This window comes from Nannocystis bainbridge (assembly GCF_028368995.1).
In the GTDB taxonomy this organism is placed as follows: Bacteria; Myxococcota_A; Polyangia; order Nannocystales; family Nannocystaceae; genus Nannocystis; species Nannocystis bainbridge.
Genome location: NZ_JAQNDL010000001.1, coordinates 4,462,501 through 4,520,171, shown reverse-complemented (window position 1 = coordinate 4,520,171; position 57,671 = coordinate 4,462,501). Strand labels below are relative to the sequence as shown.

The window sequence follows — 57,671 nt, the reverse complement described above, 5'->3', positions numbered from 1 at the left end:
GACGGCCGGGCCAACCGCGCCTACGACATCTACCCGGCGGTCCAGATCGAGGTCGAGGGCTCGCCGGAGATCTGGCTCGGACGGATCCGGTGGATCTTGCTGGTCAAGAACCGCAGCACCGTGGCGATCGAGAACGTGCTGCCCGAGGTCCACTTCTCCGACGGTCAGCGCATGGCCGGGGCCCGCATCGCCCGCATCGAGCCTGGCGGCTCCGGTCGCTCGCTGGTCGAGGGCAAGACCGTCGCCGAGGATCACGAGAAGCTCGGCTTCACCCTCGCGCTCGCCGAGGCGTACTGGTGATCGCATGCCCGTCGAAGCCGCCCCGACCTTCGAGTGGTCCTACGTCTTCCTCGCCGTCCTGATCCCGGTCGCGATCCTCGTCTACATGCTCGGCAACTTCCGGGCGAAGCGCCTCGGCAGCGCCCGCAACCTCGAGCCTCAGGGTCGCCGCATGCCGAAGGGCGCGATCCGCAGCGACCCGCAGTTCTCCGGCTTCGTCGGTCGCGCCCTCGAGCGTGGCCTGCTCACGCCGATCGCCGCCGCTGACGCCCAGCCGATCATGATCCGCGGCGTCATCACCACCGCCGACGGCAACCTCGGCGGCGCCCCGGGCCGCGAGTGCGTGTGGCGCAACCGCAGCGGCGCCCCGCGTGACGCCGCCGTCGCCGCCGAGATCGTCGTCGTCAGCGACGCCACCGGCCGCCTCACGCTCGAGAACCTCGACCGCGCCGAAGTCATCGCCCCCGAGGAGAAGACCGGTCCGCGCGTGGCCGGCTCCGGCCTCTACATCGGCGACGAGATCGAGGTCATCGGCCGGTTCAAACCCGAGCGGTTCGGCAGCGACCCCGACCCGACCCGCCTCGTCTACGGCTCGATGGGCGGCGACGGCAACCTCTACGTGCGCGTCCACAGCCGGTCGAATTTGCCCGCCGCGGCAGAAACTCCCGTGCCCGCCGCCGCCGAGGCGTTATCCTCCCCAGCCTCCCCCGCCCAGGCCCCGCAGGAGACCACCGAATGAAGCGCATCCTCGTCTGCCTCGCCGCGTTCAGCCTGACCGCGGCTTGCAAGAAGTCCGCGGACACCGACAAGCCGTCCGACGACAAGCCCGCCACCACCGACGCCGACAAGCCGGCGCCCGTCACCACCGAGCCCGACCCGCCCGCGATCGCCGAGGCCCGCGCCAAGTACATCGCCGGCCAGTACGGCCAGGTCATCGAGACCATGAAGCCGCTCGTCGACGACCTCAAGTCGAAGGAGAAGGCCCGCGCCTCCGGCCTCGGCGCTGCATGGTTGTCGCTCGCGCTCGCCGAAGACGTCGTCGAGAACGCCAAGGAGCCCGCCGACCACGCCCAGGCGATGGCCGAGCAGACCGGCGACCCCGAGGTGAAGATCGCCGCCAAGCTGGCTCAGGGCGCTTACAAGCTCAAGACCGAGGACTTCGCCGGCGCCGCCGCCGACTTCGAGGAGGCTTACAACCTCCAGAAGGACGGCCCCAACGCCGGCCTCGCCCTCGTCATGTACGGCAACACCAAGATCAACCTCGCCTTCGGCGGCGAGGACAACGCGATCGTCAACCCCGGCGAGCTCGACTCGGCCGCCTCGACCTTCGTCAAGGCCCAGCGCCTGGTCGAGAAGCAGCCGGGCAACGAGCTCCTCGGCGCCCGCGCGCTCGAGGGCCAGGCCGCCGTCGTCCGCTACAAGGACAAGAAGAACACCCCCGAGGCGTGCCGCCTGATCGCCGAGGCCGCCAAGATCTACACCACCAAGGGCGCCGGCCAGCCCTTGATCGACGCGGCCAACGCGCTCCAGGACGAGGCCAACTGCGGCCCCGCCCCGGCCGCCGCGAAATGAGCCCGACGGCAGCGGTGCCTCACCGCTGCCCATCACGACCGCCGCCGCGCCGCCTCATCCGCGGCGCATGGCGCCGGGCCTGGACGGGCGCCGGGCCCTGCGCTCCGCGCCTGCGTCGTCGCTGCTTGCCGCTGCAAAGTCACCAGCGCTCGTGAGCGCGGGGCTTCTCGCCGCGTCGCGCATCTGCGACAACCTTTCGGCCATGGAGCCCGCAGCGGGTCAAGATCCGTACCTCAATCACTGGGCCGACGCGGCCGCCGCCAAGACTCTTGCCGCGCACGCGGACGCCAAGGTCGTCACCGTCGCCGCCGGCATCACGCCTTCGGGCGTCGTCCACGTCGGCAACTTCCGCGAGGTCATCACCGTCGACCTCGTCGCTCGGGCCCTGCGCGACCGCGGCGCCGACGTCCGCTTCATCTACTCGTGGGACGACTTCGACGTCCTGCGCAAGGTCCCGGCCGACATGCCGCAGCGCGACATGTTGAACGACAACCTGCGCCGCAGCATCAGCGCCGTGCCCGACCCCTACGGTGAGCACGACAGCTACGCCGGGCACAACATCGCCGCCTTCGAGAAGAGCCTCGCCCCGCTCGGCATCCAGCCCGAGTTCATCCGTCAGTCGCAGCGCTACCGCGCCGGCGCCTACGCCGAGGGCATCCGCCTCGCCCTCAAGCACGCCGCCGACATCCGCGCCGTCCTCAACAGCGTGCGCGACAAGACCACCGCCAACACCCGCCTCGAGGACGGCTGGCTGCCGCTGTCCGGCTTCTGCGACAACTGCGGCCGCGACACCCTCGCCTTCGCCGTCCAGGACGAGTGGACCGTTCATTACGACTGCAGCGCGTGCAAGCACGCCGCCGACGTCGACCTGCGCCAGGGCGGCAACCTCAAGCTCCCGTGGCGCATCGACTGGCCGATGCGCTGGGCCCACGAGCGCGTCTGCTTCGAGCCCGGCGGCAAGGACCACAGCACCGCCGGCGGCAGCTTCGACACCGCCAAGGACATCGTCCGCGTCGTCTACGGCTGGCAGGCCCCCGAGTACGTCGGCTACGACTTCGTGCGGATCAAGGGCCGCGCCGGCAAGATCTCGAGCAGCAAGGGCGACGTCGTCACCGTCTCCGACTGCCTCGAGATCTACGAGCCCGAGGTCCTGCGCTGGATGTTCGTCTCGTTCCGCCCCAACACCGAGTTCCAGATCAGCTTCGACCTCGACGTCATCACCCTCTACGAGAACTTCGACCGCACGCGCCGGATCGCCTACGGCGTCGAGCCGGCCAAGGACGCCCAGGCGCGCCTCGTCGCCCAGCGCACCATGCAGCTGGCCAGCGTCGACCACCGCCGGATCGGCGAGGGCGACGTCCTGCCGTTCGTGCCCGGCTTCCGCCACCTCAGCATGACGCTGCAGATCTTCGAGGGCGACCTCGACAAGACCGTCGCCTACTACGCCGAGGCGGGCCAGATCAACGGCGACGAGTCGCGCCGCCTGACCCGCCAGCGCGCCCGCTGCGTGTGGAACTGGATCGCCGAGTGGGGCCCCGACGAGTTCCGCTACCAGCTGCGCCGCGAGCCTAAGCTGCGCGAGCTGTCCGCCGACGAGGCCACCTGCCTCGCCCGCCTGCTCGCCCCGCTGCGCGGCCGCGAAGAGATCCGCGAGGACGAGTTGGTCCCGACCATGAAGACGCTGTGCGAGGGCACCGGCCTCGACAACAAGACCTTCCTCCCGGTCGTCTACGACCTGCTCATCGGCCGCGACAAGGGCCCCAAGCTGACCACGCTGATCACCGCGATCGGACCGGCCCGCGCCCTGTCCCTGCTCGCGCCGAGCCTGCCCGCCGGGACATGACCCCAAGGGCATGGTCCTTCGGACATGCTCCGAAGGACCTGTCCTCTCGAACACGAGGGCAGCAAGCACAGCCCTGGTGCGAACGGCCCTGCTACCGACGCCCACGCCCGGTCGCAGGAGCCTCGCAGGCGCTCATCCCTCACGCGGGCCACGCCGCGAGCACCGCCGCCTCGATCGCGCGCAGCCACTCCACGCAGCGCGTGGCGTCCTCCGCCCCGAGCCCGCGGACCCACGCCACGTGGTCGACGTACGGCTCCTCCGCCGCGATCGCCAGCGGGCACGCCAGCTCCGGCGCCACCAGCTCCGGCATCACCTCGCCGCGCTCCTTTAAAAAGGCTTTGAGCCGCTTCTCGCGCTCGGCCACGCAAAGCGTCAGCGTCTCGATCGCCGCCGCCAGCACCGCGCGCACGTCCTCGCGCGAGCCTGGCACCCGCGCCAGCCGCACCTGCCGGTACCACGCCAGCAGCGCGTGCAGCTGGGCGATGTAGCGGACCTGCCGGCGCGCCCGTGGTTCGGCCGCGTCGAGTTGGTCGGGCGCGTAGGCGATGTCGACCGCGCGCGGCGGCTGCACCATCAACCTGTCCTCCGGGACATCCTTGCGCACCACCTGGCCCGCGCCCGTCACCGCGCCGAAGCCGACCTCGCGCGGCCCGACCATCCCGCCCGCGCCGCCGAGGAAGATCCGTCGCTCGCGCAGCAGCACCCCGCGGGGCACGTCGCCGACCAGCGACGCCGTCGCCTTGTCCCCGCGCGCCCCCCACGGCGTGAAGTTGAAGTGGATGAACCCGCTGCCGACCTCGGAGTGATCTTCGCGCGAAGTCCCGCCGGTGAGCAGCACGTCACAGAAGTTGATCAGCGACCCCAGCGTCCCGAAGCTCAGCACGATCGTGTGCTTGAGCCCGACCGCGTGGGCCGTGCTGGCCTCCTCCTCGAGCAGCGTCCCCTCGCGCAGGTGTGCCGCCGACCCGGCCGACGCCCCGCGCAGCAATACCGCGCCGGACGCGTAGCCGCCGTCGAGCCGCGCGCGTTCGCCGAGCACGCAGTCGATCGCCACCACTGGCCCCTCGCGCCCGATCTCCGCGCCCGGCCCGAGGAACGTGCGCGCGCCCTGCAGCCGCGTCCCCGGGTGTAGCACCACCCCTGCGTGGATCCGCTCGATGCGCACTTCGGGCCCCACGTAGGTCTGGCGCGGATCGATGATCTGCACCCCACGCCCCGCGAGCGCCGATAGCCGCGCCTCGATCGCTGCGACGTCCGTCATGGCCGCGGCTTCTACCACGCGCCGCGAGCGCAGAGATCGGGTACGCTTCCGGGGCGATGAACGCGGGACCTGGCCTATCGGAACAGGAGCTGCGCGAGGCGGCAGCAGAGGCGGGGATCTCGCCGGAGGAGCTCCGCCGGGCGCTGGTCGAGCGCAACAGCCCCACGCCTGCCGGCAAGGCCCTGGTGCGGCGCAGCGAGGGCGGCGAGCTGGCGCAGTACAGCGCCGAGACGCGGCTCGACGTGCCGCCCGAGCAGGCGCTCGACGTCGTCCGTCGCGCCTTCGCCAAGCAGGTCGGTCACACCGGCCATCGCCAGGGCCCGAGCCGCGCCGACATCGTCGATGACGGCGCCGGCGTGGTCTACAAGATCCGCGCCGAGGGCGACGGTCAGGGCGGCGCCCTCGTCAAGGTCGACGTCGACGCCGGCGCCGGCCGCAGCAACCTCGCGCTCGGCGGCTTCATCCTCGGCGGCTTCTCGCTCGGCATCACCGCCTTTGGCGCGCTGCTCGCCCCGCTCATCATGTGGGCCGGCATCACGCTCGGCGTCGTCGGGGCCGCCGCCCTCTTCCTCGCCGCCGCCCGCCTCGGCCAGGGCCGCAAACGGGCCGAGCTGATCGTCGCGCAGGCCCTCGTCGAGGCCGAGGAGGCGCCCGCGCTTTCGGGCCCGCCGCGGGCGCTCCGCCCCGGTTAGTGGTTCGGGGTTGACCGCGGGCGGCTCGCGCGGCCATCGTCAGGTCCATGGCGAACGACGCCCCCGAGGGCGAGCGCCCCAAAGCGCCGCATTTCATCACTGCCGACGGCATGAAGAAGCTGCGCGACGAGCTCGACCAATTATGGAGGGTCGAGCGGCCGCGAGTGACCAACGAGGTCTCGACCGCGGCTGCTCTCGGGGACAGGTCGGAGAACGCCGAGTACATCTACGGCAAGCGCCGCCTGCGGGAGATCGATCGCCGCCTCGAGTTCCTGGCCAAGCGCATCGAGTCGCTGACCGTGTTTCGTCCGCCGGTGCGGCCGCCCGAGAAGGTCGCCTTCGGCGTGTGGGTCACGCTCGAGGACGAGGACGGCAACACCGTCCATTACCAGCTCGTCGGCCCTGACGAGTTCGACGTCGACGCCGGCAAGATCAGCGTCGCCTCGCCGGTCGCGCGCGCCCTCCTCGGCAAGGAGGTCGACGACGAGGCCACCGTCGAGCGCCCGCGCGGCAGCGTCACTTTCACGATCACCGCCATCTCCTACCAGCCGCCACGGCCCTGACCCTTCTCGCGAGACACCATGAGCACCCTGCAAGGCAAGACCCTCTTCATCACCGGTGCCAGCCGCGGCATCGGCCTCGCCATCGGCGTGCGCGCCGCTCGTGACGGCGCCAACGTCGTCATCGCCGCCAAGACCGCCGACCCGCACCCCCGGCTGGAAGGCACCATCTACACCGCCGCCGCCGCGATCGAGGCCGCCGGCGGCAAGGCCTTGCCGCTCGTGTGCGACATCCGCAGCGAGGAGCAGGTGTACGACTCGGTCGAGCGCGCGATCAAGCAGTTCGGCGGCATCGACATCCTCGTCAACAACGCCAGCGCGATCAGCCTCACCGGCACCCTCGACACGCCGATGAAGCGCTACGATCTGATGCACCAGATCAACACGCGCGGCACCTTCCTGTGCTCGCAGGCCTGCGTCCCGCACCTCAAGCAGGCCGCGAACCCGCACATCCTCAACCTCGCCCCGCCGCTGTCGATGAAGGTGCAGTGGTTCAAGCCGCACGTCGCCTACACCATGGCCAAGTACGGCATGAGCATGTGCGTCCTCGGCATGGCCGCCGAGTTCGCCGAGGACGGCATCGCCGTCAACGCCCTGTGGCCGCGCACCACCATCGCCACCGCCGCCGTCAACATGCTCGGCGGCGAGATGATGATGTCGGTCAGCCGCAAGCCGGACATCATGGCCGACGCCGCCTATCACATCTTCAACCGGCCGAGCCGCGACTGCACCGGCAACTTCTTCATCGACGACGAGCTCCTGCGCAGCGCCGGCGTCACCGACCTCGAGCAGTACTCCGTGAACCCCGGCGCCGAGCTGGCTCCCGACTTCTTCGTCGACTGAGCCCCGGGCCGCGGCCGTGCTCATCGCCGGCGTCATCACCTACGTCCTCGCTCAGCTCGCGCTCGGCCTGTGGATGGCCCGGCGCGTGCGCAGCCAGGAGGACTTCCTGCTGGCCGGCCGCAGCCTCGGCTACATCCTCGCCACCTTCACGATCTTCGCCACCTGGTTCGGCGCCGAGACCTGCATCGGCGCCGCCGGCCAGATCGCCGAGCACGGCCTCGGCGGCGGCTCGGCCGACCCGTTCGGCTACGCCGTCTGCCTCCTGCTCATGGGCGTCCTGTTCGCCGCCGCGTTGTGGCGCCGCGGGATCGCCACCATCGCCGACCTCATGCGCCAGCGCTACTCGCCCGCCGTCGAGCGGGTCACCGCGCTGCTGGTCGCGCCGACCTCGTTCCTGTGGGCCGGGGCCCAGATCCGCGCTTTCGGCCAGGTGCTTTCGGCCAGCACCGGCATGAACATCGAGGCCGCGATCGCCCTCGCCGCCGGCACCGTCGTCGCTTACGCCTCGGCCGGCGGGCTCATGGCCGGCGTCGTCACCGACCTCGTCCAGGGCATCGCCCTCGTCATCGGCCTCGGCCTGCTCGGCTGGGCCGTCGTCGACGCCAGCGGCGGCCTCGGCCCCGCGCTCGCCAGCGTCGCCCCCGACCGCCTGTCCTTCGGGACATCTTCGGCCTCGCTGCTCGACACCCTCGACGCCTGGGCGATCCCGATCTTCGGCTCGCTCGCCGCGCAGGAGCTGATCGTCCGCGTGCTCGCCTGTCGCTCGCCCGAGGTCGCCCGCCGCAGCACCTTGCTCGGCGGCAGCCTCTACCTGCTCATCGGCCTGATCCCCGTGCTCGTCGGCCTCGTCGGCGTCGGCCTCGTCGGCCCGCTCGACCACCACGAGCAGATCTTGCCGGCCGTCGCCGCCAAGCTGCTCGGCCCCGTCGCCTACGTCCTCTTCATCGGCGCCCTGATCTCCGCGATCCTCTCGACCGTCGACGGCGCCCTGCTGGCCGTGTCCTCGGTGGTCGCGCGCAACCTCGTCGAGCCGATGCGCCCCGGCATGACCGACCGCCAGCGCCTGAAGATCTCACGCCTGTGCACCCTCGTGTTCGGCGTGCTCGCCTACCTGGTCGGCCGCGCCGCCGACGGCGTCCACGACCTCGTCGAGGACGCCTCGGGCTTCACCGGCGGCGGCCTCGTGGTCGTGTTCGCCTTCGCCCTGTGGAGCCGCTTCGGCGGCCCGCGCAGCGCCCTCGCGGCCCTGCTCGTCGGCCTCGTGTTGTGGCTGCTCGGCCGCTACGCCGACCTCACCCCCGCCCCGTTCCTGGTGTCGATGGGGGCCGCCCTGCTCGTCTACGTCGCCGTCGCCCTCGTCGAGCGCGCCCGCGACCGCTGAGCGCCCCTCACGACATGTCCCGATGGACATGTCCTCACCGACATGTGACGCCGGGGCGCCGCGACCTCCGCCGGCCCGGCCGCGCCTGCCGCCCCGAATTCGTCTACCCTGCGCCCATGCTCGCCGGCTTCACCCGCGACGAACTCCTGCACGAGGCCCTCGTCTCGCCTCGCCTCGCGCGCGGCGGCTTCGCCGACATCCAGGTCTACGAGCGCCCCGACTGGTTCCAGATCCTCACGCCCTCCTTCCGCCGCGGCGGCTTCAACGAGGTCGCCTTCGCTCGCCTCGGCGACCACGAGGTCGAGGCCGTCATCGACGCCACGCTCGCCCAGTACGAAGCCCAAGGCCTGCGCTTCCGCTGGACCGTCACCCCCGACTGCCGCCCCCTCGACCTCGCCGATCGCCTCGCGCGCCGCGGCCTGCGCCGCGACTCCTGCATCGTCATGGCCGCCGCCATCGACGCCCTGAAGATCCCCGAGGCCGACGACATCCTCGTCGAGCGCGTCGGTCCTCACAACGTCGAGCTCCACGCCGAGGTCACAGGCCGCGGCTGGAACACCGACCCGGCCCCGCTGCTCGCCTATCAGCGCTCGGTCCTCGCCGACCCCACCGACGATCGCAACCACTTCTTCCTCGCCAGTCGTGGCGGCGAGCCGGTCGGCATCGGCAACTACAGCGCCCTCGCGCGCTCGGCCTTCCTCATCGGCGCCGTCATCCTCGAAGGCCACCGCTCGCGCGGCGCCTACCGCTCGCTCCTGGCCGCCCGCGTCCGCCACGCCGCCGCTCGCGGCCTGAAGCTCGTCACCACCCACGCCCGCGCCGACACCTCCGCCCCGATCCTCGCCCGCCTCGGCTTCGTCCCCATCGCCGAGCTGCCTGTGTTCTTCAACCGCTGAGTTCTTTAATATAGATGTCCCAAACGACATGTCCACAACGACATGTCTCCAAGACAACGATCGATCCTCACCGATCGGCGACGGCCGCCCCGCTCACCGCCGAACCGGACATGTCCCGAACGACATGTCCCCGAGATAACTATCGGCGACGGCCGTCCCGCTCACCCGCCGAGCCGGCGCCGCAGGAACAGCGCCGCACCGAGCGCTGCACCGCCCACCACCCCCGCGATCGTCTTGCGCTGGCGACGGCGCTCGTCCTCGTGGAGCGACTCCCGCAGCTCCTCGAGCCGGCGCCGCGTCTCCGCGTGCGCCCCTGTCTCGTCGGCCAGGGCGCGCTTCGCCGCCGCCGCTCGCTCGCCGAGCAGCGTCAGCTCCTTCGCCTGCGCCTCGCAGCGCGCCTGGGCCTCGAGCAGCACCGTCTGATCGGCCGTCAACTTCAGCCGCAGCTCGTTCGCGTCCGCCACCGCCCGCTCGACCTGCGCCTGCAAGCTCGTCAGCTCTTGTCCTGCCTTCGCGCGCCCGCCCTCGAGCGCCTCCGTCCGCTCGCGCGTCGCCCGGTGATTGCTGCGTTCGGCCTCGAGCTCGCGGCGCGCCTCGTCCAGCTCGCGCTGCGCCCTGTCGCCGCGCTCGCGCTGACGGTTCGCCTCGCGCCGCGCGTCGGCCACCTCGGTCTCCGCCGCCGCCACCCGGCTCTCGATCAGGTCGTGCGCCCCGCGGGTCTGCGCGTGCGCTTGCGCCTCCGCGTCGAGTCGACGGCGCGCCTCGGCCAGGTCGCCCCGCAGCCCGCCGCGCTCGAGGTCCCACCCCGCGCGCTGCGAACGTTCGCGGTCGAGTGACTCGCGCGTCGCCTGCAGCTCGGCGCTCAGCGCTGCCAGTCGCCGCTCGGCGTCGGCGAGGGCCGCCTCGGCGGCGTGAGACGGGGCATCGCTCGGGGCGGACTCGGACGTGGCCATCGTGTCCGCATTATGCACCGATCGCCGCCTCGCTCCGCCGCGTCACGCATGCGTCCCGCGAGCGCGCCCTCGCGCCCCTCGCGCGAGTGCGATCTACCGCCCCTCGCAGCCCGCGCCTGCGGCCGCCTGCCCGCACCCCGGCGAGCTCGACCTTGCCCAAAGGACAGCCTCCGCGAACCGCGAGCGCGACCCATCTCTTATGCTTGCGCCCATGCGGTTCTTCCACCCTGCGCTCCTCCTCGTCCTGTCCGCCTGCCAGATCGTCGGCGATCCCAAGGACTCGGGCGGTGACAGCGACAGCGACGCCTCGACCGTCGAGCCCGACACGACCGCCACGGGCACCGCCAGCGAGACCACCACGACCGACGGCACCACCACCGAGGCGCAACCGACCACCGGCAGCACCACCGAAGGCCTCGCCTGCGCCGACCTCGACGAGCTCGCCTGCAGCGCCACACCCGGCTGCCGCGCCGTCCTCGGCACCCCTTACGAATTCCCCGGCTGCACCCCCAACCTGGCCTTCCTCGGCTGCATCGTCCAGACCGACTGCGCCGCCACGCCCACCATCGCCTGCCGCCCCGACAGCCTCGAGATCTACCTGCTCGACGACACCTGCATCCCGCCCGGCCTCGAGCCCTGCACCACCATGGTCACCCTGTGCGGCGAGGACTGCCTCGGAGTCAACGAGGCCGAGTGCGCCATCGATCCCAACTGCACCGCCCACTTCGGTGCCCCCCACGTCGAACAGGACATGATGCTCTGCGCCGACTTCGACGCCCCGCAGTTCCTCGCCTGCGACAAGCTGCAGCCGCCCTGCCCGCCCGCCGTCGTCACCGTCTGCCCACTCGACCAGCCCGCCCTCGCCTTCGACGTCGCCTCCGGCTGCACGCCCCCCGGCTTCGAGCCCTGCATGGACGGCCCCCTGCCCGAGTGCCCGTGAGCGCGCTGCGCGTCGATATGCCCTCGAGGACATGTCCTCGAGGACATCACGAAACCTCGCCACCTGTCCCGCGGGACATCTGATTCGCCTCCGCGCGAGTCCGCCCGGGTCGGGGGCTCCCTCGCCGCTCCGGCCTGGGAGCCGCGAGCGTGCTCGACCGTGGCGCGTGCGAACCTCCCCATCGCGCTCGTAGCTCGCGCTGCGCGCAGCCGGCATTCCTCTCATCCCGCGCTCGCCGACGATCGCGCGGTCTACTCGGCGCCCGCGAACTCGCCTATGCTGCCCCCGTGCAGCTCTGTCCCGCGTGCTCCCGTCACATCCTGGGCGACGTCGCCACCTGCTGCTTCTGCGCCGCGCCGCTGCGTTCGGCCCCGACGTTCCCCGCCCTCGTGCTCGGCGCGGTGCTCGGCCTCGGCCTCACCGCCTGCTCCGAGCCGTCGAAGAACGAGACGGTCGGCAGCGACAGCGACGGCAGCGACAGCGGCACCTCGCAGGGGACGCAGACCACCCAGGAGCCCGTCACCACCACGGACACCGGCACGGTCAGCGACACCGGCACTGCCAGTGACACCGGCACCTCGGCCACCACCGGCGCCTCGACGACTGGCCCGGGCGACCCGACCGAGACCGCCTCCGACAGCGCCACCGTCACCAGCGAGGGCACCACCACCCTCGACACCGACGGCACCACCACCCTCGACACCACCACCACCACCGGCGACACCGAGGGCACCACCACCCTCGACACCGACGGCACCACCACCACGAGCACGGGCACCGACACCGACTCGACCACCAACGACACCTTCGACACCCTGCCGCTGCCCTACGGCGCCCCGCCGGCCCAGATCGACGACCTGCACTGACCGTCCTGATTGTCCCTGAGGACATGTCGCGTCAGACATGTCCTCGCGACCATCTCGAAACTCGACATTCTTCAGGACATGTCCTGAAGCCCAGCCCTCACTCGAGCGGCGAGCCTGACCCGCGCGGCTCCTCGACCCGGGACCTCCGCGGCTCGTCGACGTGAACCGGCCCGTGGAGCGCCCGCTGCTCCGGGTCCTTGTGCTCGCGGATCAGCCGGAACAGCCCGTGGTCGAACGGCTGCCCTGGCGCAGCGCGGACCGGCTCGATGCGTTCACGCAGCCCCTGGCGGTCGAGCTCGAGCGCTCGGTGGTGGCACATCGGGTTGTTGCCCGGGCGGCCGAGCAGCGGCTCGCTCATCGAAGTGCAGCCGCCCATGCACACCGCCGCGTAGTAGCAGCTCGCGCACAGCCCCCACAGCTCCGCGCGGGTCCGCTGGCGCATGTACACGATCTCCGGCGCGCGCTCCCACAGCGCCGCGAACCCGTGCTCGCGCCACGACCCGCCCACCCCTTCATCCCCCAGGCTCGGGCAGCTCTTCACCTCGCCGTGGCTCGACACCGCCGCCCCCGAGATCCCCGCCTGACAGCCGAAGTAGTGCCCGCGCTGCGTCGAGTTGCGGCGCAGCCGGTGCTCGAGCGGACCGAAGTATCCCAGGCTGTTGCCCGGGTACAGACGGATCCCCAGCGCCTCGCAGCGGGCCAGCAGCCGCTCCACCACCTCGTACGCCGCCAGCATCTCGTACGGCTGCAGCAAGATCTCCGGGTGGTCCGCCGCTGCCCCGTGCGCCATCGTCACCTGCACCTGCCAGCTGTGGATCCCCTCCGGCGCCAGCAGCTCGAGCAGCCCCTCCAGGTCCGGCAGCGTCCTCGTGTTGATCTGCGTGTTCGCCGACACCTGTGAGCCTGCCGCCTTCAGGTGGCGCAGCGCCGCGAACGCCCGCTCGAAGCTCTTCGGTCGCCCCCGCAGCGCGTCGTGGCAGGCCGCCAATCCGTCGATCGACACCGACACGCTCTGCACCCCCGCCTCGACCAGCGCCTCCGCGATCTCGGCCGTCAGGCTGTAGCCGCCGGTCGTCATCGTGCAGCTCATCCCGCGCTCGCGGATCGCTCGCACGATCTGCAGCACGTCCGGGCGCAGGTACGCCTCCCCCCCGATCAGCGTCACCTCGCCGACCCCGGCCGCCGCCAGCTCGTCGCACAGGCGCAGCGCCTCCTCGGTCGTCAGCTCATCGCGCCGTCGCTTGCCCGAGCGCGGCCCGCAGTGGGCGCAGTGTTGGTCGCACGCGCTCGTGAACTCCCACACCACGATCCGCGGCACCGGGGCCTGACCGGCCGCGATCGGCAGCGCCCTGCGGGAGCGCGTCGGCGGGGCCAACGCCACGATCGGCAGGCGGCGACGCTCCTCGCGGATCCCCACAGCCGGAGGCTACCACGAACCTCAGGCCAGCCGCTCCACGTGGGCTGCGTACGCCAGCTCGAACCCGGCCGCGCGCTCGAGCGCGTGCACCGCCTCGCTCATCATCGCCTCTGGCAGCGGCACTCGCGTGCAGCGGTACGTCGCCTTCGGCAGCATCCCCTCGACGAACGGCAGCCCTGGCGCGTACACCAGCCGCCCGCCCGGCTTCAGCGCTCGCAGCATCGCCATGTACACCCGCGCGTACGCGTACGCCTCCGGCCCCTGCGCCAGGTGTTGATGCACGAAGTGGAGCGAGAACGCCTGGTGCGACACGATCGTGCCCCAGCGATCCTGCCCGAACGGGAAGCTCAACCAGTCGCCCACCAGCGCCACGTCCTCTGGCGCCTCGCGGTCGAGCCCGGTCGCCGCCACCCCTTCCGCTCGCAGCGCGCGCACGAACCCTGCCGACGCCCCGCAGCCGACGTCGAGCACCGGCGCTGCCAGCGGCGCGTCGCCGAGCCCGAGCGCGTCGCGCTGCAGCGTCACCGCGTACTCGCTGCAGACCACGTCCGTCTTGCCCCCGCCCGCGCGGACCAGCGCCGCCACCCGGGCCTGCAGCTCCTGTCCCGTGCGTACTAGCCGTTCGGACATGTCCTTCGGATCAGCTTCGCCCTCGAGCCCCTCGGCCAGCGCCTCGGCCGCCCGGGCGCACGCCGCCGTCAGCGCCGCGCGATCGAGGCGCACGTACTGGTTGCGGCTCCACAGCCACCGGGCCAGCCGCACGCACAGCGCCTCGGCGCAGGCCGGCGTGCGCAGCCAGCCCGCCAGCCCCGCCCGGTGGGCCCGCAGGTGCTCCACCAGCGCCGCGCTCGGCTCCGGCAGCGCTCGCCCCGCGACCAGCTCCGCCAGCGGCACCTCGGCCAGCGCGCGGAGCGACTCTTCGAGCAAGGCGGCGAGCCGCAGGACCTCGGGCGACACGCGCGCGAGCATAGCACCTCCTGCCGCCCCGAAGGACCGGGCAGCCGCGCCCGCTTCGATTCATCCGCGAGCCCGACCCCGGCCATGCCCCGGCGGATCCCGACCCGGATCGCATCAAAGAACATGCCCGACAGGACATGCCCATCAGGACATGCCCCCTTGAACATGTCCCAACGTTCAAAGATCGACGACGATCGCCGTCTTCACGCTCGTCTCGCCTGCCGGCGCCACCATCACCGCCTGGTTCGGCAGCGACACTCCGTCGCCCGCGTCCGGGAACAGCGTCTCGTCCATGTTCCCGTTGCGGTCGAGCACCACCGTCAGCTTGTACGGCCCCGTGTGGATCTGCTCCATCGTCAGCGACGCCGAAGTCGCCCCTGCCGGCGCCGAAGCCAGCAGGGAGCGGCTGTGCTTGCAGGTGAACTGCAGGTCGCACGGCTCGGTCGTCACGATCGCCCACACCCCGCCGTCCACCGCCAGCGGCTCCGCCCACGACACATCGACCTTCAGGCTCGGCATCGTCGGGAACGGCGCGTCGGGGGCCAGCGGCGGCGCCTCGGCCGGGAACGGCTCCGGCAGCGCCCGCGTCTCCTCGCGCAGCGCGTCCCAGTACACGTGCTGGATCCCCTTCACCTTCACGTCGAGGATCACGTGGTCCTCGCCGTCGAACGCGAACGTCGCGTCGATGTACTCGCAGCCCTTCGTGACCGAGCAGAACCGCCAGCTCGAGTCCGTGTGCTCCGTCAGCGCCGCCCGCGAGTCGCGGAGCATCCCCAGGAAATAACCGCCGTTGCGGTACACCAGCGTCGGCCCCGACCCGTGGTCCTCGACCGCGAACGCGAACCGCAGGCTGTTGTTCGCGTCGAGGTCCACGCGGCTGAACAGCACCTGCCCCGAAGCCGCGCGCAGGTCCATGTTCAGCAGCGGGAACGTCCCCAGCGGCGTCATCGAGGCCGGCCCGCTCCACAAGCCCGCCAGCCGCTGCATCAACTCGAGCCCCGCCACTCCGGCCTCGCCCGTCGTGCTCGTCGGGGCCTCCGCGGTGCTCGCCTCCGACGTGATCGCGTCCGTGGTGCTCGCCTCCGTCGCGCCGGTCGTCGGCGTCCCCCCGGTGCTCGCGTCCGTCGCCGGCCCGCCGGTGCTCGGCGGATCGGCCGTCGAACTGGCCGAAGAGACAGACGTCGCCTCGTCGCCCGGGCAGGCGGCGAGCAGCGCCAAACAAGAGACCATCAAGCTACGCATGAGCGCCTCTATTATCACCTCGCGGGCCAGCCCCGAAACCCGAGCAATCCCTGGAGTCACTGTCCCATCAGACATGTCCTCGCGGACAGCCGTGGCGAAACGCCGCGAGCGCCTGTGGCAGATCGCGGCGCACGAGCGGGTGCACACGCCACGCGCCGCCCTGCCCGCCGCGCCGACCGGCGCAAAGCCCGCAGCCGCACGGGTCTGCTTCTGCCCGCCAGGCCGTGAGCGCTCGGGGCGCCGGGGCGAGCCTGCGCAAGTGCGATCAGACTCGCGGCATGACGACTCGCCCCGCGAAGACGTTTACCGAAGCCGAGGCGCGCCAGGTCGCCGAGGAGTCCCGCGAGACCGAGTGGAGCGCGCCCTCCTTCCTCAAGGAGCTGTTCCTCGGCAACTTCCGGCTCGACCTCGTGCACCCGTTCCCGGACGTCCCGCCCGAGCGCCCGACCTTCCGCGCCTTTTACGAGCGGATGCGGCGCTTCCTCGCCGACGAGGTCGACTCCGAGGCCATCGACCGCGACGGCCAGATCCCCCAGGAAGTCATCGACAAGCTCGCGGCCATGGGCGCCTTCGGCATGAAGATCCCCGTCGAGTACGGCGGCCTCGGCTTCACCCAGCGCGAGTACTGCGAGGTCATCAAGCTCATCACCAGCCAGGACGGCAACCTCGTCGCCCTGCTGTCCGCGCATCAATCGATCGGCGTGCCGCAGCCGGTCAAGCTGTTCGGCACCGACGCCCAGAAGGCCAAGTACCTGCCCCGGTGCGCCCGCGGGGCCGTGTCCGCCTTCGCCCTCACCGAGCGCGACGTCGGCTCCGATCCCGGCAACCTGCACACCACCGCCGAGCGCACCGAGGGCGGCGACTACATCCTCAACGGCGAGAAGTTGTGGTGCACCAACGGCACCATCGCCGAGCTCTACGTCGTCATGGCCCGGCACCCCGACACCGGCAAGATCTCCGCCTTCATCGTCGAGCGCGACTGGCCCGGCGTCGAGGTCGTCCAGCGCTGCCGCTTCATGGGCCTGCGCGCCATCGAGAACGCCGTCATCCGCTTCACCGGCGTCCACGTGCCCAAGGAGAACCTGCTGTGGGAGGAGGGCCGCGGCCTCAAGCTCGCGCTCGTCACCCTCAACACGGGCCGCCTCACCTTGCCCGCCTCGTGCGCGGCCGCCAGCAAGCGCGCGATCGAGATCTGCCGCCAGTGGGCCAACCATCGGGTGCAGTGGGGCCAGGCGATCGGCAAGCACGACGCGATCGCGCAGCTGCTCACCGACATGGCGGCGACGACCTTCGCCATGGACGCGCTGAGCGACCTCGCCTCGTCGATGGCCGACCTCGGCGACCGCGACATCCGCCTCGAGGCCGCCGTCGCCAAGATGTGGAACAGCGAGGAGGGCTGGAAGATCATCGACCGCACGCTGCAGATCCGCGGCGGCCGCGGCTACGAGACCAGCCAGTCGCTCGCGGCCCGCGGCGAGCCGCCGATCCCGGTCGAACGCATGATGCGCGACTTCCGAATCAACCTGATCTTCGAGGGCTCTTCGGAGATCTTGCACCTCTTCATCGCCCGCGAAGCACTGGACCGTCACCTCGCGGTGGCGGGCGATTTGGTCGACGCGAAGGTGCCGATGAAGCAGAAGCTGGCCAAACTGCCGCAGGTCGGGGCGTTCTACGCCGGCTGGTATCCGACGCGCTGGCTCGGCTGGGGCCGCTGGCCGCGCTACTCCGAGTTCGGCGCGCTCGCGCCTCACGTCCGCTGGTGCGAGCGCACCACCCGACGCCTCTCGCGCACGATCTTCCACCTCATGGTCGCCAAGGGCGCGAGCCTCGAGAAGCGCCAGGCCCTGCTGTTCCGCTGCGTCGACATCGGCGCCGACCTGTTCGCCATGACGGCGGCGATCAGCCGCGCCCAGGTCCTCCAGCGCACCGGCCTGCCCGAAGGGACAGCCGCGGTCGAGCTCGCGGACGCCTTCGCCTGCCAGACCCGCCGCCGGATCGCCGACCGCTTCCGGGCGATCCGCTCCAACGACGACCGCGACCGCTACGCCACCGCCCGCCGCCTGCTCGACGGCGAGTTCAGCGAGCTGCTCGAGAACGGCCTGGCCGACAGCCCGGCGATCCGCGAGCTGAGCGAAGAGACCCTCCGCCTCCACCGCGGAGACGACCGCGCCGCCGCCGAGTAATTCTTCTAAAATATGAACCTGTCCCGCGGGACAGCGAACCCCCGGGCTTCGCCCGCGGTGGCTCGACGGATGTCGCCACGCGCAGACGGCCGCGCCGGGCGTGCGCCAGCACCGTGAACGCGTTTGCGCGATCTCGCCCTCCGCCAGGATCGGCGCCGCTGCCCCTGTCGAAGCCCGCCGATCCACCTTGCCCAAAGGACATGTCGCCTCGACCTCCCTCCGTAACTCACGGCCTCTCGCCGGGGCCCTGGCGGTCCGGCCTCCTACCATGCGTGCATGGTCCGCTCTCTCTCGTGTGTGCCCCTCGCCCTCGTGCTCGCGGCCTGCGGCGACAGCACAGGTCAGGTGACAGGCAGCGCCAACCCCACCAGCGCGACCGCGCCGGGGACCAGCAGCACCACCGGCGAGCCGCCGACGAGCGACGTCACCAGCGGCGAGCCGACCACCTCGAGCGCGACCGGCACGAGTGATTCGACCGCGAGCGAACCGACGACCACGCCGCCCGGTCCGTGTCCCCAGGGCCAGATCGTGTGCGCTGGCGACCTCGCGCAGGTGTGCGACGGCATGGGCGGGTTCAGCGACGAGACCGCGTGCTCCAGCGCCTGCGCCCCCGGGATCGGCTGCGTCGACTGTGTGCCTGGCACCAAGCAGTGCGACGGCCAGGACGAGCTCGTCTGCAACACCGAGGGCACCGCCTACGAGCCCGGCCAGTACTGCGACCCGCTGCTCGGCCTCAGCTGCGACGGCCAGGGCGGCGGCTGCGTCGGCGCCTGCGCCAAGCTCGGCAGCCTCAGTTACATCGGCTGCGAGTACTACCCGACCGTCACCCAGCAGTACGACATCTTCGACCTCAACAACCCGTTCGCGGTCGCCATCTCCAACGCCGCCGAAGCCACCGCCATGGTGACCATCACCCGCGGCGACGAGCTCGTCGCCCAGGTCACCGTGCCGGCCGAGGACGTCAAGGTCATCACCTTGCCGTTCGTGCCCGAGCTGATCCAGGGCTCAGGTCCGACCAAGCACGCCAAGAAGGGCGCCTACCGCCTGCGCGCCACCAAGCCCGTCACCGTCTACCAGTTCATGCCGCTCAACGCGTCCCAGTCGAACGACGCCTCGCTGCTGCTCCCCGTCAACACCTGGACCGGCAACTACGTGGTCGCCTCCTGGCAGTACTGGGACGACTACCTGCTGCCTGGCTTCTACTCGGTCGTCGCCAGCCGCGACAACACCATCGTCAAGCTGCAGGGTCCGCCCGGCGGCACCAACACCCAGGCCGGCGGCGGCGTCGATGCCAAGGGCAGCGGCATGGCCCTGCTCAACACCGGCGACGTGCTCACCGTCTACAGCGCGGCCGGCGGCGACCTCACCGGCTCGTTCGTGCACGCCGACAAGCCCGTCCAGGTCATCGGCGGCCACGAATGCACCCAGGTCCCGATCGGCGTCGTCGCCTGCGATCACCTCGAGGAGTCGCTGTTCCCGCTCGAGACCCTGTCTGGCGAGTACTTCGTCGGCCCGCCGGTCCAGACCCCCGACAACGCCCTCGAGAAGGCCACCTTCGTCCGCATCATCGCCGCCGAGGACGACACCAACCTCGTCTACACCCCCGATCAGAACGCGGCCAAGAAGATCGCCAAGGCCGGCGAGTTCATCGAGATCGCCACCTCCGTGGCCCGCTTCAAGGTCGACGCCGACAAGCGCGTCCTCGTCGTCCAGTACATGGTCAGCCAGGAGGCCGGCTACGGCACCAGCGACCCCGCGATGGTCCAGGCGGTCCCCATCCTGCAGTACCGCGACAACTACATCGTCTACGCCAACAAGCTGTGGGTCCAGAACTTCGCCGACATCATCGCCCCCGACGGCGCGACGATCACCGTCGACGGCGCGATGGTCACCGGCTTCAAGCCGATCGGCGCCGGCTACTCGATGGCCCACCTCGAGCTGCCGGACACCGCCACCGGCGGCCACAGCATGAGCTCGAACGTGAAGTTCGGCGTCAGCACCTACGGCGTGATGGACTACGGCAGCTACTGGTACCCGGGCGGCCTCGACCTCGCGCTGCTGCCGCCCGAGTGACCCTGAGGACATGTCCATCGCGACATGTCACGCGCAAGCCCGGGCGACACCGGCCATCCTCAGGACATGCCCCCAGCAGCATGTCGTCCGGGACATGCCCTTGACGACATGCTCTCGACGACATGCCCTTGAAGACATGTCTAGATCCTGAATCCGGAGCAACCATGATCGGCTGAACGACCGCCCGGCTGCCCGGCGGCAGCGCCGCCCGAGCCTCGGGCCCTCACTCCGCCGCGTCGACCGCCCGCGTCACCGCGCCTGCGCGCTGGCGGCTGACCGCCCGCAAGATCGCCTCGGGCGTGCAGGGGATGCCCAGCTCGACCTCACCGGGGCCGAACGCCGCCACCGCCTGGCGCAGCGCCGAGACCACCCCGAGGCCGAGCATCAGCGGCGGCTCGCCGACGGCCTTGCTGCCGTGGATCGTGCTGTCCTGTTCGGCGCGCTCCAGCAGCGCGACGTTGAAGACCGCGGGGCAGTCGCCGATCGCCGGGATCTTGTAGGTCGAAGGCCCGTGCGTCAGCAGCCGGCCCTTCGCGTCCCAAAGCAGCTCCTCACCGGTGACCCAGCCGACCCCTTGAATGAACCCGCCCTCGATCTGGCCGATGTCGATCGTCGGCAGCAGCGAGTTGCCGACGTCGTGGAGGATGTCGACACGCAGCAGCCGGTGCTCGCCGGTCAGCCCGCTGACCTCCACCTCGACCGCCGCCGCCCCGTACGCGAAGTAGTGGAACGGCTTGCCGCGCCCGGCCATGCGGTCGTAGGCGATGTTGGGCGTCGCGTAGTAGCCGGCCGAGCTGAGCGACAGCCGCCGCATCCACGCCGCCTTGGCCAGGTCGCTCCACGGCAGCCTGCGCCCGTCGGGCCCGACCGCCGCGCCGCCGACGAACTGCACCGCCTCCGGCGCCGCCGCGAGCAGCTCGCCCGCCAGCGGCCGCACCCGCTCCCGCAGCTCCGCGCACGCGTTGCGCACCGCCATCCCGTTGAGGTCGGACCCGCTCGACGCCGCCGTCGCCGAAGTGTTGGGCACCTTGTCGGTCGCCGTCGCCATGCAGCGGATCTGCGCCGGACTCACCCCGAGCTCGTGGGCGCACACCGCCACCATCTTGGTGTGCAGCCCCTGGCCCATCTCCGTCCCGCCGTGGTTCAGCTGCACGCTGCCGTCGGCGTAGATCAGCACCAGCGCCCCGGCCTGGTTGAGCATCGTGTTGGTGAACGAGATCCCGAACTTCACCGGCATGAAGCCGAGCCCGCGCTTTTGCCAGCGCGAGCGCTCGTTCCACGCCGCGATCTCGGCCCGGCGCGCGTCCCAGTCGCAGCGCGCCAGCAGCTCGGCGTGGATCCGCGGCAGCCGGCAGTGCGGGACCTCCTGGTAGTACGGCGTCAGGCAGCGCGCCCGCACCAGGCTGATCACGCTCGCCCCGGCGCTGGTCTGCTCGTCGTCCGGGACTGGCACTTCGACCATGTTCTCCGGAACATGTTCGTCGGGACAGTCGCCATAATAGTTGCGGCGACGGATCTCCGCCGGGTCGAGCCCGAGCCGCTCGCCCGCGCGCGACAGCACCTCCTCGATCACCGCCATGCCCTGCGGCCCCCCGAACCCGCGGAAGGCCGTGTTCGAGGCCTTGTGGGTGCGTACCGCCTTGCCGACGAAGTGCAGGTTCGGCACGAAGTAGCCGTTGTCGAGGTGGAACATCCCGCGGTCGAGGATCGCCGGGCTCAGGTCGACGCTCCAGCCGCCGTCGGCCACGATCTCGACCTCGAGCGCGAGCAGCCGCCCGCGGGCGTCGAGGCCGGCGCGGTAGCGCGACCAGAACGGGTGGCGCTTGCCCGTCATCGTCATGTCGAGGTCGCGGCTCAGCCACACCTTGACCGGGCGACCGGTGTGCCGGGCCGCCACCGCCGCCAGGGCCGCGAACGGCGACGCCTGCGACTCCTTGCCGCCGAACGCCCCGCCCATGCGCGGCACCGACACCACCACCTGATTGCGCGAGCAGCCGAGCACCTCGCCGCAGGCGATCTGCACCTCCGACGGGTGCTGCGTCGAGCTCTCGAGGTGCATCGAGTCGTTCTCGCCCGGGATCGCCAGCGTCGCCTGGGTCTCGAGATAGAAGTGATCTTGCCCGCCCGTGTGCAGCTCGCCGGCCACGATCACCGCCGCGCGGGCCATCGCCGCCGCCACGTCGCCGCGCCGCATCTCGTGCGGCTGGCACAGGAACGAGCCGGCCGTCAGCGCGTCGGCGATGGTCAGGATCGCCGGCAGCTCCTCGAACTCGAGCTCGAGCGCCTTGGCCCCCGCGCGGCAGGCCGCCACTGACTCGCCGAGCACCAGCGCGACCGTCTGCCCCTCGGCGAACACCTCGTCCTCGGCCAGCAGCGGCTCGTCGTGCACGATCGGCCCGATCCGGTTGTGCCCAGGCACGTCCGCCGCGAACAGCACCGCGTGCACCCCCGGCAGCGCCAACGCCCGCGCCGCGCTCCGCTTCACCAGCCGCCCGCGCGCCACCGGCGAGCCGACCGGCAGCCCGTGCAGCATGCCCGCCGGCGCCGGCAGGTCGTCGACGTAGCGCGCCGCGCCCGTCACGTGCCCCTGCGCGCTCTCGTGGACGGCCGGCCGCCCCAGCGGCGATTGCGAGACGTCGGTCATGGCACTACCCCCCAGCACGTGACTTTGAACATGCCTTCATGGACATGCCCCAACGAACATGGCGCCTGGAGCATGTCCCATCGAACATATCCCATCGAACATGTTCTATGTTCAATCTCACGCCCGCTCACGGCACCACCTCCAGGCGCACCGTCGCGGCGGGTCGCGGCGGCAGCTCCGGTTGCGGCGTCGTGGCCGTCTCCAAATAAAACCCGCGGACCAGGTTCTCGGCCACCTGGCCTCTGAACCACGCCGAGCCGCGGTGGTCCGACAGCGGCTGGAAGTCCGCGGCCAGGGCCGGCAGCGCCGCCTCGACCGTCGCCTCCGTCCACGGGCGCCCGCGCAGGGCCGCCTCGAGCCCGCGGGCCCGCGCTGGCGTCGCCGCCATCCCTCCGAACGCCGCCCGCACTTCGGTCACCAGTCCCTCGGGACATGTCTCGACGTACAGCCCCGCCGCCACCGCGCTGATGTCGAGCTCACGCCGCTTCGACACCTTGTACGCCGCCATGCGCACCCCCGCAGCCGGCTCGGGCACCCGCACCGCCGCCAGCACCTCGCCGGTTTGCAGCGCCGTCTTGCGATACCCCAGGAAGAACTGCTCGAGCGGCAGCGTGCGCGCCCCTGCGGCCGAGCGCAGCACCACTTGCGCCCCCAGGGCGATCAGCGCCGGCGCCAGGTCGCCGATCGGCGACGCATTGCACAGGTTCCCGCCCACCGTCGCCCGGTGCTTGATCTGGCGCGACGCGAAGTAGCGCAAGATCCGGAGCAGCGGCGTCAGCGGGCGCAGCGGCCCCATGCAAGCCGCCTCGACGTCCGTCAGCGTCGTCGTCGCCCCGATCTCGAACCAGCCGTCGGCCCCGCGCCCGATCCCTCGCAGCTCCGGCACCCCCTCGAGCGCGATCAGCTCTGGCAGGTCCTGGTAGCGCTGCGTCACCAGCAGCGCCAGATCGGTCCCCCCGCACACCAGCCGCGCCTGCGGCCGCTCTGCCAGCGCCTGCCACAGCGCGACCAGGCTGGTCGGCTGCACATAACAGCGGCCCGCGCTCGCGCGCCCGAACTCGAGCTCCGCCGGCTGCGCCTCCGCCCGCTGCTTTTTAAAGCAGTCTTCGGGACATGTCCCCGCGACCAGGTCAACAGCCTCGCGAATCGGTCGGTAGCCGGTGCAGCGGCACAGGTTGCCGCACATCTGATCGTCGAGCTGCCACGGCTCGCGCAGGTCCTCGCGGTAGCACGCCTCGAACGCCGACATCACCACCCCTGGCGTGCAGTACCCGCACTGCGAGCCCAGGCGCTCGACCATCGCCGCCTGCACCGGGTGCAGTGTCCCGTTTTTGCGCAGGCCCTCGACCGTGTACACGCGCCGGCCCTGGACCATCGGCACGAACATCAGGCAGGCATTGACCGCGCGGAACCGCGGCGCTGCCGGGTCGGTCTCGGCGTCGAGCATCACCACCGTGCAGGCCCCGCAATCGCCCTCGGCGCAGCCTTCCTTGGTCCCGGTGAGGTGCGCGCGCTGGCGCAGGTAGTTGAGGAGCGTGGTGGTCGGCGGGACCTCCGCGTCCTCGATCGGGCGGTCGTTGAGGTGAAAGCGGAGGATCGACATCGGCGCCGCGGCGGCCAGCGTAACACGCGGGTCACGGCCCGTCGAAGCGCCTCCCGCCGCGACCCCTCGCGCCTGCCGACCCCATCCACCTCCGCCTTCTCGCATCCCCCGACCTCGCTATGTGCACCAGGCCGGGCGCACTCGCGGCCGCGTGCGGCGAGGCCACGGGTCACCCGACCGTGATCGGACCTGCGCGGCCACCCACCGCCCTGAGCCGGCCGCCGAGGCCTCCCCTGCCCTGGGCGCGCCGCTCTCGAAACCCAGTCCCGGACGGCCGCTCGCTGCGCCCTGTCCTTCGGGACATCCGCGCCCCTGGTCAGCCTCCTTCGCCTCCGGCACCATCCTCGCATGCTCTGCTGGATCTTCGCGCTCGCCGCGGCCGCGGGCGTCCCCGCCCCGGAGGCCCCGCCGCCCCCTCCGCGCCTCGTGATCGCCGGCGGCGCCCTGTTCGGCCCGCACGCCCCTGGCGAGGCCGCCTGTCAGACCCGCGAAGGCGTCCAGCGCTGCGAGCACACCGGCAACTTCTTCGGCGTCGGCGCCAACCTCGAGCTGCGCGCGCGCGCCGTCGGTCCGCTGTTCTTCCACGCCCGCGGCGCCGTCATCGGCAACGTCCGCCCGCGGCCTTATGGCGCCCACAAGGGCCTCGTCGACATCGGCCTCGGGCTCGGCGTCTACTCACGCCTCGCCTTCATCCGCGTCGAGTACATGTTCGTGCCCACCTTCGGCCCCAGCACCTACCGGCCGCCGTTTTACGACAAGGAGGCCGGGCGCGACGTGTGGGGTCGGTCCGCCGGCATGGTCAGCGGCGGCGTCCGCAAGTACCTCACCCCGCGCCTCGCCGGTGAGCTGTGGGCCGGCCTCGTCATCGGCCCGCGCTCGCGTCGCACCACCTTGCAGGAGGACGCCGGCGCCGACCGGGTGCTCGTCACCTTCCTCGCCAGCCTCGGCGTCTCCTTCGACCTCATCCCTGGCCGCGCACCGCCGCCGCCGAAGCCTGCTCCGGCCCCCGCGCCTGCCTCGCCGCCCTCCTCGCTGCCCACCCTGCCGACACCCGTCCTCACGCCCGAGTCCGGCTCCGTCGCCTCGCCGCCCGCGCCCGTCTCGACCCCCGAGACGCCCTCCGCGACCCCGACGCCCGAGGCCGCGCCGCCTCCCCCCGGCGACACTGTCGGCCCCTGGCAACCTGCGCCAGGATGAGCGAATTCTGAGCATGTCCCTCACGACATGTCCAAAGAGACATGCCCAAAGAGACATGTCACGCGATGCGAGTCAAGGGACATGTCCTATAAAACATGTCCCATTCGCCACGAACACCCGGACACGTCGCCACCTCCGAGGCGTCCCCACGGAGACGCCTCCCGCGCTCACCCCAGGCGACCTGCCGCTTCGCTCCCGGCCCGACCTGTCCTCAAGGACATCCTCAGCCGCGCCCCTGCGCCCAGCGCCGGAACGCCGCCGGCGTCTCCGCGCGCAGGGCCGGGTTCGTCGCGAACTCGTACCCCAGCGTGCTCGTGGCCGTCTTGCCGTAGTCATGGCCCGGGAACACGCGGGTCTCCTCCGGCAATCCACCGAGCTTGCGCTGCAGCGTATCGACCATCGCCTCGACATCGCTCGCGCGCCCGCACGAGCCGACGAACAGCACGTCGCCGGTGACGATCGCCGCCGGCTCGGCGACGAACCAGCACACGCAGCCCGGCGTGTGGCCGGGGGCGAAGATCGCTCGCACCCGGCCCTCGCCGAGCCCCACCTCTTCCCCGTCGGCCACCGCCAGCACCTGCGGCGCCAGCCGCCGCGCCGTCGCCACCTCGAGCGGGTGACAGCGCACCACCGCACCCGTCAGCGCCGCCGCCTCGTCGAGGCCTGCCACATGATCGTCGTGCGTGTGCGTGAGGAAGATCGTCGTCACTCGCCAGCCTCGCCGGCGGACCTCCGCCAGCAGCCGGTCGACCTCGAACGCTGGGTCCACCAGCGCCGCCTCGCCCGTGCGCGGGCAGCCGATCACCTCGCAGAAGTTTTGCAGCAGCCCCACCTCCAGCTGCACGATCTCGAGCGCATCTCCCGCCCGCGCCGACCGCTCCGTCACCCCCGCAGGGGAGCACATCTGCCGCCTCCGACTCAAGCCCTTGCGGCGCGCCACCGATGCGCCGTATGTCTGCGCCGCTCCGACGCATGGCCCTCGATCTCAGCGGACTGAACCCCGAACAGCGCGCCGCGGTGTGCGCCACCGAAGGCCCCCTGCTCGTGCTCGCGGGCGCCGGCTCCGGCAAGACGCGGGTCATCACCCACCGCGTCGTCTACCTGCTCGAGCGCGGCGTGCCGCCCGGCAACATCGTCGCGCTCAGCTTCACCAACAAGGCCGCCGACGAGATGCGCGAGCGGCTGCACAAGATGACCGGCAAGGCGATCGCCGACTCGCTGGTGCTCGGCACCTTCCACAGCGTCGGCGCGGCGATGATGCGCGAGCAGCCCGACCACTTCGGCGTGCCGAAGAAGTTCGGCATCCTCGACCAGGGCGACGTCTACGGGCTCGTGCGCGCCGTGCTGCGCGACCTCGGGCTGACCGGTCAGGGCGCCGAGCGGCGCTTCGACCTCGGCGCGATCGTCCAGCGGGTCTCGCTGTGGAAGAACGATTTCGTCTCGCCGGCCGACGCCCAGGGCCTGTACTTCGAGACCGAGTACGACGAGGCCGCCGCCGCCGTCTACGGCCCCTACGAGGAGCGGCTGCGGGCTCTCGGCGCCGTCGACTTCGACGACCTCATCTGCCGGATCGCCACCACCCTCGAGGAGAACGCCGAGGCGCGCGCCTACTGGCAGGCCAAGTTCCGCTACTTGATGGTCGACGAGTACCAGGATACCAACCGCGCCCAGCTCGAGGTCGTGCGCCGCCTCGCCGGCGAGCGCGAGAACGTGTGCGTCGTCGGCGACGACGACCAGGCCATCTACGGCTGGCGCGGGGCCAAGGTCGCCAACATCCTCGGCTTCGACATGTACTTCAAGCGCGCGCAGACCATCAAGCTCGAGCAGAACTACCGCTCGTACGCCCCGATCTGCCGCTGCGCCAACGCCGTCATCCAGCGCAACACCTCGCGCCACGAGAAGAGCCTCGTCCCCCAGCGCCGCGGCGGCGACAAGGTCACCGTCGTCGTCGCCCCGGACGGCGAGCAGGAGTCGCGCTTCATCGGCCGCACCATCTATCGCGAGATCAAGGACCGCGGCATGAAGCCCGAGGACATCGCCGTCCTCTACCGCAGCGCCAAGCAGTGCGACGCCATCGAGGCCCTGCTGCAGGAGCACGGGCTCCCCTACCGGATCCTCGGCGGCCAGGCCTTTTACGACAAGAAGCAGGTCAAGGACGCCCTCGCCTACCTCAAGGTGATGATCGCGCCCAAGGACGACCTCGCGACCCGGCGCGCGCTCGACGTCCCCTCGCGCGGCGTCGGCCTCAAGACGATCGAGCACCTCAGCGAGTTCGCGCGCCACCGCAACCTCTCGCTCGCCGAGGCGATCCACCGCAGCGAAGAGATCGCCGACATCCCGAGCCGCGCGGCCACCGGCCTGCGCAGCTTCTCCGCCGCGATCAAGCGCGCCCAGGCGCACTTCTACACCAGCGGCTCCGCGGTCGCGCCGCTGCAGGGCCTGCTCGAGGGCGTCGGCTTGCGCGAGTACGTGCTCAAGGAGGCCGGCTCCGAGGCGGCCGCGACCGCCCGCTGGGACGGCGTCGTGTGGTTGCTCGAGGCGCTCGGCCGGTTCGAGCAGCGCGCCCGCGCCAAGGGCGGCCAGGCCCGCTACAACGACTTCTTCCAGGTCATGAACGCCAGCAAGGACAAGGAGGAGGACGAGGACGGCGCGGGCGGCAAGATCACCCTCTCGACCCTCCACAGCGCCAAGGGCCTCGAGTGGCCGCTCGTGCTGCTGATCGGCTGCGAGGAGGGCATCATGCCGCACAAGCGCGTCAGCGCCCCGCGCATCAGCGACGCCATCGCCGGTGACCTCGAGGAGGAGCGGCGGCTGTTCTACGTCGGCATCACCCGCGCACGCGACCGCCTCTACATCACCCGCGCCGCCACCCGGCTCGAGCGCGGCGCCGAGGTCCCGCGCAAGCCGAGCCGCTTCCTCGACGACCTGCCCGAGGCCGACATCCAGGTCCACGACATCGCCCGCGACGAGCGCCTCGGCCACGACAACGTCGCCTCGCGGGCCGAGGCCTTCCTCGCCAACCTGGCCAAAGGGCTATGACCTTCGGGGCATGTCCTTGGGAGCATGCCCCGAGGGACAGCCTCAGGCGAACACCGCCAGCGGCACCCGGTAGATCTTGAACGGCAGGCGCGGCGCCTGCTTCATGTGGACCATCCGCACGACCTCGCTCTTGATCACGTAGAGCTGGCCGTGAGCCACGGTCGCGGTCGACAGCCCGGGCTCGGGGACCAGGCGGTTCCTGACCGTCCCGGCGCGGTACTCCGGCGCGGTGAAGCGGACCTGCTGCACGCCGCCGTCGTGGATCACGTAGAGCGCGTCGTCGATGAAGAGGATGCCGTCGGCGCCGAGGAAGTGCGGGTCGCCGGCGGGCGCGAATGGGTCGCCGTCGAGGGAGATCTCGCGAACCTCTCCGCCCGCGCGCGGGACCACGAACAGCTTCGAGGGCGAGGTGAAGCCGCCGATCACGTACGCCCCGTCGGGGCTGACGGCGACGCCGTTGAGCCCGAACTGGCCCATCGGCGCCGACATCCGGGCGTCGCGCACGAACTCGTCGGCCGCCCCGGACGCCAGGTCGACCCGGTAGATCACCGGCTGGAAGGAGTCGGTCACGTACGCGACCCCTTCCGGTGCCAGCGCGACGTCGTTGCAGATGCCGCCGCGCGCCAGCTCGAAGCTCGCCAGCCGCGCACCCGTGTCGACATCGAACACGTGGACCCCGCCGAGCATGTTTTGGATCTCCGAATAGCAGACCCACAAGCGGCGGTTGACCTCGTCGACCTTGGCGCCCGTGAGCTGCTGCGGCTGCCCCGCAGGCGCGAAGAACGGCCGCTCTTCCCCGGTCCCCGCGTCGATCTGCGTGATGGTGCCGCTCAGCAGCCCGGTCGCGAAGAAGCGCCCTGTCCTCGCATCGAAGGCCACGCCTTCTGGCACCGAATCCGTCGCCTGCAAGGTGTACTCGTCGCGAAAACTCTTCATATTCTTCCGCTTGCCGGCGCTCGCGCGCCCGGCCGCGACATCTTCGAGGCTGGCGACTTTGGCGGTCAAGCGCCATTGCGGCGCGACGATGTCCCAAAGGACCGGTGATCACGGCGGAGATTTCGCCCGAGCCGCGGCCCCTCCTCGCGCGCTCCCGCGCCGCGGCGTCCGTCGGCCCATCGATCTCCGCCGATCTGCCGGGCGGTGTCCCGCTCCGAGGACGTCGGCTCGCGAACAGTCGTACACTGTGAGCGTGGTGGGGAACGGTCTGGCGGTCGTGGCGCACGGCGATCTCGCAATCCCGGCCGCAGAGGTCCGCCGGGCGGGAGCGCGGGCTTGCGGGAGCGTTCCCGCACGGTCCATGGGTGTTTTGACCGACACCGAGGGTTGTCCTTCGCCCCCGAGGCGGCGAGAGTGGTGCTCGCGCGACCTGGTTTTGAGGGGTGATCGCACTCACGGTGTTCGCGCTACGATCGAAGCCTCCAGCTTTTTCCAGCCCGCGCGGCTTCACTAGACTCTCCCTCTCCGCGTCCGCGACTGCTGCCTGAATGCGAGAAAAGGATCCAAATAGCCGCGGCAACAAGGTCGCCAAGGACCCCGCAGGCGAGCCGTTGGTGGGTCAGGATCCGCGGATCGGCATCCCGGACGACGACGACGATCCGTTCAAGGGCAGCATCATCGAGGAGCCCGATCCGAGCCACGCCGTCGAGGCCGCTGCCGACGATTCGGAGCTCGACTTCACCGGCATCGCCACCGACGACTCGCCGACCGACGTCTCGATCGACGTCGACGACGAGCAAGCGGGCTCGCAATTCCCCAACTTCCTGATCAACAGCGGCGAGAACTCGATCGTCGCGCCGATCCCGCGTGGCGTCTCGCAGCCGCTGCCGCGGGCCATCTCGCGGCCCGAGCCTGACGCGCCGCGGCTCCCGACCTCGACGACCAAGCGTTCGTCGTCCGCGCAGCTGCGCCACGACCTGCGCACGCCGTTCAACCAGATCTTCGGCTACAGCGAGATGCTGCTGGAGGACGCCGAGGAGAAGCACGACGAGTTCGTCGGCGCGCACGTCCGCCAGCTGCTCAGCGACGGTCGCCAGCTGCTCGGCGTCATCGACGAGCTGCTCGATCCCAAGGCGCAGCGGCCGAGCCAGGAGCGGCTCAACCGCGACCTGCTGTTCCCGCTGGCGCACCTGCGGACCCACGTCGAGCGGCTGGTCCAGATCTTCAAGCAGAACGACCGTGACGAGGTCAGCGCCGACGTCGAGCTGATCTTCGACGCGGTGCAGCGGCTCGACGAGATCGTCAGCGGCGGCGCGGTCAACAAGATCCTCCACACCTCGAAGCCGGCGCCCGAGCCGAGCCAGACCACCGTCGCGCCGAGCCTGCCGCGGCAGACCAGCATCCCGCGCGCGACCTCCGACACCGGCCGGATCCTCGTCGTCGACGACAACGAGTCGAACCGCAGCATGTTGGCCCGCCGGCTCGAGCGCGAGGGCCACACCGTGCAGCTCGCCGACAACGGCAAGAGCGCCCTGCACATGCTGCGCAGCCAGGACTTCGACCTCGTCCTGCTCGACGTCATGATGCCGGAGATGGACGGCTATCAGGTGCTCGAGCAGCTGCACGCCGACGACAAGTTCCGCGGCCTGCCGGTCATCATGATCTCCGCGCTCGACGAGATCGACACCGTCGTCAAGTCGATCGAGCTCGGCGCCGAAGACTACCTGCCGAAGCCGTTCAACCCGGTCATCTTGCGGGCCCGCATCGGCGCCTGCCTCGAGAAGAAGCGCCTCCGCGACCGCGAGCGCGCCTACGTCCGCAAGCTCCGCAGCGAGCAGGAGCGCAGCGAGCAGCTGCTCCTCAACATTCTCCCGCGGCCGATCGCCGAGCGCCTCAAGGAGGGCCAGCGGACCATCGCCGACGTCTTCCCCGACGTCACGGTGCTGTTCGCCGACCTCGTCGGCTTCACCCGCATGAGCGAGCAGCTGCCGCCGGCCGAGCTGGTGGCGATGCTCAACCGCATCTTCTCGATGTTCGACCAGCTGGCCGAGAAGCACGGCCTCGAGAAGATCAAGACCATCGGCGACGAGTACATGGCCGCCAGCGGCCTGCCGATGCCGCGGCCCGACCACGCCGAGGCGATGGCCGAGATGGCGCTCGACATGCTGGCGATCATCGAGCGCTTCAACGCCAAGCGCAACCGCGGCGTACGGATCCGCATCGGCCTCAACTGCGGCCCTGTCACCGCCGGCATCATCGGCACCAAGAAGTTCGCGTACGACCTGTGGGGCGACACCGTCAACATCGCCAGCCGCATGGAGTCGCACGGCATCGCCAACGCCGTCCAGGTCACCGAGGCCACCTACAAGCGCCTGCGCCACAAGTACGCCTTTCAGCGCCGCGGCATCATCCACGTCAAGGGCAAGGGCGCCCTGTGTACGTACTTCCTGGTCGGGCGCCGCCCGCAGAAGGCCGCCAGCAGCGAGCAGAGCGACGTGAAGCCGGCCGTGATCGTCACCCGCCACGCCTCCTCCGTCGACCTGAGCAAGCCGATCACGATGGACGTCCCGGCCCGCGTCCCGATCATCGACGACGATTGAGCCGGCGCAGGGCTCTCGCCCGCCTGGTCTCTACGACATGTCCTCAGGGACGTTCGCCTGACTACGAGACGCGGCCGACCTGTCCCCGCGGACATACGCGCCCGTCGAGGGCCGCCTGTCCTCGCGGACATCCCGCCTCGCGCGCGTGAGCGTCGCCGGTCCTCGCCTCGCGCGCGCTGCGATCCCTGACCTCACGGACACCGCACGCTCGCGCGGCCCACCTGTCCTTGCGGACATCCCGCCTCGCTCGCGCACGACTGTTGTCCTCGCGGGCATCCGCACGCGCACGCGACTCCGCCTGTCCTCGCGGACATCCGCACCGCGCACGCCACACCACCTGTCCTCGCGGACATCCGCCTCTTCGCGCGCCGCGCACTCGCGTGAGCCCGCCCTGTCCTCGCGGACAGCCGTCCCGCACCCGCTTCTTGCCCGCGCATCCCGAGTTCTCCGCCCTTCGCCGCCCACGGCGGCCGCCTCGCGTTCGCTCGCGCCAAGGCTCCCGGCCGAACTTACCGCGCGAGAAATCGCTCGCCCTCGGGCGGTTCCGCGCCGCTGGCGCGGGATTTTGTCGTCGTGGTCACGCGTTTCGCTGACCGAACAGCGTGCATCTGCGAGCGCTCGACCTTTCCGGCGGACCCGTCTCGCATGCACCATTGTCGCCGCGGCCTCCGCCGCACTCCCCCGTCATGCAGCACCCACGCGGCCCTCGTCTTCGTCTGCTCACCCTCTCGCCGGCGCTGCTCGCCCTCGTCGCTTGCCAGCCCGTGTCCAAGCCCGCGGTCGACGTCGGCGCCACCGACGAGCAGCAGCCCGAAGGCGACTCGCTCGTGCGCACGATCCCGGCCCAGACCGGCGCCGCCCTGGTCTTCCCGCCGCCGCTCACCGATCGCCACGCGCGGCCCGAGCTCGACATCGGCGGCGAGGATGTCGGCAGCGACCAGCCGCTGACCGTCAGCTGGCCGACCGTCGAGGACGGCAAGTTCGAGGTCGAGGGTCAGGTCGTGCGCCTGCGCTTCAACCGGAGCGTCAAGCTGCCCGCCAAGATCGTCAAGGACAAGCCCGTCGCTGCTGCTGCCGGCACCCTCACCATCGATCCGCCGGTCGCCGGCAAGGCCGCGTGGACCCAGGGTCGCTCGCTCGAGTTCCGCGCCGCCAAGCCCTTCGACCCCGCCGTCACCTACACGATCACCGTCCAGGGCCTCACCACCGAGGACGGCGGCGCCATGGAGCCGTGGAAGGCCGGCTTCGTCGCCGAGCCGCGGATCGACGTCGCCGGCAAGACGATCACCTACTTGCCGACCCCCGGCGAGTACGGCGCCGTCAACGTCTACCCGCAGTGGGGCGGCCGCGTCCGCAACGACGCCAGCTTCTTCGTCGTCTTCGACCAGCCCGTCAACCTCAAGAAGGTCGAGGGCCTCGTCGAGCTCGCCTACGAGAACGGCGAGAAGATCGCCGTCACCCTCGCGCACCTCAAGAGCAGCCGCTTCGAGGGCTACACCGTCAACCCGCGCCAGATCGTCGAGGTCAAGCCGGCCGCGCGGATGAACGAGGAGTCCGCCGTCGTCTTCAAGGCCCGCGGCCACAAGGGTGACGACTTCGAGAAGCGCTACGAGGTCGCCGGCCCGCTCGAGCTCACCCGGGCCAGCTGCGGCTACGCCTGGGACCGCAGCGTGTGCGAGTGGGACAGCCCGCGCCTGCGCACCGACGGCCGCGAGGTCGCGCTCGAGTTCACCAACCGCCTCGACGTCGCCCAGGCCGACCTCAAGAACCAGGTCCGCGTCACCCCGGCGGTCGACAACCTCAGCGTGTGGGTCAACGACACCTGGGAGAGCAACGGCCGCGTCGTCGTGTCCGGCAACTTCCTGCCGTCGCGGACCTACCGCCTCGCGCTACCTGGCCTCAAGGACATCTACGGCAACACCGTCCCGCCGACCGCCATCACCCTCGACACCACCCCGCTGGCCGCCAGCGTGTCGATGCCCGAGGGCGTCCTGATCCTCGACGGCGCCGCCAGCCGCGCCTTTACCGTCACCTCGCGCAACGTCGCCCGCGGCGAGATCACCGCCTGGGAGGTCGCCGACGACGCCGCCGCGCTCAACCAGGCCCGCGAGCAGCTCGAGCGCCGCACCCCGCCCGAGGGCGCGCCCACCACCACCATCGCCTTCGAGCCCGCCGCCGACCCCGACAAGTTCGTCACCACCCAGGTCGACCTGCTCGCCAAGCTCAGCGCCGGCAAGAACTACGTCCTCGCCGTCAACCTCGTCGCCCCCGCCGAGGGCGCCCAGCCGGTCCAGTACCCGGCGTGGATGAGCGCCTCGCGGCAGCCGCTCGCGCTCGTCACCCCTGGTGACGACCAGGCCCTCGCCGTCCACACCCACGTCCTGCCCGAGGTCACCCTCGTGCACGTCGCTCGCCTGGCCACCGGTGAACCTGTCTCTGGGGCCAGCTTCGCTCTCAACGGCGACAAGGTCGCCGGCCGCACCACCGACGCCAACGGCTTCGCCGTCCTCCCGATCGGCCTCGATCGCGCCGGCAGCACCGCCGTGCGGGTCGAGGGTGGCGCCGCCGCGCTGACCGTCCAGCTCAAGAACCCCTCGCGGGAGAACCGGCTGTTCCCCCACTTCTCGGCCGAGTCCGCGCCGCAGCTCGGCGACCGTCGCGGCATGGTGATCACCGACCGCGGCATCTACCGCCCCGGCGCCGTCGTCCACCTCAAGGCCAGCCTGCGCCAGCGCATCGGCGAGGACATCGCCCCGCTCGCTGGCAAGCCCGTCGTCGTCAAGGTCATCGGCCCGACCGAGGAGGACCTCGCGACCTTCCCGCTCGTCACCGACGACATGGGCAGCGTCGCCGCCGACTACAACGTGCCCGCCGAGGCGCGCCTCGGTCGCCACATCATCGCCGTCTACGAGGCCAACAGCGACCGGCGCCTCGACGAGACCGTGGTCCAGGTCGCCGAGTTCGAGCCGCCGCGCTTCACCGTTGACGTCGACGCCCGCGAGGCCAAGGGCGTGCTCGCGGCCACCGTCGTCGGCAAGTACCTGTTCGGCGCCGCCATGGACAAGGCTCAGGTCGAGTGGACCGTCACGCGCGAGTCCGCCGCCCTGCCCTCCGGCACCCTCGTCGACGCCGGCCTCGTCTTCTCCGAGCGGGAGCACGCGTGGTGGGAGGAGGAGAACGGCGACGAGGACTGGTCGCGCGCCGGCAGCGGCGAGCTCGGCCCTGACGGCACCCTCAAGGTCTCGCAGAAGCTCGACCTCGCCGGCACCGTCGGCCCGCAGCGCTTCACCCTCGAGGCCGACGTCGCCGACACCTCGTATCGCCACATCGCCGGCCGCGGCGCCGTCGTCGTCCACCCGGCCAATCGCTACGCCGGCCTCAAGGTCGAGCAGCCGTGGAGCGACGTCGGCGCCCCCGTCCACATCCAGCTCGGCGTCGTCGACCCCGAGGGCAAGTCGGTCGAGGGCGTGCCCGTCACCGCGCGCATGCACCGGGTCGACTGGACCTACAGCAAGAAGCCGATGAAGGGCGGCGGCTACGACTACCAGTGGCAGCGCACCCTCAAAGAGGTCGGCCACTGCACCGCCACCAGCACCAGCGTCCCCGCCACCTGCGACCTCGTCCCGCCCGCCTCCGGCTCCTACGAGGTCCGCGCCGAGGTCGACGGCCGCCCTGGCGGCATGACCGACCTGTGGGCCTGGGGTCACGGCGGCGACCAGCCCGTCGTCCCCAGCAAGGGCCGCACCGTCGAGCTCACCCCCGACAAAGCCCGCTACGCCCCCGGTGAGACCGCCAAGCTGCTCGTGCGCAGCCCCTTCGCCGCCGCCACCGCCATCTTCACCGTCGAGCAGGGCGGCCTCCTCAAGCAAGAAGTCCGCCGCCTCGACGAGGCCGCCGCCCTCTTCGAAGTCCCCGTCAACGCCAGCCACGCCCCCTACGTCCACGCCACCGTCACCCTGCTCCCGATCGGCAGCGGCGACGAGCGCACCGACTGGAAGATCGGCGTCGCGCGGATCCCCGTCACCTTCGACGACGTCCGACTCGCCGCCACCGTCGCCAGCGACAAGGCCACCTACGAGCCGCGCGAAGAGGTCGAGATCACCGTCGACGTCGACCACAAAGGCAAGCCCGTCGCCGGGGCCGAGGTCGCGCTCGCCGTCGTCGACGAGGGCGTGCTGCGCATGACCAACTTCCACGCCGAAGATCCCGCAGCCGCCCTGCGCCCCGGTCAGCCGCTGGCCTTCGAGGTCAGCGACTCGCGCGACCTGCTCGCTGCCCTGCTCAAGCACAGCCAGACCGCTGGCGACGGCGACGCCAGCGCCTCCGTCACCAACACCCGCAAGAACTTCGTCCAGACCGCCTTCTGGAAGCCCGACCTGCGCACCGACGCCAGCGGCAAGGCCACCGTCAAGTTCACCTTGCCCGACAACCTCACCCGCTTCCGCATGATGGCCGTCGTCATCGACAAGCAGGGCAAGGGCGCCGCCGTCGAAAGCGACTTCACAGTGCGTCGGCCGGTCATGATGATCCCCGTCGTCCCGCGCTTCGCCGCCACCGGCGACAGCTTCGAGGCCGCGGCGATGGTCCACAACAACACCGACCTGCCGCTCGCCGCCACCGTGGCGATGAACGACGCCACCCAGGCCGTCACCGTCCCGCCGCAGGGTCACCAGCGCGTCGGCTTCCCGCTGACCGCCGCCGTCCCCGGCGAGCTCAAGCTCAACTTCAACGTCCGCGACGGCGGCACCGTGCGCGACGCCGTCGAGTCGATCATCCCCGTCGACGTGCCCGGTCTCGCCGAGCGGCCGCACCTCGACGGCGCCTTCGTCGGCGCCCAGGAGATCGCGCTCGAGATCCCCGCCGGCGTCCTCGTCGGTCGCGGCGACAAGGACTACATCAAGGTCCTCGCCGGCCAGCACCTGTGGCCCGAGCTCGGCGCCCGCCTGCAGTACCTGCTCGACTACCCCCACGGCTGCGTCGAGCAGACCACCTCGGGCACCCTGCCGCTGCTGGCCGCGCGCGACATCCTGCCGCGCATCGGCATCGGCGGCATGTCGCGCGAGGAGCTCGACAAGCGGATCCAGGTCGGCCTCAAGCGGCTCGCCGGCATGCGCACCGCCTCCGGCGGCCTCGGTTACTGGCCCGGCGACAGCGTCCCCAACGTCTACGGCACCGCCTACGCCGTGCGCGCCCTCGTCGCCGCCAAGCAGGCCGGCCTCACCTTGCCCGACGGCCTGCTCGAGGGCGTCACCTCGTATCTCCAGGAGATGCTCCTGTCCGACGGCACCGAGGCCGAGGTCCAGGCCGCGATCGCCCACACTCTCGGCGAGCTCGGCGCGCTGCCCGAGAGCGCCGCCGACCCGCTGTTCGACCGCAAGGAGCACATGGGCGTGTTCGGCCTCGCCAGCCTGGCGATCGCCCTGAACAGCCTCAAGGGCCAGGAAGACCGCGTCAAACAGCTCGTCGACGAGGTCGAGGCCAGCTACGAGGCCGACGGCACGCTGGCCAAGACCGCCGGGTACCGCGACTTCTACTACTTCGGCTCGACCACGCGCACGATGGCGCAGACCGTCATCACCCTCGGCCGCCTGCGCCCGAGCTCCGTGCTCAAGGCCAAGCTCACCCAGAGGCTCGCCGACACCACCGAGAGCTACACCACCCAGGCCACCGCCTACTCGCTGATGGCGATCGCCGAGCAGCTCAAGAACCAGCCCGCCACCGGCGCCGGCGTCACCGCCAGCCTCGACGGCATCGCCCTCACTGCTGCCGCCGAGCTCGGCGCCGGCGCCCTCGAGTACCGGATCGCCGTCGCCGACCTGCGCGGCAAGAAGGCCACCCTCCGGCTCGCCAGCGACAGCACCGCCGCCATCGCCTTCATGGTCGAGGGCGCCTGGAAGCGGCCGCTCGACGACGCCCGCGGCCTCGTCGCCACCACCGCGAAGCAGGGCCCCGACATCTACCGCGCCATCACCGACGCGCGCGGCGGCCCGATCGACCTCACCACCGTCAAGCCCGGCCAGGTCCTGCGCGTCGCCCTGCTCGCCGACTTGCCCCTCAGTGAGCTCGACGGCAACCAGATGAACTACCTCGCCGTCACCGACCGCCTGCCCGCCGGCTTCGAGCCGATCCAGCCTGACCTCTGGACCGTCGCCCGCGCCCCCGAGCTCACCGACCAGCACCCGTTCCACGAGCAGCTACGCTGGGGCGGCAGCGACGCCAGCTACGTCGAGCTCCGCGACGACCGCGTCTACGTCTACTTCGACCGCGTCTGGGGCGAGCGCGTCGTCGCCACCTACCTCGTGCGCGCCTCGACCCCCGGCACCTTCGTGCTCCCGCCCGCCTCCGCCGAGTTTATGTACGTCGGCGGCAGCCACGGCTACAGCACCGCCGGCAAGGTCGAGATCAAGCCCTGAGCCGACCGCGAGCGGCGCGCGACCTCCCTCGCGCGCCGCTCGACGCAGCGAGTGATTCGCCAGCGAAAATCACTCTTTCGTCCCGCCCGACTTCTCGCGCGCCTCACCTCCTCTCATCCCGTCTCCTCTCGTCCCGCCCGAGGTCTCGCGCGCCTCACTTCCTCTCATCCCGTCTCCTCTCATCCCGCCCGTCCGTCTCGCGCGCCTCACCGCCTCTCATCCCGCGCACCGCTCTTTCCCTCTCGCGCGAGAATCACTCCCGGCCTCTCCCGCGTTCTCTCTGCGATGCGACCTCGCCTCCGCCGCTGGCTCCTCGGCCTGTCTCTCGGGACAGCAGCGATCTCCGCCCTCACCTGCGGCGCCTGGTCGGTGATCCGTAGCCGCGCCGGCGAGCCCACCGCCGCGCTCGGCGACACCTGGCACGAGGGTCACCGCGTCCTCGACCGGCGCGGCCGGCTCCTGCGCGAGCTCACCAGCGACCTCGGCCTGCGCGGTCAGCCGCGCGACCTCGACGACATCGGCCCGCGCCTCCTCACCGCCACCCTCGTCAGCGAGGACCGGGCCTTCTTCGACCACGACGGCCTCGACCCCAGCGCCGTCGCCCGCGCCCTCTTGCAGAGCGTCCGCCATGGTCGCCTCGTCAGCGGCGCCAGCACCATCACCCAGCAGCTCGTCAAGATGCTCGACGCTCGCGGTCAGGCCCGCGCTCGCGGCCTAACCGACAAGCTCTTCGAGGTCGCCCGCGCCCAGAACCTCGAGGAGCTGCTCGGCAAGGACGAGATCCTGCTCGCCTACCTCAACCGTCTGCCCTACGGCCACGGCCTCACCGGCCCCGAGACCGCCGCGCGCGGCTACTTCGGCGTCGCCCCGCACGACCTCAGCTGGGCCCAGGCCGCCTTCCTCGCCGTCCTCCCGCGCGCCCCCAGCTACCTCGATCCATACGCCTACCTCGATCGCGTCCTCCTGCGCCAGCGCGCCCTCCTCGGCGCCCTGCGCGACGCCGGCGAGCTCACCGATCGCGAGCACGACCGCGCCGTCGCCGAGCCGATCGAGCTCCGGCCGCTCACCCGCCCCTTCTTCGCCCCTCACCTCGTCGATGCCCTCCGCCTCGAGGGCCGCCTGTCCCCGGGGACAGCCACCACCACCACCCTCGATCTCGACCTCCAGCGCGACATCGAGGGCGCCGTGCGCGTCCACCTCGCCGCCATCGCCGATCGCGGGGCCAGCGACGCCGCCGTGCTCGTCGTCGACAACGGCACCGGCGAGGTCCTCGCCTACGTCGGCAGCGCCGACTTTCACAGCGACGAGATCAGCGGCCAGGTCGACATGGTCCGCGCGCGCCGGCAGCCCGGCTCCACCCTCAAGCCCTTCGTCTACGGCCTCGCCTTCGCCGCCGGTCACCACGGCCCCGAGCTCACCGCCGACGTGCCCACCACCTTTCAGGAGCCCGGCGGCGGCAGCTACACCCCCGAGAATTTCGACCGCGGCTTCGAGGGACCGATCCCCCTGCGCGAGGCCCTCGCCGGCTCGCTCAACATCCCCGCCGTGCGCCTCGCCGCCGAGCTCGGCCCCGCCGCGATCCTCCGCACCTTGCGGGACCTCGGCCTGCGCAGCCTCGACCGCGACGCCGACCACTACGGCCTCGCCCTCGCGCTCGGCAGCGGCGAGATCGAGCTGCGCGAGCTCGCCGCTGCCTACGTAGCCCTCGCCCGCGGCGGTGAATCGATCGCCCTCCGCTTCACCACCACCGATCCCCCCGCCGCGCCCGCGCAGGTGTTCACGCCCGAGGTCGCCGCCGTCGTCACCGAGGCGCTCTCCGACCCGCTCGCGCGCGTGCGTGGCCTCCACGGCCGCGGCCCGTTCGCGCTGGCCTACCCCGTCGCCGTCAAGACCGGCACCTCGTCCGGCTACCGCGACACCTGGACCGTCGGCTACACCCGCGAGCGCACCGTCGCCGTCTGGCTCGGCAACGCCGACGGCTCCCCGACCGCTCGCCTCACCGGCGCCTCCGGGGCCGGCCCGCTGTTCGCCGACGTCATGCGCCGCGCCATGGCCGACGTCCCGCAGCGCCGGCCGCTGTGGGAGCCCGAGCTGCTGGTCGACGTGGAGGTCTGCGCGCTGTCCGGCGCCCCCGTCGGCCCCGCCTGCGACGAACGCGTCCACCGCAAGTTCTCCCGAGGACATGTCCCCGAGGACAGCTGCGGTTACCACGTCCACGTCCGCCCCGACCGCAGCGCCCCCGCCGGCCTGCGCTGCGATGCGAAGGCTTCCGTCACCGCCGTGGTGTTCCCGGCCGCCTACGACGAGTGGCTGTCCTTCAGGACAGCCGGCGGCGACACCCCTGACCTGTTCGGCCGCCCCTGGCTCCCGCGCGCCCGCGTGCCCGGCTGCGACGACCGCCCGGCCGCGATCCCGACCCTGCGCGTCGTCGCCCCGGCCCCCGGCACCGTGTTCGCCCTCGACCAGCGCCGCGCCGCCCAGACCATCGAGGTCCGCGCCGAGCTCGACGGCAGCGGCGTCGATTTCGGCCCGCTCGCCTTCCTCGTCGACGGCCACGAGGTCGGCCGCAGCGACTGGCCCTACAAGCTGAAGATCGCCGCCGAACCGGGCGACCACGAGGTCCTCGCCCGCCCCGCCGACCCCCGCCAGGCCGTCCGCCTCGAGTCGACCCGCTTCAGCGTCCGCTGACCGCGAACGGCATGTCCCTCAGGACATGCCCTCAAAGACACATCTATTCGTGGCGGCTTGCGCCCGCAACGAAGACGCCCTCGAAGACCTGTCGTCACGCGAGCCATGGGCCGCGTCCCATCCTTCCGCCGGGTCGCGCACGTGGCATGTCCTCGAAGACATGTCTTCACCCGAGCCGCGGTTCGCCCCCATCTTCGGATGCGGCCTGCGCCCGTGAGCGCGGCAACGAGCCTCGGCCGGGACGCCACCAGGACTCCGCGCACTCACCGGCCTGAAAGCGGACCCACGTCGCGCGCGTTCGGCCCCTGCATGCGAAGCGACAGCCTCCGGATCGTCGAACCCTGCAGCGCGGATTGGGAGCGGATGGACGGTGACGGCCGCGCGCGGTTCTGTCGCCTGTGCCGCAAGGATGTCACCGACCTCTCGACCATGAGCGAGGGAGAGGCCGAGGCCTTGCTCGCCGCCGGCGACCAGCCCTGCGTTCGCTACGTCCACGACGCCCGGGGCGACATCGTCTTCAAGGACCGGGTCGGCCTCCTGCCGCGCCTCGCCACCGCCGCCGCGCTCGCGTTCGGCGCCCTCGCGGGCGGTGGTTGCCTCATGGGCAAACCCGCCTCGCCCGGCACCACCTCGAACCGCCCGCCGACGTCCCCGAGCGAGGCCCCGAGCGCTCCCGTCGCGCCGTCGAGCCCGAAGACGCCCGTCTGAGCCGGCCCTTCACGCCTGCGGCAGCGTCACCCCGCGCTGGCCCTGATACTTCCCGCCGCGATCCGCATACGACGTCTCGCACGCCTCGTCGGACTGGAAGAACAGCATCTGCGCCACCCCTTCGTGGGCGTAGATCCGGGCCGGCAGCGGCGTCGTGTTGGAGAACTCGAGCGTCACGTGGCCCTCCCACTCGGGCTCGAGCGGCGTCACGTTGACGATGATCCCGCAGCGCGCGTACGTCGACTTGCCGAGGCAGATCACGAGCACGTCGCGGGGGATCCGGAAGTACTCGACCGTGCGGGCCAGCGCGAACGAGTTGGGCGGGATGATGCACATGTCGCCCGTGAAGTCGACGAAGCTGTTCCGCTGGAAGTCCTTCGGGTCGACCACCGCCGAGTTGATGTTCGTGAAGATCTTGAACTCGGGCGCGCAGCGGACATCGTAGCCGTAGCTCGAAGTGCCGAACGACACCACCCGCCGACCGTCCGTCTCGCGCACCTGGTACGGCTCGAACGGCTCGATCATCCGGTGCTCCTGCGACATCTGGCGGATCCAGCGGTCAGACTTGATCGTCATGGCGAGCCCCGCATACCACAGCCACGACCTCCGCTGCGGCCGGCCCGCGTGAGCCCGCCCCGGGCTGCTGCTGCGGTTGGGCCGCCGGTGCTATCCTCTTGCAGCATGCCGCGCCCCAAAGCCCGCGCCTCGCTCGACCTCCTGCGCGACGCCATTCGCGAGGCCGGCCTCCGCGTCACCGGCCCCCGGATCGCCGTCCTCGAGCACCTCCACGGCACCGGCACCCCCTCCAGCCACGGCGAGCTCGTCGAGGCCCTCGCCCACCACGGCTTCGACGCCGCCACCCTCTACCGCAACCTCATCGACCTCACCCGCGCCGGCCTGCTCAACCGCATCAACCTCGGCGACAACGTCTGGCGCTTCGAGCTGCGCGCCCGCGAGGCCCATCACCCCGAGCACCCGCACTTCGTCTGCACCCAGTGCGGCGAGGTCACCTGCCTCTCGACCGTGCGCGTCAAGCTCACCCCCGCCCCGGGCTCGAACAAGTCGGTCGTCGGCAACATCTCCGAGATCCTCATCAAGGGCCAGTGTGCCCGCTGCGCCTGAGCCCCTCGAGCGCATCGCTACCTCGCACCGGTAGCGCTTGAGGACGTCGAATCGACGACCTCGCATGCCACGCGCCTCGCGGATGACAGCCAAGCCAGCACCCACGCGACGGCGTCAGCGACCGCCGCCCCGCGAGGATGACAGCAACGCCGGCGACCTGCCTCGCGCCCGAGGGCGACTCCTCGGCGCGCCGCTCGCTCGCAGCCACCTCTACGACCGCTGAAGAGGATGCGCCGCCGCGACCTCGGTAGGACGGGCCTCGCGGCCGCTCGCCTGCCCGCGTCGTCGCCTTCGCACCTTCGCCGCGCTCACCGTTCACCGCGCATTTTTTGGGCCGCGCTATTCACGGCCCCCTGATCTGATCCGGATCAGCGCCCGGGTGATCGCGCAGACGCCCTGAATTCGCCGTTCCACGGCCTCGCAGGCTTGATCCGCAGCGGATCAAAGCCATCGCCTACGTTCTTCTTCGACTGAGGGAGCGTATGGACTCGACTCGCATCTCGTTGACCGACTTCGTCGATTTCGTCGGCCGGCCCAGCATGACCGGCAAGCTGGCCAAGGTGCGCGACATCAAGCACCGCGGCCCCTACACCGCCACCGGCGACCTCTACCGGCCCGTGCGCGAGGCCATCATCCGCACCCACGCCGCCTCCACCACCAAGTGGGAGCTGCGTGACCACCTCACCCGGGCCAACGCTGGCGGTCGCTTCGACAACATCGCCGAGGCGTATCTCGGCTGGTGGGGTCAGCGGCGCATCGAGTGGTTCGAGCCCGGCTGGCAGATCGGCAGCCTTCAGGGCCTCCCGATCAGCGTCAACCCCGAGCTCGGCCTCGAGATCGAAGGGCGCCCGCACGTCATCAAGCTCTACTTCAAAGAGGACCCGCTGCCGCACACCCTCTCGGACATCGCCGCCCGACTGATGGCCCGCGTCCTCGGCGAGCAGACCCCGCGCGACGCCGCGATCGCCGTCCTCGACGTCCGCCGCAAGCGCCTGCTCTGCATGCACGACGGCCCCGACCTCGACATCCTGCTCGACGCCGAGGTCGCCGCCTTCACCGCCCTGTGGGCCCAGGCCTGAAGCCTGCACCCGAGGACATGTCCTTCACGACATGTCCTCATGATCTCCTGTCCCGAAGGACAGCTCACTTCGCCGTGATGACCTCGATCGCGTCGGCGAACGACGTGAAGGTCGGCTTCCACACGTTCAGCGTCGTCTCCGGCCCGACCGCCTTGAAGAAGTACGGGTCGCCCGCGCCCTCGACGATCACCGCCAGCATGCGGTAGTTCGGGTCGGCGTAGCGCTCCGACGCCCCCGGCGTCACCTGGGCGATGTACGTCCCCTTCAGGTCGACCAGCGTCAGCTTCAGCGCCTCGCGGGTCACCTCCTGCACCTCGCCGTCGCTGTCGCCGAGCGGCGACCCGTCCGACTTGGCGAACTGCGTGCGCCAGCGGTGCACGTTCGACTTCGCGTCGCCGCCACCGCCGGCGAAGCGGTACACCGCCAGCTCCGCGTCGCCGCCCGGCCCCGGCAGCACGAACTCGGCCAGGCGCATCGCCGACGAGCCCGGCTTGCGCGTCCACTCCTCCGGCACCTTGTAGTTGAGCCCGGGCACCACCTCTTCGCGCGTCTTGCCGCTCGGCGTCACCTCGTGCGGATTGACCGGCTCACGCGCCGGCCGCGACGTCTCCGCCGCCGGCTCCGCCCCGTGCGGCCCGGCCGCGTGGGGGTTGCCCGCGTGCGGATCGGCGGCGTGGGGGTTCACCGCGTGCGGGTCGCTCTTCGCCGGCGGCTCGGTCGCCTTGACCTCCGGCCCCGTCTTGGCCGCCGGCGGCCCCGCGGGATTTTGACAGGCGAACACGAGGAGCGAGAGGACGAGCGAAGCGCGGTGAGTCATGGTCGCGCGGAGAGTAGCAATTTCCTCCGCACGCGCGCGTCCCTCCGCGAGCCGGCGGGCGAGCGGCGATCGTGAGCGCCCCCGCTGCGACCTGCGGTCGCGGGGCCGCGGACACGAGAAAGACCGGCCCTGCGTCGCCCCGCAGAGGCCGGTCCGTGCGCGGCCGCCGTGCGCGGCCGCCTCGTCTGAGCGACGGCTCAGAACGCCGCCTCGGGCACCTCGATCAGCTCGAGCGTGCCCTGCTCGATCAACTTGCGCGTCAGCGTGACGCCCGGCAGCACGTTGCGGGCGTAGAACCGGACCGCCGCCAGCTTGCCCTGATAGAAGTCGCGGTCCTTGTCGGTCGCCGTCTCGCGCCGCTCGGCCGCCACCGCGCCCTGGCGCAGCAGCAGCCAGCCGATCACCACCTCGGCGGTGGCGAACAGGATCCGGTTGCCCTGGAAGCCGACGTGGTACAGCGACTCCTGCAGCTTCGCCGGCATCGTCATGTAGATGCCTTGCAGGTCGGCCAGCGCCCGCGACATCGCCGCGTGCTCGACCCCCAGCGGCCCCTTCGCATCGACCTCGGCGAGCGTCGCCTCGATGCGGCCCATCAGGCTGCGCAGCGTCGACCCGCCGTCGCGCACGATCTTGCGGAAGAACAGGTCGAGCGCCTGGATGTGCGTCGTGCCCTCGTACAGCGAGTCGATCTTCTGGTCGCGGATGTACTGCTCGATCGGGTAGTCCTGGCAGTAGCCCGAGCCGCCGTACGTCTGCAGCGACACCGCCAGCAGCTCGTACACCTTCTCCGAGCAGTAGCCCTTCACCAGCGGCAGCAGCAGGTCGTTCAGCTTGTCGAGGTCGTCGCTGGCCGCCGCCCCGTGGCCGCCCGTCAGCTCGATCTGGTCCTGCACCGACGCCGTGAACAGCGTCAGCGCGCGCATGCCCTCGGCGAACGACTTCTGCAGCATCAGCATCCGGCGCACGTCGGGGTGCTCGATGATCCGCACGCGCGGCGCCGTCTTGTCGGTCGCGCGCAGCAGGTCCGAGCCCTGCACGCGGATCTTCGCGTACTCGAGCGCGTTGAGGTACGCCGTCGACAGCGTCGCCATCGACTTGGCGCCGACGGCCATGCGCGCGTGCTCGATGACGTGGAACATCTGGCGGATGCCGTCGTGGACCTCGCCGACCAGGAAGCCGCGGGCCGGGTGACGCTCGCCGAACGTCATCTCGCAGGTCGCCGAGGCCTTGATCCCCATCTTGTGCTCGATGTTGGTGCAGTAGACCCCGTTGCGCTCGCCGAGGCTGCCGTCCTCGTTCACCCAGAACTTGGGCACGATGAACATCGACAGCCCCTTCGTCCCCGGGCCCGCGCCTTCGGGGCGCGCCAGCACCAGGTGCACGATATTGTCGGCCGCGTCGAAGTCCCCGTTGGTGATGAAGCGCTTGACGCCATCGATCTCCCACACCCCGCCCTCGACCTGGCGCGCCCGGGTCCGGCTCGCGCCGACGTCCGAGCCCGCGTCGGGCTCCGTCAGCACCATCGAGCCGCCCCACTGGCCGTCGATCATCGGCTTGGCGAAGCGCCGGCGCTGCTCCTCGGTGCCGAGGCGGTCGATGATATGGGCGATGAGCGGCCCGAGCAGATAGAACGCCACCGCCGCGTTGGCGCCGGCCGTCAGCTCGAACGCGCTCCACGCCACCGAGTGCGGCGCGCCGCTGCCTCCGAGGTGCTCGGGCAGGTTGAGCAGCGGCCAGCCTTGCTCGAGCGTCGTGCGGATCGCTCGCGCCACCGGCGGCGGCAGCGTGACGTTGCCGGTCTCCTTGTCGAGCTCGAGCGGGACCCGATCCGACAGCGCCCACGACGGCGCCAATTCCTTCTGACAGAACTCCTCGTAGCCCTCGAGCGTCGAGCGGACCGTCTCTTCATCCATGCTCGAATAGACCCCCTTGCCGAGGGCCCCCTCCTGGATCTTCAGGACCTCGAACAGATTGAAGAAGATGTCGCGCAGGTTGCTCTTGTAGTGATTCTGGGCGGTGATCACGAGGGCCTCGATCGCCGGACACGCGCCGGCACGAAGCCGTGGTAGTCCGATCCCGATCAGCTTGTCAACGCCGTTCCCCGGCCACGCGCGGCCTGAATGACGCAGACCTCGTCGGCCGCGCGTCCCACCTCGCGCTCGTGCGCGCACGGCGACCCATTGCCGAAATCGGCAGCGTCATGCGACAGCGGCAGCTGGAGCGGCCGCGGCGCTCCCTGAGCATCTGGCATGCTATCCTGGCCATCTTCCATGTGTCGGATCTTCGGCTTTCGCTCCGTCATGCAGAGTGGTGTCCACCGGAGCCTCGTCAGCGCCGACAACGCCTTGATGCAGCAGAGCTGTCGCCACCCTGACGGCTGGGGCGTCGCCTACTACGTCGCCAACGCCCCGCACGTCATCAAGAGCGCCTCCGCGGCCGTCAGCGACCACCTCTTCCGCCACCTCTCCGGCATCGTCACCTCCGAGACCGTGCTCGCCCACATCCGCAAGGCCACCCAGGGCGACCTCTCGACCATCAACACCCACCCGTTCCAGTTCGGCGCCTGGGTGTTCGCCCACAACGGCAACATCGCCGGCTTCGACGCCGTCCGCGACCAGCTCGTCGCCCGCGTCCCGCCGGTGCTGCGCCGCTTCATCCTCGGCAAGACCGACAGCGAGGTCCTGTTCTATCTGATCCTCGCCAAGATGGCCCTGCGCCACGAGCTGCACCGGCCCGGCTTCCCGCTCGCCGAGGTCGCCAGCGCCGCGCGCGAGGCCCTCGCCGAGGTCGAGGCGCTCGTCGGCCCGTGCAACACCGACAACGACGGCCCGCCCTGCGACACCTACCTGACCTTCGTGCTCACCAACGGCCACGTCATGCTCGGCCACCAGGGCGGCAAGCAGCTCTACTTCAGCACGCACAAGCAGCGCTGCCCCGAGCGCGACACCTGCGCCTTCTTCCGCCCCGAGTGCGAGCAAGCCCCGCCCGAACGCGGCTTCGTCAGCCACCTGATCTTCTCGAGCGAGCCGCTCCACGGCGACAACGCCTGGACCCCGCTCGGCTTCGGCGACATGGTCGGCGCCGACGGCCGCATGCAGCTGCAGCGCTTCAAGGCCGCCGAGCCGGTCGACCGCCGCGCGCGCTGATCTTTGCCCTGAACGCCCCTGTCCCGAAGGTCATCTTCTGCGACCTGACCTTCAGGACAGACTAGTTTCTCAGAAACGCCGCCGTCCGTACGACATATCACAGCGGACAGGCCCTGCGGGACAGCCTGCCTCCTCAGCCTGAACAGCGCTGTCCCGAACAACCTGTCGCAACGGACATGCCTCCGGTACAGCCTGCCTGCTCAGCCCGGAACAGCGCTGTCCCGAACAACATGTCGCAACGGACATACTCGTTCGGGACCGCCTCTATCCTCGACTGGGAACACCCCTATCCCGCACGACACGCCGCAGCGGACGTGCCCTGCGGGACAACCGCTCAGTGGGCCTTCTTGCGCGGATTTGCGATGTGGATCGCCTCGCCGAGCGCGTGCTTGGCGGCCTCCATCAGCGCCTCGCTCAGCGTCGGGTGCGGATGGATCGTCAGCGCCACGTCCTCTGCGAACGCGCCCATCTCGATCGCCAGCCCCGCCTCGCTGATGAGGTCACTCGCCTCCGGACCGACGATGTGGACGCCGAGGATGCGCTCGTCGGCCGCGTCGGTGATCACCTTGACGAACCCGGCCGTCTCGCCGATCGCCATCGCCCGGCCGAGCACCGAGAACGGGAACTTGCCGACGTTGACCTGGCGGCCCTGCGCCTCGGCCTCTTCCTTCGTCAGGCCCGACGACGCGATCTCCGGCTCGGTGAACACGACGTTGGGGATCTGCCGCGCGTCGTTGATCGTCTTCTTGCCGGCGATGACCTCGGCCAGGACCTCGCCCTCGTGCGACGCCTTGTGCGCCAGCATCGGCTGACCGCACACGTCGCCGACGGCGTAGAAGCCGGGCACATTGGTCTGCTGGCGCTGGTCGACCGGCACGAACCCGCGCTCGTTGACCTTCACCCCGGTCTTCTCGAGCCCGAAGCCCTTCGTCACCGGCCGGCGGCCGACCGCCACCAGGATCACGTCGGTGGCGATCTCTTGCACCTTGCCGTCGATCTCGGCCTTCACGATCGCCTCGCCGTTGCGCTCTTCCCAGCCCACGGCCTTGGCGTTGACGAAGATCTGCCCGCCGTCCTTCTTGATCTGGCGCGCCACGACGTCGCCGCACTCGGTGTCGACGCCGTTCAAGATCCGCCCGAGCCCCTCGAGCACCACCAGCTGCGTGCCCAGGCGCTGGAACGTCTGCCCCAGCTCGAGGCCGATGATGCCGCCGCCGATGCACACCATTCGCTTCGGCACGTTCGCCAGGTCGAGCGCCGAGGTGCTGTCGAGCACCCGCTTGTTGTCGACCTTGAACCCGGGGATGTCGATCGGCAGCGAGCCGGTCGCCAGCACCACGTGCTCGGCCTCGACAATGTCGTCCGGCTTGCCGTCGGCGTAGCGCAGGCGGACCTGCTTCGGGCCGATGAACTCGGCCGTCGCCGTGACGTACTGCGTACCTGACCCTTTGACCAGGCTACCGACGCCGCCGGTCAGCTTCTTGACGATGCCGGCCTTCCACGCCTGCATCTTGACCATGTCGACAGACGGCGACGAAAACGACAGCCCCATCTCGGTCGCGTGCTGCGCCTTGTGGAACAGCTTGGTCGCCGAAATCAACGCCTTGGACGGGATGCAGCCCCAGTTGAGGCACACGCCGCCCGGCTTGTCCTTCTCGACGAGCATCGCGTCGACGCCGAGCTGGCCGAGCCGGATCGCGCACGGGTAACCGCCCGTGCCCGCGCCGATGATGAGCGCCTTCTTCTTGATCGTGGCCACGACTGTCTCCTGTGCGAGAGGTCAGATCCCTGCGAGAAGCAGCAAGTTGGGGTCCTCGAGGAAGCGCCGGACCTCTTGCAGGAAGTTCGCGCCCTCGAAGCCGTCGACCACGCGGTGGTCGAGCGAGACCGAGAGGTTCATCAGGTGGCCGACGACGATGTTGTTGTGGTCGTCGACGATCGGCGTCTTGCGGATCGCGTGCACGCCCAGGATGCCGACCTCGGGGAAGTTGATGATCGGCGTCGCCAGCACCCCGCCGATGTTGCCGAGGCTCGAGATCGTGAACGTGCCGCCGGTCAGGTCCTCGCGCCGCGCCGTGCCGGCCTTGGCCGCCTCGCCGAGCCGCGCGATCTCTCGCCCGATGTCGAGGATGCTGAGCCGGTCCGCGCCGTGCACCACCGGCACCATCAGGCCCTGGTCGGTCGCCGCCGCCACGCCGATGTTGTAGCGCTTCTTCACCAGGATCCGACCGCCGGCCTCGTCGAGCTCGGCGTTCACGATCGGGTACTTCTTCAGCGCGTGCACCACCGCCTTGACGATGAACGGCAAGAACGTGAGGGTGACCCCCTGCTCCGCCGCCGCCGTCTTGGCCTCCTGGCGCAGCCGCACCAGCTTGGTGACGTTGACCTGCTCGACGTAGGTGTAGTGCACGGCGCTCGTGTACGAGCGCGTCATCGCCTCGGCGATCCGCCGCCGCATGCCGCGGAACGGGATGACCTCGTCGTCGGCAGCCGCCTCGGCCGCGTGCGGCGCACGCACCGGCGCGGTCGGCTGGGCCGCTGCTGGCGCCGGAGCGGCAGGCGCCGCCGGCTTGCCGGACGCGGCAGGCGCGACGGTCGGCGCGGCCGGAGCCTTGCCGCTCGGGACGGCCGCGGCCGGCGCAGCCACCGGCGCGCTCGGCACCTTCGCCGCCTCGGCCGCCTTGAGCACGTCCTGCTTGGTGATGCGGCCGCGGTCGTCGGTCGGCAGGCCGCGCAGGTCGATGCCCTCCTCGCGGGCCAGGGCGCGCGCCGCCGGCGTCGCCAGGACTGACCCGGAGGACATGCCCGAAGGAGCAGCCGCCACCGGCGCGGCAGCTACTGCCGCCGTCGCTGCCGGAGCCGCAGCCCCCGCGCGAGCGCCTGCGACATCGAGCAGCGCGATCACTTGCTCGACCGCGCAGATGTCACCGACCTGCGCCTTGAGCTCGCGGACGACCGCCGGCACCGGCGACGGCACCTCGATCGTCGCCTTGTCGGTCATCACCTCGACGAGCGCCTCGTTGGCCTCGACCGCCTCGCCTGGCTGCTTGAGCCAGCGAACGATCTCACCCTCCACCACGCCTTCGCCGATCTCCGGCAGCTTGAACTCGAGCATTGAAGACTCCGGCTCCTGATCAGTAGGTCACGACTCGGTGGATGGCATCGACGAGCGCGCTCACGCTCGGCAAGCCCGACATCTCGTCCGCGCGCGCCAGCGGCCCCTCGCGCCCGGCCACGCGCACGATCGGCGCGTCGAGGTGGAGGATCGCCCTGTCGGCGAGCAGCGCCGCCAGCTCGGCACCTGGCCCGAAGGACAGCCCGCCCGCGTGCGCGATCACCAGCTTCCCGGTCTTCGCCGCCGCCGCGACCACCTCTTCGACATCGAGCGGGGCCAGCCCGCCCAGCTCGTAGACCGCCGCGTCGTGGCCCGACTGCTCGGCCGCCGCGCAGGCGACATCGACCGCCGCGCCCCACGCCAACACCGTCGCCGCCGCCCCGTCGCGCACGCATCGCGCGGCGTGCAGCGGCCGCCCGAGCGTCTCGACGACCTCGCCGTCCTCGACCTCGCGCAGCAGCAGCGCGCGCGGCAGCAGCAGCACCGTCGGGTCTTCGCCCGCCTCGAAGTTGGCCGCCGCCCGCAGCATCGCCCCGGCCTCGCGCGCATCACCGAGGATCACCACGCGCAGCCCTGGCACGCCGGCGATCGCCCCCTCGGGCGAAGCAGCGCCGTCGCCTCCGAGACCGAATCCCGGCCCTGTCGGCGCCACGATCAGCACCGGCGCGCTGCGCTCGCCCCCCGAGGTCCCGGCGACCCGTCCGAGCTCGCGCAACGCCGCATAGCCCTCGAGCAGCGCCGTCGCCGAGCCGAGCGTGACGATCGGTCGCCGCCCGGCCAGCGCCAGACCTGTCGCATGGGCCAGGTTGGCCGCCGGCGTCAGCGGCGTCGCCAACACCCGCAAGCCGAGCGCCGGGTCGCGCATCGCCGCCCGCGACAGCCCGAGCATCCCGCCCTGGCGAACATCCTCGCCGAGCAGCACCCGGCGGACATCGTCGCGCAGCAGCTCGGCGACGATCGTGGAAAGGCGTTCGAGCGTGCTCATCGCCCAATCTCCTTGGCTTGCGCGTGCGTGAAGGCCCGCTCGAGCTGCCCTCGCACCTCGGCCTCGATCACGTCCTGAAACGTCGGCGTCCATTGCCCCTCGCGGTCGAGGTGCCGCCGCAGCCGCTCGATCGGGTCGCGGTGCGCCGGGATGTCGGCGTCCGCCGCTCCCGCGTGCAGCTGCGTCACCACCACCTCGACCAGCCCCGGCCCGCGCGCGTCACGAGCCCGCCGCAGCGCCTGGTCGAGCGCCGCGTGCACGGCCACCACATCGGCGCCGTCGACCCGGCGCGACCACAGCCCGCACGCCTTTACGCGCTCGGCCACGCTGTCCCCCAGCAGGCCCGCCTCGGCCGGCGCGCCCTCGGGCCACAGCTGGCTCTTGCACACCAGCACCAGCGGCAGGTCGCAGGCCGACGCGAGCGCCACCGTCTCGTGAAAAGACGCGGTCGTCGTCAGCCCCTCGCCGAAGATGGCGATCGTCGCCCGGCCGTTTCCGGCAAGCTTCTGCGCGTGTGCCTGCCCGGCCGCGAGCGGCAGATGCAGCCCGAGCGGCTCCGGGGCGTACGCGATGCCGAGATCGGCCGCGGCGAGCGCCCCGGGTCGGCCGTTGTAAACGCGCTCGCCGTCGCCGGCAACGCCGAGGATCTGGCGCGCGAAATCATCGAGGTCGAGGCCGCGGATCGGCGCCAGCGCGAAGTCGCGGACGCCCGGATAAATCCAGTCTTCCTGGCCCGCCAGCGTCGCCGTGAGCACCGAGACCGCCTCTTCGCCCGCGCACGACACCCACATCGGCAAGCCGAGCCGCTCGACCCGCAAGTCGAGGCAGCGCGCGGCCACCAATCGCTTGTAGAGCGCCCGCAGATCGAGCCCCTGTGCCGCCCGCTTGTCGACGAGTTGCCCCTCCGGATCGAGGCAGACCTCCACTCCTTCGGGATCCCAGGGACAGTCTTCCATGCGCGCCGAGGGGTTGTAACTGCGCGCCAAACCCAACGTCAAGGCCGGCAGCAGCCCCCGAAGCCCGTTCCCGGCCGCCATCGCCCCGCCTCTCCGTGATCTTGCGCGCCGCCCCGTCCCTACGAAACGAGACGCACAGCGCGATCACGACACCGACGCGCCACGACGTTGCCGGGCTCGGCAACCCGGCGGAATTTCTCCTTCGCGCCCGTCGCGCACCCGCCCAGAGCCACGCATGCGTCCCAAGCTATCTGCTCGATCGGACATGTCCGAAAGAACAGCAGCCATCTCTCGAGCTCGACCTCCGCCCATCGATCGCAGCGTCCTCGATCCGGCGATTTGAGACCGCTCCCGCTGCGGCGCCCTCGCCGCGCGCCGCCGTGGAACTTGGGCCTGGGCCCGTCGAGGGTGTACATCACGGTTCGTGAGCTCGCCCGCCCCGGTCGTCATGAAGTTCGGCGGCAGCAGCGTCGCCGACCTCGAGCGGATCCGTCATTGCGCGCGCCGGGTCGTCGAGCGGGCCGCCGTGCAGCCCGTGGTCGTCGTCGTCTCGGCCATGGGCCAGACCACCAACCAGCTCCTGGCCATGGCGCGCGCGCTCATCGATCCGCCGCCGGCGCGCGAGCTCGACATGTTGCTCAGCACCGGCGAGCGCGGCTCGATGACCTTGCTCGCGCTGGCGATCACCGCCCTCGGTCGTCAGGCGATCAGCCTCACCGGCTCGCAGTGCGGCATCATCACCGACCACCAGCACGGCCGCGCGCGCATCGTCGAGGTCCGCCCCTTCCGCGTCCTCGACGAGCTCGCCGCCGGCAACATCGTCATCATCGGCGGCTTCCAGGGCGTCAGCTACAAACGCGACGTGACGACGCTCGGCCGCGGCGGCTCCGACACCACGGCTGTCGCGCTCGCCGCGGCCCTCGACGCCGACTGCGAGATCTACAGCGACGTCGACGGGGTCTACAGCGCCGATCCGCGCGAAGTCCCCGACGCCGAACGCCTCGACAGCCTCTCGTACGGCGAGATGCAGGCCCTCGCGCGCGCCGGCGCCAAGGTCCTCCACTCGCAAGCGGTCCTGCTCGCGGAGGAGCGTGGCATCGCCATCTACGCCCGCCACAGCCGCCCCGACGTGACCGGCGAGACCATCATCCGGAAGAACCCGCCCACGCGACCCGGCGTCCGCGCGGTCGCCTCCGACGGCTCCATCGTTACCATCCGCCTGTCTCTTCGCGCAGGTTCATCGCGACATGTCCCCGAGGTCATTCGCGAGTTCGCGCCCCTCGGCCTCAGGTACCTGCGGATCGACGAGCATGGCGCGACGGGATTTCTGTCGCTGGCCCAGCGCACCGACGGCAGCGAGGCGCTCGCGCGTCTCGGCGCGTTCACGCGGTCACTCGGCCGCGACCTCGGCGGCATCGAGTGCATCGAAGGCCTCGCGCTGGTCAGCTGCATCGGCTCCGGCCTCGAGGAGAACCCCGAAGCGATGGCGCGCGCATACGAGAGCCTGCACGCGGAGGGCATCTCCGTCCGCGAGGCTCACACCGACTCGCACAGCCTCGCCTTCCTCGTCGCCTGCGAGCAGCGAGCGCGCGCCGTCCAGGCGTTGCACGCGACCTTCCTCGCTCGCCGGCCCGCCCCGCGCTGAGCCCTGCGTCCTCGGCTGACCGCGGCGAGTTGGTCGCAGCCTCGCCTTGGCGTGGGCGAAGAATATTGCCACCAGCTCAGCATCCTCTGATTTGCGGCATCCGCAGGAGGGATCTGCAATGATGTTTGCTGCCTGAACGCGTCAGCCTTCGCCCCGGAGACATCATGCTCAAAACCTTAATCGCCGCCGCCAGCGCCCTCGTTCTCGTTACCGGATGCGTTGTCGACACCAACAAGATCGGTTCCGACGAGGAGTCCAGCACGACCGCCAGCAGCACCTCCACCGACACCTCCACGACCGACGGAAGTACGACCTCCGACACCGAAGCGACGATCAGTCCGACCACCACGACCACGTCGACGACCGATCCCGAGACCACGAGCACGACCGAGCTTTCAACCACCGAGGGCACCACCGCGAGCACGACCGGCAGCGGCTTCGGCAATTGCGGCTGGGACGCCAACAACAAGTACTACGCGTGCGGCTTCATCGACGCGGACCCGGACGGCGACCATCCGATCGAGTGCCCCGACACACTACCGACCGAGGGCGACGACTGCGACGAGACCTCGCCCATCAACGGCGTCGGCTGCTGCCTCCCGGACGGCAGCAACTACTACTGCACCGACCAGGGCCAGATCGCCATCGACACCTGCGGCACGTTGTCCTGACGACCTGCCCGCAGACGGGCCGTCACCCGTCTCTCAATCGCGGACGACCACCGTACTGCCCGGGCTCTCGTCGGTCGAGTTGACTCCGTGCCAGCCCTCGGGCAGCAGCGGCGTCGTCCAGTGGAACAACCACCGCGCGTCGCTCGGCCCCAGGTTCACGCAGCCGTGGCTGCGCACGGTCCCGAAGCTGCGATGCCAGAACGCCCCGTGGAGCGCGTAGCTGCCGGAGAAGAACATGGTCCAGGGGACATCCTGGATCGAGTAGTTGCCGTCGGTGGCCGAGCTTCCGTCCATCGTCGACGACACGTGCTTGCTGTAGATCCGCCAGCGCCCGCGCGGCGTCTCGTACGGGTCTTCCTTCGTCCCCTTGCGTCCGCTCGACACCAGCGTCACGTACACCGGTCGCGTCCCCTCGTACGCGACGAGCATCTGCTGCGAGACGCTGACGTCGATCCACCGCTCCCACGGATCGAGCCCCTTCGGCAGCGCTTGCAGGTCCGGGATCATCAGATGGTCCTTGCGCACCAGCAAGCCGTCCGCCGTGATCATGTAAGCGCGGCCCGCGATCTCCGTCTCTTCGGTCAGGTCGAGGAACGTCCGCCGCTCGACCGTCTTCGTCGCCCGCAGCTTGTCGTCCGCGGTCAGCTGCAGCAGCTTGGTGTCCTTCTTGACGTAGCCGAACGGGTACGTGATCCCCTGCTCGTCGAGCGCGACGCCGACCCAGTCCTTCGCGTCGTAACGCGAGATGTCGCCCGCCGCCACATACGCCCCGCGCGCGGTGCGGTAGAACGTCAGCCCGCGCTCGACCACCTTCTCGCCCAGCGACAGGAAGAACCCGCGCTCGAGCCACGGCGTGCTCGGGCTCAGCGGCAGCTTCACGTCGACGAGCACGGGGTCGGGCTTCGGCAGCTCGGGCGGGGCTGTCCCCTCGACCGGCTCGGCGGGGATCGGCGCCTCGGTCGGCGGCGTCTTCACCGCCAGGCGCTCGGCCTCCCGCGCGATCCGCTGGGCCTCCATCGCCGAGATCTCCTGGTCGCTGGGGATCCGCCACCACATGGGGCTGTTCCAGCGCCGCACGAACCCGTACTCGTAGGGATGCCCCTGATCGAGTTTCGCCACCGGCGGCGGGTACTTCATCGGCGGCGGCCGCTCGGCCTCGACCAGCAGCCCCTTGCTCGCGCAGGCGTAGCCGCCAGCCGGCAACCCGTAGAACCCGGACTTGCAGCTCTCGTGCTCGATCTTCTCGGTCGCCATCATGCGCGTACCGATCCGCAGATAGCCGAGCTTCTCGGTCGTCATGTCGGGCCGCGAGTAGACGGTGACCACCTCGTAGCCAGCCAGGGCGTGCAGCTTCAGCGACTCGGGCACCGGCACGCCGAGCGGCGGGCGGATCAGCCCGTAGCCCTCCGGCGCGCGGATCTCATCGTCGACGGCAGGCTCGGCGGCAACCGGGACTTCCGCCACGGTCGTCCCGGCCGAGTCCGGCGCGGACCCGTCATCACCCCCGGCGTCGCCAGGAGCCTCGGCTGAATCCTCCGGCTCGGGGTCGGGGAGCCGGGGTTCGGGACGCCGCTCGGGCAAGACAGGATTCGGCAGCTCGGCCGGCGATTCGGACTGCGGAGTCGAATCGCAGGCGACGAGACCGAGTGCCAAGAGCCATTTCCTGGGCAATCCGGGCATGCGGGAGTGCATAGCCTACGCCGGGCACGAGGGGAAGATTTCCGCCCATGGCCTGGCGAGACCCAAATAAAAAAGCCCCCTTCTTACGAAGGGGGCATAGCGCTGGCGGCGTCCTACTCTCCCACAGGGTCGCCCCTGCAGTACCATCGGCGCTGGAAGTCTTAACGACCGAGTTCGGGATGGGATCGGGTGTGGCCCTTCCGCTATAGCCACCAGCAAAAACTTGACGACGAGCGGCGAGGAGAGTCGTGGCAGAGCCACCGAATCAGCCACGCAAGAGATCGTAGTACGCTGTGTACAGGGCTCCATCTCGGAGCGGGCCATTTGGCCGTTGTGCGTGTATCGCTCGGAACCTCGGACTGCAAACCGCCACACGGGACGGTGCCCAAGGTCAAGCCGAACGGTCGATTAGTACCGGTTAGCTCCGCGCGTCGCCGCGCTTCCACACCCGGCCTATTAACGTCGTCGTCTACGACGGACCTTCAGGGAATCCTCATCTTGTGGTTGGCTTCCCGCTTAGATGCTTTCAGCGGTTATCCGTTCCAGACATGGCTACCCGGCGATGCTCTTGGCAAAACAACCGGAACACCAGGGGTCTGTCCATCCCGGTCCTCTCGTACTAGGGACAGCTCCACTTCAAGATTCCTGCGCCCACGGCAGATAGGGACC

General features: G+C 70.9%; 40 protein-coding genes, 2 rRNA genes and 2 pseudogenes (2 of these 44 only partly in view). 25 read left to right on the top strand and 19 right to left on the bottom strand.

The features are described from left to right. The 4 genes from POL25_RS17665 to lysS all read left to right on the top strand — a co-directional run. Positions 1-300, top strand: the final stretch of a protein-coding gene (locus POL25_RS17665; protein ID WP_272087211.1) for a retropepsin-like aspartic protease family protein. It extends 900 nt beyond the left edge of the window; the window shows 300 of its 1,200 coding nt (coding positions 901-1,200); the start codon falls outside the window, past its left edge; it ends in the stop codon at positions 298-300. A gap of 4 nt (positions 301-304) precedes the next feature. Next, positions 305-1,018, top strand: coding sequence for a hypothetical protein (locus POL25_RS17660; RefSeq protein ID WP_272087210.1), 714 nt, complete (start codon positions 305-307; stop codon positions 1,016-1,018). After that, positions 1,015-1,851 (top strand): hypothetical protein, encoded by an 837-nt coding sequence (locus tag POL25_RS17655; RefSeq protein WP_272087209.1) that lies wholly within the window; start codon positions 1,015-1,017, stop codon positions 1,849-1,851. Before POL25_RS17660 ends, POL25_RS17655 begins: the two co-directional genes overlap by 4 nt. Positions 1,852-2,053: 202 nt before the next feature. Then, positions 2,054-3,694, top strand: coding sequence for a lysine--tRNA ligase (lysS, locus tag POL25_RS17650; RefSeq protein WP_272087208.1), 1,641 nt, complete (start codon positions 2,054-2,056; stop codon positions 3,692-3,694). Between the two features lie 139 nt (positions 3,695-3,833). On the opposite strand, the gene POL25_RS17645 is transcribed toward lysS, so the two are convergent. Next, positions 3,834-4,955, bottom strand: a complete 1,122-nt coding sequence (locus POL25_RS17645; RefSeq protein ID WP_272087207.1) for a UDP-N-acetylglucosamine pyrophosphorylase — start codon at positions 4,953-4,955, stop codon at positions 3,834-3,836. A 56-nt stretch (positions 4,956-5,011) separates the two neighbouring features. Here POL25_RS17645 and POL25_RS17640 point away from each other — a divergent pair, with 56 nt between their 5' ends. The 5 genes from POL25_RS17640 (at position 5,012) to POL25_RS17620 (ending at position 9,327) form a co-directional block, all read left to right on the top strand. Beyond that, positions 5,012-5,647, top strand: coding sequence for a hypothetical protein (locus POL25_RS17640; protein ID WP_272087206.1), 636 nt, complete (start codon positions 5,012-5,014; stop codon positions 5,645-5,647). A gap of 47 nt (positions 5,648-5,694) precedes the next feature. Beyond that, positions 5,695-6,210: a transcription elongation factor GreB gene (gene greB / locus POL25_RS17635; RefSeq protein WP_272087205.1), complete on the top strand. Its 516-nt coding sequence runs from the start codon at positions 5,695-5,697 to the stop codon at positions 6,208-6,210. Between the two features lie 18 nt (positions 6,211-6,228). Continuing rightward, on the top strand, positions 6,229-7,050 hold the full coding sequence (locus POL25_RS17630) for an SDR family oxidoreductase (protein ID WP_272087204.1): 822 nt from the start codon (positions 6,229-6,231) through the stop codon (positions 7,048-7,050). A 16-nt stretch (positions 7,051-7,066) separates the two neighbouring features. Further along, positions 7,067-8,431, top strand: coding sequence for a high affinity choline transporter 1 (locus POL25_RS17625; protein ID WP_272087203.1), 1,365 nt, complete (start codon positions 7,067-7,069; stop codon positions 8,429-8,431). A 116-nt stretch (positions 8,432-8,547) separates the two neighbouring features. Beyond that, on the top strand, positions 8,548-9,327 hold the full coding sequence (locus POL25_RS17620) for a GNAT family N-acetyltransferase (RefSeq protein WP_272087202.1): 780 nt from the start codon (positions 8,548-8,550) through the stop codon (positions 9,325-9,327). 161 nt (positions 9,328-9,488) lie between these two features. On the opposite strand, the gene POL25_RS17615 is transcribed toward POL25_RS17620, so the two are convergent. Then, positions 9,489-10,280, bottom strand: coding sequence for a coiled-coil domain-containing protein (locus POL25_RS17615; RefSeq protein ID WP_272087201.1), 792 nt, complete (start codon positions 10,278-10,280; stop codon positions 9,489-9,491). A gap of 211 nt (positions 10,281-10,491) precedes the next feature. Here POL25_RS17615 and POL25_RS17610 point away from each other — a divergent pair, with 211 nt between their 5' ends. Together POL25_RS17610 and POL25_RS17605 are read left to right on the top strand one after the other, a co-directional pair. Next, positions 10,492-11,220, top strand: coding sequence for a hypothetical protein (locus POL25_RS17610; RefSeq protein WP_272087200.1), 729 nt, complete (start codon positions 10,492-10,494; stop codon positions 11,218-11,220). A gap of 287 nt (positions 11,221-11,507) precedes the next feature. Then, positions 11,508-12,086: a hypothetical protein gene (locus POL25_RS17605; RefSeq protein ID WP_272087199.1), complete on the top strand. Its 579-nt coding sequence runs from the start codon at positions 11,508-11,510 to the stop codon at positions 12,084-12,086. Between the two features lie 97 nt (positions 12,087-12,183). Here the strand turns inward: POL25_RS17605 and POL25_RS17600 are convergent, their stop codons facing one another. The 3 genes from POL25_RS17600 to POL25_RS17590 all read right to left on the bottom strand — a co-directional run bounded on the left by POL25_RS17600 (position 12,184) and on the right by POL25_RS17590 (position 15,702). Then, positions 12,184-13,503: a radical SAM/SPASM domain-containing protein gene (locus POL25_RS17600; RefSeq protein ID WP_272087198.1), complete on the bottom strand. Its 1,320-nt coding sequence runs from the start codon at positions 13,501-13,503 to the stop codon at positions 12,184-12,186. 21 nt (positions 13,504-13,524) lie between these two features. Next, positions 13,525-14,460: a class I SAM-dependent methyltransferase gene (locus POL25_RS17595; protein ID WP_272087197.1), complete on the bottom strand. Its 936-nt coding sequence runs from the start codon at positions 14,458-14,460 to the stop codon at positions 13,525-13,527. A 177-nt stretch (positions 14,461-14,637) separates the two neighbouring features. Beyond that, positions 14,638-15,702 carry a hypothetical protein gene (locus tag POL25_RS17590; protein WP_272087196.1) on the bottom strand — a complete coding sequence of 355 codons (1,065 nt, stop codon included), beginning with the start codon at positions 15,700-15,702 and terminating at the stop codon, positions 14,638-14,640. Positions 15,703-15,980: 278 nt separating this feature from the next. Between POL25_RS17590 and POL25_RS17585 the strand changes: the two genes are divergently transcribed. Both POL25_RS17585 and POL25_RS17580 read left to right on the top strand, forming a co-directional pair. After that, entirely contained in the window at positions 15,981-17,885 is a 1,905-nt protein-coding gene (locus tag POL25_RS17585) for an acyl-CoA dehydrogenase family protein (protein ID WP_272087195.1), read from the top strand. A 276-nt stretch (positions 17,886-18,161) separates the two neighbouring features. Then, positions 18,162-19,958 (top strand): IgGFc-binding protein, encoded by a 1,797-nt coding sequence (locus tag POL25_RS17580; protein ID WP_272087194.1) that lies wholly within the window; start codon positions 18,162-18,164, stop codon positions 19,956-19,958. A 223-nt stretch (positions 19,959-20,181) separates the two neighbouring features. On the opposite strand, the gene xdhB is transcribed toward POL25_RS17580, so the two are convergent. Next, the gene (gene xdhB / locus POL25_RS17575; protein WP_272087193.1) at positions 20,182-22,602 is read right to left on the bottom strand and encodes a xanthine dehydrogenase molybdopterin binding subunit; all 2,421 of its coding nucleotides are present in this window, start codon (positions 22,600-22,602) and stop codon (positions 20,182-20,184) included. 127 nt (positions 22,603-22,729) lie between these two features. Further along, complete coding sequence (xdhA, locus tag POL25_RS17570; protein WP_272087192.1) at positions 22,730-24,205, bottom strand: xanthine dehydrogenase small subunit; 1,476 nt, start codon at positions 24,203-24,205, stop codon at positions 22,730-22,732. A gap of 348 nt (positions 24,206-24,553) precedes the next feature. On the opposite strand from xdhA, the gene POL25_RS17565 reads away from it, so the two are divergent. Continuing rightward, on the top strand, positions 24,554-25,402 hold the full coding sequence (locus tag POL25_RS17565; protein WP_272087191.1) for a hypothetical protein: 849 nt from the start codon (positions 24,554-24,556) through the stop codon (positions 25,400-25,402). Between the two features lie 223 nt (positions 25,403-25,625). Here POL25_RS17565 and POL25_RS17560 read toward each other — a convergent pair whose 3' ends face one another. Continuing rightward, complete coding sequence (locus POL25_RS17560; protein ID WP_272087190.1) at positions 25,626-26,288, bottom strand: hydroxyacylglutathione hydrolase family protein; 663 nt, start codon at positions 26,286-26,288, stop codon at positions 25,626-25,628. 86 nt (positions 26,289-26,374) lie between these two features. Between POL25_RS17560 and POL25_RS17555 the strand changes: the two genes are divergently transcribed. After that, entirely contained in the window at positions 26,375-28,441 is a 2,067-nt protein-coding gene (locus tag POL25_RS17555; protein ID WP_272087189.1) for an ATP-dependent helicase, read from the top strand. A gap of 42 nt (positions 28,442-28,483) precedes the next feature. Here the strand turns inward: POL25_RS17555 and POL25_RS17550 are convergent, their stop codons facing one another. Beyond that, on the bottom strand, positions 28,484-29,377 hold the full coding sequence (locus POL25_RS17550) for an SMP-30/gluconolactonase/LRE family protein (protein ID WP_272087188.1): 894 nt from the start codon (positions 29,375-29,377) through the stop codon (positions 28,484-28,486). Positions 29,378-29,925: 548 nt separating this feature from the next. Between POL25_RS17550 and POL25_RS44915 the strand changes: the two are divergent. From POL25_RS44915 to POL25_RS17530, 5 genes and pseudogenes are all read left to right on the top strand, one after another. Then, positions 29,926-30,492: pseudogene (locus POL25_RS44915) on the top strand (histidine kinase dimerization/phospho-acceptor domain-containing protein); the annotation flags it as partial. A gap of 285 nt (positions 30,493-30,777) precedes the next feature. Beyond that, positions 30,778-31,839 (top strand): annotated as a pseudogene (locus tag POL25_RS44910) (adenylate/guanylate cyclase domain-containing protein); the annotation flags it as partial. An 824-nt stretch (positions 31,840-32,663) separates the two neighbouring features. Continuing rightward, complete coding sequence (locus POL25_RS17540; RefSeq protein ID WP_272087186.1) at positions 32,664-38,390, top strand: alpha-2-macroglobulin family protein; 5,727 nt, start codon at positions 32,664-32,666, stop codon at positions 38,388-38,390. Positions 38,391-38,675: 285 nt separating this feature from the next. Beyond that, positions 38,676-41,078 (top strand): penicillin-binding protein 1C, encoded by a 2,403-nt coding sequence (gene pbpC, locus POL25_RS17535; RefSeq protein WP_272087185.1) that lies wholly within the window; start codon positions 38,676-38,678, stop codon positions 41,076-41,078. A 309-nt stretch (positions 41,079-41,387) separates the two neighbouring features. Beyond that, complete coding sequence (locus tag POL25_RS17530; RefSeq protein WP_272087184.1) at positions 41,388-41,786, top strand: hypothetical protein; 399 nt, start codon at positions 41,388-41,390, stop codon at positions 41,784-41,786. Positions 41,787-41,795: 9 nt separating this feature from the next. On the opposite strand, the gene dcd is transcribed toward POL25_RS17530, so the two are convergent. After that, on the bottom strand, positions 41,796-42,362 hold the full coding sequence (dcd, locus tag POL25_RS17525) for a dCTP deaminase (protein WP_272087183.1): 567 nt from the start codon (positions 42,360-42,362) through the stop codon (positions 41,796-41,798). A 105-nt stretch (positions 42,363-42,467) separates the two neighbouring features. Between dcd and POL25_RS17520 the strand changes: the two genes are divergently transcribed. Continuing rightward, positions 42,468-42,908 carry a Fur family transcriptional regulator gene (locus tag POL25_RS17520; RefSeq protein WP_267706594.1) on the top strand — a complete coding sequence of 147 codons (441 nt, stop codon included), beginning with the start codon at positions 42,468-42,470 and terminating at the stop codon, positions 42,906-42,908. Positions 42,909-43,390: 482 nt separating this feature from the next. Further along, the gene (locus tag POL25_RS17515; protein WP_272087182.1) at positions 43,391-43,987 is read left to right on the top strand and encodes a hypothetical protein; all 597 of its coding nucleotides are present in this window, start codon (positions 43,391-43,393) and stop codon (positions 43,985-43,987) included. Between the two features lie 64 nt (positions 43,988-44,051). Here the strand turns inward: POL25_RS17515 and POL25_RS17510 are convergent, their stop codons facing one another. Then, on the bottom strand, positions 44,052-44,804 hold the full coding sequence (locus POL25_RS17510; protein ID WP_272087181.1) for a hypothetical protein: 753 nt from the start codon (positions 44,802-44,804) through the stop codon (positions 44,052-44,054). Between the two features lie 197 nt (positions 44,805-45,001). After that, positions 45,002-46,825, bottom strand: coding sequence for an acyl-CoA dehydrogenase (locus POL25_RS17505; protein WP_373372097.1), 1,824 nt, complete (start codon positions 46,823-46,825; stop codon positions 45,002-45,004). A 249-nt stretch (positions 46,826-47,074) separates the two neighbouring features. Here POL25_RS17505 and POL25_RS17500 point away from each other — a divergent pair, with 249 nt between their 5' ends. Beyond that, a complete protein-coding gene (locus POL25_RS17500) occupies positions 47,075-47,950 on the top strand; it encodes a class II glutamine amidotransferase (protein ID WP_272087179.1) in 876 nt (291 codons plus the stop codon). A gap of 334 nt (positions 47,951-48,284) precedes the next feature. Here POL25_RS17500 and lpdA read toward each other — a convergent pair whose 3' ends face one another. The 4 genes from lpdA to POL25_RS17480 are packed head-to-tail and all read right to left on the bottom strand — an operon-like array spanning position 48,285 to position 53,006. Beyond that, positions 48,285-49,709 (bottom strand): dihydrolipoyl dehydrogenase, encoded by a 1,425-nt coding sequence (gene lpdA / locus POL25_RS17495; RefSeq protein ID WP_272087178.1) that lies wholly within the window; start codon positions 49,707-49,709, stop codon positions 48,285-48,287. A 21-nt stretch (positions 49,710-49,730) separates the two neighbouring features. Next, positions 49,731-51,065 carry a dihydrolipoamide acetyltransferase family protein gene (locus POL25_RS17490; protein ID WP_272087177.1) on the bottom strand — a complete coding sequence of 445 codons (1,335 nt, stop codon included), beginning with the start codon at positions 51,063-51,065 and terminating at the stop codon, positions 49,731-49,733. 19 nt (positions 51,066-51,084) lie between these two features. Next, complete coding sequence (locus POL25_RS17485; protein ID WP_272087176.1) at positions 51,085-52,050, bottom strand: transketolase C-terminal domain-containing protein; 966 nt, start codon at positions 52,048-52,050, stop codon at positions 51,085-51,087. Then, the gene (locus POL25_RS17480) at positions 52,047-53,006 is read right to left on the bottom strand and encodes a thiamine pyrophosphate-dependent enzyme (protein WP_272087175.1); all 960 of its coding nucleotides are present in this window, start codon (positions 53,004-53,006) and stop codon (positions 52,047-52,049) included. Before POL25_RS17480 ends, POL25_RS17485 begins: the two co-directional genes overlap by 4 nt. 424 nt (positions 53,007-53,430) lie before the next feature. On the opposite strand from POL25_RS17480, the gene POL25_RS17475 reads away from it, so the two are divergent. Both POL25_RS17475 and POL25_RS17470 read left to right on the top strand, forming a co-directional pair. Continuing rightward, positions 53,431-54,651, top strand: a complete 1,221-nt coding sequence (locus POL25_RS17475; RefSeq protein WP_272087174.1) for an aspartate kinase — start codon at positions 53,431-53,433, stop codon at positions 54,649-54,651. A gap of 164 nt (positions 54,652-54,815) precedes the next feature. Continuing rightward, positions 54,816-55,322, top strand: coding sequence for a hypothetical protein (locus tag POL25_RS17470; RefSeq protein WP_272087173.1), 507 nt, complete (start codon positions 54,816-54,818; stop codon positions 55,320-55,322). A 33-nt stretch (positions 55,323-55,355) separates the two neighbouring features. Here POL25_RS17470 and POL25_RS44390 read toward each other — a convergent pair whose 3' ends face one another. The 3 genes from POL25_RS44390 to POL25_RS17455 all read right to left on the bottom strand — a co-directional run. Beyond that, positions 55,356-56,786 carry a L,D-transpeptidase gene (locus tag POL25_RS44390; RefSeq protein WP_272087172.1) on the bottom strand — a complete coding sequence of 477 codons (1,431 nt, stop codon included), beginning with the start codon at positions 56,784-56,786 and terminating at the stop codon, positions 55,356-55,358. A gap of 316 nt (positions 56,787-57,102) precedes the next feature. Then, a 5S ribosomal RNA gene (gene rrf, locus POL25_RS17460) occupies positions 57,103-57,219 on the bottom strand. Positions 57,220-57,389: 170 nt separating this feature from the next. Then, positions 57,390-57,671, bottom strand: a 23S ribosomal RNA gene (locus tag POL25_RS17455) (it continues 2,661 nt past the right edge of the window).

What these genes read in the sequence shown, in the direction of transcription:
- POL25_RS17660 (WP_272087210.1), top strand. Translation starts at nt 305, where the DNA reads ATGCCCGTCGAAGCCGCCCCGACCTTCGAGTGGTCCTACGTCTTCCTC.
- POL25_RS17655 (WP_272087209.1), top strand. Translation starts at nt 1,015, where the DNA reads ATGAAGCGCATCCTCGTCTGCCTCGCCGCGTTCAGCCTGACCGCGGCT.
- lysS (WP_272087208.1), top strand. Translation starts at nt 2,054, where the DNA reads ATGGAGCCCGCAGCGGGTCAAGATCCGTACCTCAATCACTGGGCCGAC.
- POL25_RS17645 (WP_272087207.1), bottom strand. Translation starts at nt 4,955, where the DNA reads ATGACGGACGTCGCAGCGATCGAGGCGCGGCTATCGGCGCTCGCGGGG.
- POL25_RS17640 (WP_272087206.1), top strand. Translation starts at nt 5,012, where the DNA reads ATGAACGCGGGACCTGGCCTATCGGAACAGGAGCTGCGCGAGGCGGCA.
- greB (WP_272087205.1), top strand. Translation starts at nt 5,695, where the DNA reads ATGGCGAACGACGCCCCCGAGGGCGAGCGCCCCAAAGCGCCGCATTTC.
- POL25_RS17630 (WP_272087204.1), top strand. Translation starts at nt 6,229, where the DNA reads ATGAGCACCCTGCAAGGCAAGACCCTCTTCATCACCGGTGCCAGCCGC.
- POL25_RS17620 (WP_272087202.1), top strand. Translation starts at nt 8,548, where the DNA reads ATGCTCGCCGGCTTCACCCGCGACGAACTCCTGCACGAGGCCCTCGTC.
- POL25_RS17615 (WP_272087201.1), bottom strand. Translation starts at nt 10,280, where the DNA reads ATGGCCACGTCCGAGTCCGCCCCGAGCGATGCCCCGTCTCACGCCGCC.
- POL25_RS17610 (WP_272087200.1), top strand. Translation starts at nt 10,492, where the DNA reads ATGCGGTTCTTCCACCCTGCGCTCCTCCTCGTCCTGTCCGCCTGCCAG.
- POL25_RS17590 (WP_272087196.1), bottom strand. Translation starts at nt 15,702, where the DNA reads ATGCGTAGCTTGATGGTCTCTTGTTTGGCGCTGCTCGCCGCCTGCCCG.
- POL25_RS17585 (WP_272087195.1), top strand. Translation starts at nt 15,981, where the DNA reads ATGACGACTCGCCCCGCGAAGACGTTTACCGAAGCCGAGGCGCGCCAG.
- POL25_RS17580 (WP_272087194.1), top strand. Translation starts at nt 18,162, where the DNA reads ATGGTCCGCTCTCTCTCGTGTGTGCCCCTCGCCCTCGTGCTCGCGGCC.
- xdhB (WP_272087193.1), bottom strand. Translation starts at nt 22,602, where the DNA reads ATGACCGACGTCTCGCAATCGCCGCTGGGGCGGCCGGCCGTCCACGAG.
- xdhA (WP_272087192.1), bottom strand. Translation starts at nt 24,205, where the DNA reads ATGTCGATCCTCCGCTTTCACCTCAACGACCGCCCGATCGAGGACGCG.
- POL25_RS17565 (WP_272087191.1), top strand. Translation starts at nt 24,554, where the DNA reads ATGCTCTGCTGGATCTTCGCGCTCGCCGCGGCCGCGGGCGTCCCCGCC.
- POL25_RS17555 (WP_272087189.1), top strand. Translation starts at nt 26,375, where the DNA reads ATGGCCCTCGATCTCAGCGGACTGAACCCCGAACAGCGCGCCGCGGTG.
- POL25_RS17550 (WP_272087188.1), bottom strand. Translation starts at nt 29,377, where the DNA reads ATGAAGAGTTTTCGCGACGAGTACACCTTGCAGGCGACGGATTCGGTG.
- POL25_RS17540 (WP_272087186.1), top strand. Translation starts at nt 32,664, where the DNA reads ATGCAGCACCCACGCGGCCCTCGTCTTCGTCTGCTCACCCTCTCGCCG.
- pbpC (WP_272087185.1), top strand. Translation starts at nt 38,676, where the DNA reads ATGCGACCTCGCCTCCGCCGCTGGCTCCTCGGCCTGTCTCTCGGGACA.
- POL25_RS17530 (WP_272087184.1), top strand. Translation starts at nt 41,388, where the DNA reads ATGCGAAGCGACAGCCTCCGGATCGTCGAACCCTGCAGCGCGGATTGG.
- dcd (WP_272087183.1), bottom strand. Translation starts at nt 42,362, where the DNA reads ATGACGATCAAGTCTGACCGCTGGATCCGCCAGATGTCGCAGGAGCAC.
- POL25_RS17520 (WP_267706594.1), top strand. Translation starts at nt 42,468, where the DNA reads ATGCCGCGCCCCAAAGCCCGCGCCTCGCTCGACCTCCTGCGCGACGCC.
- POL25_RS17515 (WP_272087182.1), top strand. Translation starts at nt 43,391, where the DNA reads ATGGACTCGACTCGCATCTCGTTGACCGACTTCGTCGATTTCGTCGGC.
- POL25_RS17510 (WP_272087181.1), bottom strand. Translation starts at nt 44,804, where the DNA reads ATGACTCACCGCGCTTCGCTCGTCCTCTCGCTCCTCGTGTTCGCCTGT.
- POL25_RS17500 (WP_272087179.1), top strand. Translation starts at nt 47,075, where the DNA reads ATGTGTCGGATCTTCGGCTTTCGCTCCGTCATGCAGAGTGGTGTCCAC.
- POL25_RS17490 (WP_272087177.1), bottom strand. Translation starts at nt 51,065, where the DNA reads ATGCTCGAGTTCAAGCTGCCGGAGATCGGCGAAGGCGTGGTGGAGGGT.
- POL25_RS17485 (WP_272087176.1), bottom strand. Translation starts at nt 52,050, where the DNA reads ATGAGCACGCTCGAACGCCTTTCCACGATCGTCGCCGAGCTGCTGCGC.
- POL25_RS17480 (WP_272087175.1), bottom strand. Translation starts at nt 53,006, where the DNA reads ATGGAAGACTGTCCCTGGGATCCCGAAGGAGTGGAGGTCTGCCTCGAT.
- POL25_RS17470 (WP_272087173.1), top strand. Translation starts at nt 54,816, where the DNA reads ATGCTCAAAACCTTAATCGCCGCCGCCAGCGCCCTCGTTCTCGTTACC.